The 50836-nt window shown below is 72.2% G+C and carries 47 protein-coding genes and 4 tRNA genes; 24 read left to right on the top strand and 27 right to left on the bottom strand.

Features of this window, described 5'->3' with window-relative positions; genetic code table 11:
• Positions 1–100: 100 nt before the first annotated feature.
• From rpsG to ACXJKA_RS16370, 7 genes are all read right to left on the bottom strand, one after another.
• Positions 101–571 (bottom strand): 30S ribosomal protein S7, encoded by a 471-nt coding sequence (gene rpsG, locus ACXJKA_RS16400; RefSeq protein WP_028045072.1) that lies wholly within the window; start codon positions 569–571, stop codon positions 101–103.
• Complete coding sequence (rpsL, locus tag ACXJKA_RS16395) at positions 571–942, bottom strand: 30S ribosomal protein S12 (protein ID WP_013770160.1); 372 nt, start codon at positions 940–942, stop codon at positions 571–573. Before rpsL ends, rpsG begins: the two co-directional genes overlap by 1 nt.
• Positions 943–1410: 468 nt before the next feature.
• Positions 1411–5280, bottom strand: a complete 3870-nt coding sequence (locus tag ACXJKA_RS16390; protein WP_456826279.1) for a DNA-directed RNA polymerase subunit beta' — start codon at positions 5278–5280, stop codon at positions 1411–1413.
• Positions 5281–5386: 106 nt separating this feature from the next.
• Entirely contained in the window at positions 5387–8893 is a 3507-nt protein-coding gene (rpoB, locus tag ACXJKA_RS16385) for a DNA-directed RNA polymerase subunit beta (protein ID WP_456826278.1), read from the bottom strand.
• Positions 8894–9375: 482 nt separating this feature from the next.
• Positions 9376–9765, bottom strand: a complete 390-nt coding sequence (gene rplL / locus ACXJKA_RS16380; RefSeq protein ID WP_456826277.1) for a 50S ribosomal protein L7/L12 — start codon at positions 9763–9765, stop codon at positions 9376–9378.
• A gap of 84 nt (positions 9766–9849) precedes the next feature.
• Positions 9850–10383 carry a 50S ribosomal protein L10 gene (gene rplJ, locus ACXJKA_RS16375; RefSeq protein ID WP_456826276.1) on the bottom strand — a complete coding sequence of 178 codons (534 nt, stop codon included), beginning with the start codon at positions 10381–10383 and terminating at the stop codon, positions 9850–9852.
• A 278-nt stretch (positions 10384–10661) separates the two neighbouring features.
• Positions 10662–13241: a CHAT domain-containing protein gene (locus tag ACXJKA_RS16370; protein ID WP_456826275.1), complete on the bottom strand. Its 2580-nt coding sequence runs from the start codon at positions 13239–13241 to the stop codon at positions 10662–10664.
• 134 nt (positions 13242–13375) lie between these two features.
• On the opposite strand from ACXJKA_RS16370, the gene ACXJKA_RS16365 reads away from it, so the two are divergent.
• The 3 genes from ACXJKA_RS16365 (at position 13376) to ACXJKA_RS16355 (ending at position 15987) form a co-directional block, all read left to right on the top strand.
• Positions 13376–14782 carry a S8 family peptidase gene (locus tag ACXJKA_RS16365; protein ID WP_456826274.1) on the top strand — a complete coding sequence of 469 codons (1407 nt, stop codon included), beginning with the start codon at positions 13376–13378 and terminating at the stop codon, positions 14780–14782.
• Between the two features lie 67 nt (positions 14783–14849).
• Complete coding sequence (locus tag ACXJKA_RS16360) at positions 14850–15479, top strand: RNA polymerase sigma factor (RefSeq protein ID WP_456826273.1); 630 nt, start codon at positions 14850–14852, stop codon at positions 15477–15479.
• Positions 15460–15987, top strand: coding sequence for a hypothetical protein (locus tag ACXJKA_RS16355; protein WP_456826272.1), 528 nt, complete (start codon positions 15460–15462; stop codon positions 15985–15987). Before ACXJKA_RS16360 ends, ACXJKA_RS16355 begins: the two co-directional genes overlap by 20 nt.
• Before the next feature lie 73 nt (positions 15988–16060).
• On the opposite strand, the gene rplA is transcribed toward ACXJKA_RS16355, so the two are convergent.
• The 5 genes from rplA to ACXJKA_RS16330 form a co-directional block, all read right to left on the bottom strand.
• The gene (gene rplA, locus ACXJKA_RS16350) at positions 16061–16780 is read right to left on the bottom strand and encodes a 50S ribosomal protein L1 (protein ID WP_456826271.1); all 720 of its coding nucleotides are present in this window, start codon (positions 16778–16780) and stop codon (positions 16061–16063) included.
• Between the two features lie 101 nt (positions 16781–16881).
• On the bottom strand, positions 16882–17313 hold the full coding sequence (gene rplK, locus ACXJKA_RS16345; RefSeq protein WP_056023364.1) for a 50S ribosomal protein L11: 432 nt from the start codon (positions 17311–17313) through the stop codon (positions 16882–16884).
• A gap of 82 nt (positions 17314–17395) precedes the next feature.
• The gene (nusG, locus tag ACXJKA_RS16340) at positions 17396–18214 is read right to left on the bottom strand and encodes a transcription termination/antitermination protein NusG (protein WP_456826270.1); all 819 of its coding nucleotides are present in this window, start codon (positions 18212–18214) and stop codon (positions 17396–17398) included.
• 107 nt (positions 18215–18321) lie between these two features.
• The gene (gene secE, locus ACXJKA_RS16335) at positions 18322–18612 is read right to left on the bottom strand and encodes a preprotein translocase subunit SecE (RefSeq protein WP_456826269.1); all 291 of its coding nucleotides are present in this window, start codon (positions 18610–18612) and stop codon (positions 18322–18324) included.
• Positions 18613–18762: 150 nt separating this feature from the next.
• Positions 18763–18835, bottom strand: a tRNA-Trp gene (locus ACXJKA_RS16330).
• Positions 18836–19060: 225 nt separating this feature from the next.
• On the opposite strand from ACXJKA_RS16330, the gene ACXJKA_RS16325 reads away from it, so the two are divergent.
• The 7 genes from ACXJKA_RS16325 to ACXJKA_RS16295 all read left to right on the top strand — a co-directional run bounded on the left by ACXJKA_RS16325 (position 19061) and on the right by ACXJKA_RS16295 (position 25826).
• Entirely contained in the window at positions 19061–20290 is a 1230-nt protein-coding gene (locus tag ACXJKA_RS16325; RefSeq protein WP_456826282.1) for a pyridoxal phosphate-dependent aminotransferase, read from the top strand.
• Positions 20291–20355: 65 nt separating this feature from the next.
• Positions 20356–21120 (top strand): MerR family transcriptional regulator, encoded by a 765-nt coding sequence (locus ACXJKA_RS16320; protein WP_456826268.1) that lies wholly within the window; start codon positions 20356–20358, stop codon positions 21118–21120.
• Positions 21121–21161: 41 nt separating this feature from the next.
• Positions 21162–22703, top strand: coding sequence for a sensor histidine kinase (locus tag ACXJKA_RS16315; RefSeq protein ID WP_456826267.1), 1542 nt, complete (start codon positions 21162–21164; stop codon positions 22701–22703).
• On the top strand, positions 22700–23383 hold the full coding sequence (locus tag ACXJKA_RS16310) for a response regulator transcription factor (protein ID WP_456826266.1): 684 nt from the start codon (positions 22700–22702) through the stop codon (positions 23381–23383). Before ACXJKA_RS16315 ends, ACXJKA_RS16310 begins: the two co-directional genes overlap by 4 nt.
• On the top strand, positions 23380–24402 hold the full coding sequence (locus ACXJKA_RS16305; RefSeq protein WP_456826265.1) for an adenosine deaminase: 1023 nt from the start codon (positions 23380–23382) through the stop codon (positions 24400–24402). Before ACXJKA_RS16310 ends, ACXJKA_RS16305 begins: the two co-directional genes overlap by 4 nt.
• A 57-nt stretch (positions 24403–24459) precedes the next feature.
• The gene (locus ACXJKA_RS16300; protein ID WP_456826264.1) at positions 24460–25389 is read left to right on the top strand and encodes a hypothetical protein; all 930 of its coding nucleotides are present in this window, start codon (positions 24460–24462) and stop codon (positions 25387–25389) included.
• Positions 25386–25826, top strand: coding sequence for a GntR family transcriptional regulator (locus tag ACXJKA_RS16295; RefSeq protein ID WP_456826263.1), 441 nt, complete (start codon positions 25386–25388; stop codon positions 25824–25826). The genes ACXJKA_RS16300 and ACXJKA_RS16295 overlap by 4 nt, the downstream gene beginning before the upstream one ends.
• Here the strand turns inward: ACXJKA_RS16295 and ACXJKA_RS16290 are convergent.
• The 3 genes from ACXJKA_RS16290 to ACXJKA_RS16280 are packed head-to-tail and all read right to left on the bottom strand — an operon-like array spanning position 25748 to position 29571.
• Positions 25748–26848 (bottom strand): UDP-N-acetylmuramate dehydrogenase, encoded by a 1101-nt coding sequence (locus tag ACXJKA_RS16290; RefSeq protein ID WP_456826281.1) that lies wholly within the window; start codon positions 26846–26848, stop codon positions 25748–25750. The genes ACXJKA_RS16295 and ACXJKA_RS16290 overlap by 79 nt on opposite strands.
• Before the next feature lie 58 nt (positions 26849–26906).
• A complete protein-coding gene (locus ACXJKA_RS16285) occupies positions 26907–28157 on the bottom strand; it encodes an MFS transporter (protein ID WP_456826262.1) in 1251 nt (416 codons plus the stop codon).
• A gap of 37 nt (positions 28158–28194) precedes the next feature.
• On the bottom strand, positions 28195–29571 hold the full coding sequence (locus ACXJKA_RS16280; protein WP_456826261.1) for an MFS transporter: 1377 nt from the start codon (positions 29569–29571) through the stop codon (positions 28195–28197).
• A gap of 181 nt (positions 29572–29752) precedes the next feature.
• Here ACXJKA_RS16280 and ACXJKA_RS16275 point away from each other — a divergent pair, with 181 nt between their 5' ends.
• A complete protein-coding gene (locus tag ACXJKA_RS16275) occupies positions 29753–30817 on the top strand; it encodes a LacI family DNA-binding transcriptional regulator (RefSeq protein WP_456826280.1) in 1065 nt (354 codons plus the stop codon).
• On the opposite strand, the gene ACXJKA_RS16270 is transcribed toward ACXJKA_RS16275, so the two are convergent.
• The 5 genes from ACXJKA_RS16270 to ACXJKA_RS16250 all read right to left on the bottom strand — a co-directional run bounded on the left by ACXJKA_RS16270 (position 30810) and on the right by ACXJKA_RS16250 (position 32143).
• The gene (locus ACXJKA_RS16270) at positions 30810–31223 is read right to left on the bottom strand and encodes a MaoC family dehydratase (protein ID WP_456826260.1); all 414 of its coding nucleotides are present in this window, start codon (positions 31221–31223) and stop codon (positions 30810–30812) included. The genes ACXJKA_RS16275 and ACXJKA_RS16270 overlap by 8 nt on opposite strands.
• Positions 31220–31669, bottom strand: a complete 450-nt coding sequence (locus ACXJKA_RS16265; RefSeq protein WP_456826259.1) for an FAS1-like dehydratase domain-containing protein — start codon at positions 31667–31669, stop codon at positions 31220–31222. Before ACXJKA_RS16265 ends, ACXJKA_RS16270 begins: the two co-directional genes overlap by 4 nt.
• A 10-nt stretch (positions 31670–31679) precedes the next feature.
• Entirely contained in the window at positions 31680–31850 is a 171-nt protein-coding gene (gene rpmG / locus ACXJKA_RS16260) for a 50S ribosomal protein L33 (RefSeq protein WP_029290226.1), read from the bottom strand.
• Positions 31851–31935: 85 nt separating this feature from the next.
• Positions 31936–32009: transfer RNA gene (locus tag ACXJKA_RS16255), tRNA-Met, on the bottom strand.
• A 61-nt stretch (positions 32010–32070) separates the two neighbouring features.
• Positions 32071–32143: transfer RNA gene (locus ACXJKA_RS16250), tRNA-Thr, on the bottom strand.
• 128 nt (positions 32144–32271) lie between these two features.
• On the opposite strand from ACXJKA_RS16250, the gene ACXJKA_RS16245 reads away from it, so the two are divergent.
• The 3 genes from ACXJKA_RS16245 (at position 32272) to ACXJKA_RS16235 (ending at position 35291) form a co-directional block, all read left to right on the top strand.
• Positions 32272–32739 (top strand): hypothetical protein, encoded by a 468-nt coding sequence (locus tag ACXJKA_RS16245; RefSeq protein ID WP_456826258.1) that lies wholly within the window; start codon positions 32272–32274, stop codon positions 32737–32739.
• Positions 32740–32823: 84 nt separating this feature from the next.
• Positions 32824–33207: a hypothetical protein gene (locus tag ACXJKA_RS16240; RefSeq protein ID WP_456826257.1), complete on the top strand. Its 384-nt coding sequence runs from the start codon at positions 32824–32826 to the stop codon at positions 33205–33207.
• The gene (locus ACXJKA_RS16235; RefSeq protein WP_456826256.1) at positions 33204–35291 is read left to right on the top strand and encodes a caspase family protein; all 2088 of its coding nucleotides are present in this window, start codon (positions 33204–33206) and stop codon (positions 35289–35291) included. Before ACXJKA_RS16240 ends, ACXJKA_RS16235 begins: the two co-directional genes overlap by 4 nt.
• A gap of 40 nt (positions 35292–35331) precedes the next feature.
• Here the strand turns inward: ACXJKA_RS16235 and ACXJKA_RS16230 are convergent.
• A tRNA-Tyr gene (locus ACXJKA_RS16230) sits at positions 35332–35413 on the bottom strand.
• Between the two features lie 168 nt (positions 35414–35581).
• Between ACXJKA_RS16230 and ACXJKA_RS16225 the strand changes: the two genes are divergently transcribed.
• Positions 35582–36088, top strand: a complete 507-nt coding sequence (locus ACXJKA_RS16225) for a YajQ family cyclic di-GMP-binding protein (protein ID WP_456826255.1) — start codon at positions 35582–35584, stop codon at positions 36086–36088.
• A 103-nt stretch (positions 36089–36191) separates the two neighbouring features.
• On the opposite strand, the gene htpX is transcribed toward ACXJKA_RS16225, so the two are convergent.
• Positions 36192–37076, bottom strand: coding sequence for a zinc metalloprotease HtpX (gene htpX, locus ACXJKA_RS16220; protein ID WP_456826254.1), 885 nt, complete (start codon positions 37074–37076; stop codon positions 36192–36194).
• 111 nt (positions 37077–37187) lie between these two features.
• Between htpX and ACXJKA_RS16215 the strand changes: the two genes are divergently transcribed.
• The 3 genes from ACXJKA_RS16215 to ACXJKA_RS16205 are packed head-to-tail and all read left to right on the top strand — an operon-like array spanning position 37188 to position 39704.
• Complete coding sequence (locus ACXJKA_RS16215) at positions 37188–38033, top strand: ABC transporter substrate-binding protein (protein WP_456826253.1); 846 nt, start codon at positions 37188–37190, stop codon at positions 38031–38033.
• Positions 38034–38040: 7 nt separating this feature from the next.
• Positions 38041–38919 carry an amino acid ABC transporter permease gene (locus tag ACXJKA_RS16210; protein ID WP_456826252.1) on the top strand — a complete coding sequence of 293 codons (879 nt, stop codon included), beginning with the start codon at positions 38041–38043 and terminating at the stop codon, positions 38917–38919.
• Positions 38920–38930: 11 nt separating this feature from the next.
• Positions 38931–39704 (top strand): amino acid ABC transporter ATP-binding protein, encoded by a 774-nt coding sequence (locus tag ACXJKA_RS16205; RefSeq protein ID WP_456826251.1) that lies wholly within the window; start codon positions 38931–38933, stop codon positions 39702–39704.
• Positions 39705–39758: 54 nt separating this feature from the next.
• Here the strand turns inward: ACXJKA_RS16205 and ACXJKA_RS16200 are convergent, their stop codons facing one another.
• A complete protein-coding gene (locus tag ACXJKA_RS16200) occupies positions 39759–41132 on the bottom strand; it encodes an FAD-dependent oxidoreductase (protein WP_456826250.1) in 1374 nt (457 codons plus the stop codon).
• 212 nt (positions 41133–41344) lie between these two features.
• Between ACXJKA_RS16200 and rarD the strand changes: the two genes are divergently transcribed.
• Positions 41345–42325, top strand: a complete 981-nt coding sequence (gene rarD / locus ACXJKA_RS16195) for an EamA family transporter RarD (protein ID WP_456826249.1) — start codon at positions 41345–41347, stop codon at positions 42323–42325.
• On the opposite strand, the gene ACXJKA_RS16190 is transcribed toward rarD, so the two are convergent.
• Genes ACXJKA_RS16190 through eccD form a run of 4 tightly spaced genes read right to left on the bottom strand, consistent with a single transcriptional unit; the run spans position 42312 to position 47011 of the window.
• Entirely contained in the window at positions 42312–43046 is a 735-nt protein-coding gene (locus ACXJKA_RS16190; RefSeq protein WP_456826248.1) for a PP2C family protein-serine/threonine phosphatase, read from the bottom strand. The genes rarD and ACXJKA_RS16190 overlap by 14 nt on opposite strands.
• On the bottom strand, positions 43043–44269 hold the full coding sequence (locus ACXJKA_RS16185; protein ID WP_456826247.1) for a S8 family serine peptidase: 1227 nt from the start codon (positions 44267–44269) through the stop codon (positions 43043–43045). The genes ACXJKA_RS16190 and ACXJKA_RS16185 overlap by 4 nt, the downstream gene beginning before the upstream one ends.
• Positions 44266–45654, bottom strand: coding sequence for a type VII secretion protein EccB (gene eccB / locus ACXJKA_RS16180; RefSeq protein WP_456826246.1), 1389 nt, complete (start codon positions 45652–45654; stop codon positions 44266–44268). Before eccB ends, ACXJKA_RS16185 begins: the two co-directional genes overlap by 4 nt.
• A gap of 7 nt (positions 45655–45661) precedes the next feature.
• The gene (eccD, locus tag ACXJKA_RS16175) at positions 45662–47011 is read right to left on the bottom strand and encodes a type VII secretion integral membrane protein EccD (RefSeq protein ID WP_456826245.1); all 1350 of its coding nucleotides are present in this window, start codon (positions 47009–47011) and stop codon (positions 45662–45664) included.
• A gap of 299 nt (positions 47012–47310) precedes the next feature.
• Here eccD and ACXJKA_RS16170 point away from each other — a divergent pair, with 299 nt between their 5' ends.
• The 5 genes from ACXJKA_RS16170 to ACXJKA_RS16150 all read left to right on the top strand — a co-directional run.
• Positions 47311–47622 carry a WXG100 family type VII secretion target gene (locus tag ACXJKA_RS16170; protein ID WP_456826244.1) on the top strand — a complete coding sequence of 104 codons (312 nt, stop codon included), beginning with the start codon at positions 47311–47313 and terminating at the stop codon, positions 47620–47622.
• 17 nt (positions 47623–47639) lie between these two features.
• Entirely contained in the window at positions 47640–47924 is a 285-nt protein-coding gene (locus ACXJKA_RS16165) for a WXG100 family type VII secretion target (RefSeq protein WP_456826243.1), read from the top strand.
• A 129-nt stretch (positions 47925–48053) separates the two neighbouring features.
• Positions 48054–48527 carry a hypothetical protein gene (locus ACXJKA_RS16160; RefSeq protein ID WP_456826242.1) on the top strand — a complete coding sequence of 158 codons (474 nt, stop codon included), beginning with the start codon at positions 48054–48056 and terminating at the stop codon, positions 48525–48527.
• Positions 48524–49795, top strand: coding sequence for a S8 family peptidase (locus ACXJKA_RS16155; protein WP_456826241.1), 1272 nt, complete (start codon positions 48524–48526; stop codon positions 49793–49795). Before ACXJKA_RS16160 ends, ACXJKA_RS16155 begins: the two co-directional genes overlap by 4 nt.
• Before the next feature lie 59 nt (positions 49796–49854).
• On the top strand, positions 49855–50836 hold a 982-nt coding region (locus tag ACXJKA_RS16150), incomplete at its 3' end, for a hypothetical protein (RefSeq protein ID WP_456826240.1).

Here is a 50836-nt window from a genome sequence, read left to right as displayed (position 1 = left end):
TCCAGTGCCACGTGAGTTGCCCCTTGTCGGTTGGCTTGGGTGGCGCCACCGGTCCGGCCCGAGGATCGGACCGGCGGCGCAGCGCCCGTGGGTGCCGGGATTACCAGCGGTAGTGCGCGAAGGCCTTGTTGGACTCGGCCATCTTGTGCATGTCCTCACGACGCTTCACCGCGGCACCGAGGCCGTTGGACGCGTCGAGGATCTCGTTCATGAGGCGCTCGGTCATCGTCTTCTCGCGACGAGCGCGCGAGTAGTCGGTGAGCCAGCGCAGCGCGAGGGTCGTCTGGCGGACGGGGCGCACCTCGACGGGGACCTGGTAGGTCGCACCACCGACGCGGCGCGAACGCACCTCGAGCGACGGGCGGACGTTGTCCAGCGCGCGCTTGAGCACGACGACCGGGTCGCCCTGCGTCTTCTCACGGACACCCTCGAGGGCGCCGTAGACGATGTGCTCCGCGACGGACTTCTTGCCGTCGAGCAGGACCTTGTTGATCAGCTGCGTGACGACCGGGGACCCGTAGACGGGGTCGATGACGAGCGGCCGCTTGGGGGCCGGACCCTTGCGAGGCATCAGCCCACCTTCTTCGCGCCGTAGCGGCTGCGCGCCTGCTTACGGTTCTTGACGCCCTGCGTGTCGAGCGCGCCACGGACGATCTTGTAACGGACACCCGGGAGGTCCTTCACGCGGCCACCGCGCACGAGCACGATGGAGTGCTCCTGCAGGTTGTGACCGACACCGGGGATGTACGCGGTGACCTCGACCTGGCTGGAGAGGCGGACGCGCGCGACCTTGCGGAGCGCCGAGTTCGGCTTCTTCGGGGTCGTGGTGTAGACGCGGGTGCACACACCGCGTCGCTGGGGGGAGCCCTTGAGGGCAGGCGTCTTCGACTTGTTCGTCTTCGCCTGCCGGCCCTTGCGGACCAGCTGCTGGATCGTAGGCACTACGTCTCCGTCTGTTGGATGAATCTCTGGTCGACCGGCACCCGTCACCCTGGACGGCCGGCATGGTCGGGGTTCGTCGCCCGTCGCGCGACTACCCCGCAGGTCGTACGTCCCGCACCGACCCCCGCACCCGGGCGTGTCGCCCCGGTCCTCCGCACCGCATCCCGCAAGGTTGCCTTGACGGAGAGACGGCGCGGTGGGGGAAACCACCCGATGCTCCCGGACCCGCCCTTCCTGTTGACAGGAGGCGTCCACCGAGTGCATGCGCGAGAGCCCGACGGCGCGGGCACGGTGTCCTACGTTACCTGGCGCCCGGTGGGGCGTCAAAGCGGCTGCGTACAGCCGCAGGTGACCTGGACGACTTCACAACAAGCGTGCGCCCTGGTCGATTCCCGAGCCAGGGACGAAAGGCCCGAGGGGGCCCACCGCGCGAACGGTGGACCCCCTCGGGGTGAGAGCAGGCCGACGTCAGCGGTAGTCGCCGAAGTCGATGTCCTCGAGCGGGATCGCCTCGCCGGAGCCGAGGCCCAGGGCGGGGAAGTCGATCTCGTCGTAGCCGAAGGTCGGGTACAGCTCGGCCTTCGCCTCCTCGGTGGGCTCGACCGCGATGTTGCCGTAGCGGGGCAGACCCGTTCCGGCCGGGATGAGCTTGCCGAGGATGACGTTCTCCTTGAGGCCGAGCAGCGGGTCGGACCGACCCGACATCGCGGCCTCGGTGAGCACCCGGGTGGTCTCCTGGAAGGAGGCCGCCGACAGCCACGAGTCCGTCGCGAGCGACGCCTTCGTGATGCCCATGAGCTCCGGACGACCCGAGGCCGGCTGGCCGCCCTCGGACACCGCAGCGCGGTTCGCGTCCTCGAAGCGCCCACGCTCGGCGAGCTCGCCGGGCAGCAGGTCGGTGGTGCCGGAGTCGAGGACCGTCACGCGACGCAGCATCTGCCGCACGATGACCTCGATGTGCTTGTCGTGGATGTCCACACCCTGCGAGGAGTAGACGACCTGCACCTCGTCGACCAGGTGCTTCTGCGTCGCACGCGGGCCGAGGATGCGCAGGACCTTCTTCGGGTCCACCGCACCGACGACCAGCTGGGTGCCGACGGAGACGTGGTCGCCGTCGGAGACCAGCAGGCGCGAGCGCTTGGTGATCGGGTAGGCGATCTCCTCCGAGCCGTCGTCCGGCGTGAGGACGAGGCGACGCGAACGGTCACCCTCCTCGACCGCGATGCGGCCCGAGAACTCCGCGATCGGCGCCTCACCCTTGGGGGTGCGGGCCTCGAAGAGCTCCTGGACGCGGGGCAGACCCTGCGTGATGTCGTCGGCCGACGCCACACCACCGGTGTGGAAGGTACGCATCGTCAGCTGCGTGCCGGGCTCACCGATCGACTGGGCCGCGATGATGCCGACGGCCTCGCCGATGTCGACGAGCTTGCCGGTGGCCAGCGAACGGCCGTAGCAGCGCGCGCAGGTGCCGACGCGGGACTCGCAGGTGAGCACGGAGCGGATCTTGAGCGTGTCGACGCCCGCCTCGAGGAGGCGGTCGAGCAGCACGTCGCCGACGTCGTCACCGGCGTGACCGATGACCTCGCCGTCCACCTCGATGTCGCTCGCCAGCGTGCGCGAGTAGACGCTCGTCTCGACCTTGTCGTGACGACGCAGGGCGCCGTCCGTACCAGGCACGCCGATCGGCATGGTCAGACCACGCTCGGTGCCGCAGTCGTCCTCACGGACGATGACGTCCTGCGAGACGTCCACCAGACGACGGGTCAGGTAGCCCGAGTCGGCGGTCCGCAGAGCGGTGTCCGCCAGACCCTTGCGGGCACCGTGCGTCGCGATGAAGTACTCGAGGACCGACAGCCCCTCGCGGTAGTTCGACTTGATCGGGCGAGGGATGATCTCGCCCTTCGGGTTGGCCACGAGGCCACGCATACCGGCGATCTGGCGGACCTGCATCCAGTTACCACGCGCACCCGAGCCGACCATCTTGTAGACGGTGTTCTGGCGCGGGAAGTTCTCCCGCATCGCGTCGGCGACCTTGTCGGTGGCCTGGGTCCAGATCTCGATGAGCTCCTGGCGACGCTCGTCGTCGGTGATGAGGCCCTTCTCGTACTGGCCCTGCACCTTCGCCGCGCGACCCTCGTGCGCCTCGAGGATCTCCGCCTTGGCCGCCGGGGTGGCGACGTCGGAGATGGAGATCGTGACGCCCGAGCGGGTGGCCCAGCGGAAGCCGGCCTCCTTCAGTGCGTCGAGCGAGGCCGCGACCTCGACCTTCGGGTAGCGCTCGGCCAGGTCGTTGACGATGACCGAGAGGCGCTTCTTGTCGACGACGCCGTTCTCGTACGGGTAGTCGACCGGCAGCAGCTCGTTGAACAGCGCGCGACCCAGGGTCGTCTCGAAGAGCAGTGCGTCGCCCTCGGTCCAGCCCTCGGGCGCGTCCTCCTCGGCCAGGACCAGGTCGTCGAAGCGGATCTTCACCACGGCGTTGAGGTCCAGGCTGCCCTGGTCGAACGCCATGATCGCCTCGGAGACCGTGCTGAACGCGCGGCCGGCGCCGAGCGCCTCGTCCTTGTCGTTGGTCAGGTGGTACAGGCCGATGATCATGTCCTGCGAGGGCATGGTCACCGGACGACCGTCCGACGGCTTGAGGATGTTGTTGCTCGAGAGCATGAGGATGCGGGCCTCGGCCTGCGCCTCGGCGCTCAAGGGCAGGTGGACGGCCATCTGGTCACCGTCGAAGTCCGCGTTGAACGCGGCGCAGACGAGCGGGTGCAGGTGGATCGCCTTGCCCTCGACCAGCTGGGGCTCGAACGCCTGGATGCCCAGACGGTGCAGCGTGGGTGCGCGGTTGAGCAGCACCGGGTGCTCCGTGATGACCTCCTCGAGCACGTCCCAGACGACGGGACGCGCGCGCTCGACCATGCGCTTGGCCGACTTGATGTTCTGCGCGTGGTTGAGGTCCACCAGGCGCTTCATCACGAACGGCTTGAACAGCTCGAGCGCCATCTGCTTGGGCAGGCCGCACTGGTGGAGCTTGAGCTGCGGGCCGACGACGATGACCGAACGGCCCGAGTAGTCGACGCGCTTGCCGAGCAGGTTCTGGCGGAACCGACCCTGCTTGCCCTTGAGCATGTCCGAGATGGACTTGAGCGGGCGGTTGCCCGGACCCGTCACCGGACGGCCGCGGCGGCCGTTGTCGAACAGCGAGTCGACGGCCTCCTGGAGCATCCGCTTCTCGTTGTTGACGATGATCTCGGGCGCGCCGAGGTCGAGCAGCCGCTTGAGGCGGTTGTTCCGGTTGATCACGCGGCGGTACAGGTCGTTCAGGTCCGAGGTGGCGAAGCGGCCACCGTCGAGCTGGACCATCGGACGCAGGTCCGGCGGGATGACCGGGACGGCGTCGAGCACCATGCCGGTGGGCGAGTTGGTCGTCGTGAGGAACGCGTTGACGACCTTCAGGCGCTTGAGGGCACGCGTCTTGCGCTGGCCCTTGCCGGTCTTGATGATCTCGCGCAGCGAGTCGGACTCGGCCTCGAGGTCGAACGCCTCGAGACGCTTCTGGATCGCCGCGGCGCCCATCGAGCCCTCGAAGTAGTTGCCGTACCGGTCCTGGAGCTGGCGGTACAGCATCTCGTCGCCCTCGAGGTCCGCGACCTTGAGGTTCTTGAAGCGGTCCCAGACCTGGTCCAGGCGGTCGAGCTCGAGGTCGGCACGCTTCCGCAGCTGAGCCATCTCGCGCTCGGCCGAGTCGCGCACCTTGCGGCGGGCGTCGGCCTTGGCGCCCTCGGCCTCGAGCTCGGCCAGGTCGGCCTCGAGCTTGGTGGCGCGGGTGTTGATGTCGTTGTCGCGGCGGTCCGAGATCTCCTTCTTCTCCAGGTCGATCCCGTTTTGGAGGTTGGGGAGGTCCTCGTGCCGGCCGTCGACGTCGACCCAGGTGATCATGTAGGCCGCGAAGTAGATGACCTTCTCGAGGTCCTTCGGGGCGAGGTCGAGCAGGTAGCCGAGTCGCGACGGCACACCCTTGAAGAACCAGATGTGCGTGACGGGCGCGGCGAGCTCGATGTGGCCCATGCGCTCACGACGGACCTTCGAGCGGGTCACCTCGACGCCGCAGCGCTCGCAGATGATGCCCTTGAAGCGCACGCGCTTGTACTTGCCGCAGTAGCACTCCCAGTCCCGGGTGGGACCGAAGATCTTCTCGCAGAACAGGCCATCCTTCTCCGGCTTCAGGGTCCGGTAGTTGATGGTCTCGGGCTTCTTCACCTCACCGTGCGACCAGGCACGGATGTCGTCGGCCGAGGCAAGGCCGATACGCAGCTCGTCGAAGACGTTGACGTCGAGCAAGGGGGGTCCTACTTCCTTCGCTTGCCGGTGTGCACCAGCTGAACGGAAATGTTGCTAAGGGTGCGGGCCCGCCGCCCATCCTCACGGAAGGGCGGCAGGCTCGACGTCAGATCTCTTCGACGCTGCTGGCGTTCGGGCGCCGGGACAGGTCGATGCCGAGCTCCTCCGCTGCGCGGTAGACCTCGTCGTCGTTCTCCTTCATGTCGATGGAGACGCCGTCCGAGGAGAGCACCTCCACGTTCAGGCAGAGCGACTGCATCTCCTTGAGGAGCACCTTGAAGGACTCCGGGATGCCCGAGTCGGGGATGTTCTCCCCCTTGACGATCGCCTCGTACACCTTGACGCGGCCGGGGACGTCGTCCGACTTGATGGTGAGGAGCTCCTGCAGCGTGTAGGCAGCGCCGTACGCCTCCAGGGCCCACACCTCCATCTCGCCGAACCGCTGGCCACCGAACTGCGCCTTACCACCCAGCGGCTGCTGCGTGATCATCGAGTACGGACCCGTGGAACGTGCGTGGATCTTGTCGTCGACGAGGTGGTGCAGCTTGAGGATGTACATGTAGCCGACCGCGACCGGCTCCGGGAACGGCTCGCCGGAGCGCCCGTCGAACAGGCGCGCCTTGCCGTCRCCGCCCACGGTGCGCTCGCCGTCACGGTTCGGCAGCGTGGCCGAGAGCAGACCCGTGAGGGTCGTCTCCGGGACACCGTCGAACACGGGCGTCGCGACCGGGTTGCCGGCCGGCGACGACGCGGCGATGGCCGGGACGTCGTCCCGCCACGAGACGTCACCCTCGGCGAGCTGGATGTCCCAGCCCTGCTTGGCCACCCAGCCGAGGTGCGTCTCGAGGACCTGGCCGACGTTCATGCGGCCGGGGACACCGAGCGGGTTGAGGACGACGTCGACCGCGGTCCCGTCGGCGAGGAACGGCATGTCCTCGACCGGCAGGATCTTGGAGATGACGCCCTTGTTGCCGTGACGGCCGGCGAGCTTGTCGCCGTCCGTGATCTTACGGCGCTGCGCGATGTACACGCGGACCAGCTCGTTCACGCCGGCGGGCAGCTCGTCGCCGTCCTCACGGCTGAACGTGCGGACCTCGATGACCGTGCCGGACTCGCCGTGCGGGACCTTGAGCGACGTGTCGCGGACCTCGCGCGCCTTCTCACCGAAGATCGCACGGAGCAGGCGCTCCTCCGGGGTCAGCTCGGTCTCGCCCTTGGGCGTGACCTTGCCGACGAGGATGTCGCCGGCCRCGACCTCGGCACCGATGCGGATGATGCCGCGCTCGTCCAGGTCCGCGAGGACCTCCTCGGAGACGTTCGGGATGTCCCGAGTGATCTCCTCCGGGCCGAGCTTGGTGTCGCGCGCGTCGACCTCGTGCTCCTCGATGTGGATCGAGGACAGCACGTCGTCCTGTACGAGGCGCTGCGACAGGATGATCGCGTCCTCGTAGTTGTGGCCCTCCCACGACATGAACGCGACCAGGAGGTTGCGGCCGAGCGCGAGCTCGCCCTCGTCCGTGGCCGGGCCGTCGGCGAGCACCGAGTTGACCTCGACGCGGGCGCCGGTGTCGACCAGCACGCGCTGGTTGTAGGAGGTGCCCTGGTTCGAGCGGCGGAACTTGGCGACGCGGTAGGTCGACGTGGTGGCGTCGTCGTTGGCGACGACGATCAGGTCGGCCGACACCTCGGTGACGACACCCGGCTTCGTCGCGACGATGACGTCGCCCGCGTCGATGGCCGCACGACGCTCCATGCCGGTGCCCACGAGCGGGGCCTCGGAACGGACCAGCGGGACGGCCTGGCGCTGCATGTTGGCACCCATGAGGGCACGGTTGGCGTCGTCGTGCTCGAGGAACGGGATCAGGGCCGTGGCCACCGACACCATCTGGCGCGGGGAGACGTCCATGTAGTCGACGGCCTCGCCGGCGACGTACTCGATCTCGCCGCCCTTGACGCGGACCAGGACGCGGTCCTCCTCGAAGGCACCGTTCGCCTTGAGCGGGGCGTTCGCCTGCGCGATGACGTGGCGGTCCTCGTCGTCGGCCGTCAGGTAGTGGACCTCGTCCGAGACCTTGCCCTTGATGACCTTGCGGTACGGCGTCTCGACGAAGCCGAACGGGTTGATCCGCCCGTACGTGGCGAGCGAGCCGATCAGGCCGATGTTCGGGCCCTCAGGGGTCTCGATCGGGCACATGCGGCCGTAGTGCGACGGGTGGACGTCACGGACCTCCATGCCGGCGCGGTCGCGGGACAGACCACCCGGGCCGAGCGCGGACAGGCGACGCTTGTGCGTCAGGCCCGCGAGCGGGTTGTTCTGGTCCATGAACTGCGACAGCTGCGACGTGCCGAAGAACTCCTTGATCGACGCCACCACGGGGCGGATGTTGATCAGGGTCTGCGGCGTGATCGCCTCGACGTCCTGCGTCGTCATGCGCTCGCGCACGACGCGCTCCATCCGCGACAGGCCCGTGCGGACCTGGTTCTGGATGAGCTCGCCGACCGCGCGGATGCGACGGTTGCCGAAGTGGTCGATGTCGTCGGGCTCGACGCGGATGTCGACCGACTCGCCGGCCCGCGTGCCGGGCAGCGAGGGCAGGTCGATGTGCAGCGACGCGAGGTACTTGATGGTCGCGACGACGTCGTCCTTCGACAGGACGGAGTCGGCGAGCGGCACGTCCAGGCCGAGCTTCTTGTTCAGCTTGTAGCGGCCGACCTTCGCGAGGTCGTAGCGCTTCGGGTTGAAGTAGAAGTTCTCGATGAGCGCGCGACCGGCCTCGACCGTGGGCGGCTCGCCCGGGCGGATCTTGCGGTAGAGGTCGAGCAGCGCCTCGTCCTGCGTCTGGACGTGGTCCTTGTCCAGCGTGTCGATGACGGCCGGGTACGCCGCGAACTCCTCGCGGATCTCCGCGTCCGTCATGCCGAGCGCCTTGAGGAGCACCGTGGCGTTCTGCTTGCGCTTGCGGTCGACGCGCACGCCGACGTTGTCGCGCTTGTCGATCTCGAACTCGAGCCAGGCACCGCGGCTCGGGATGACCTTGGCCGTGAGGACGTCCTTGTCGGACGTCTTGTCGGCCGTGCGCTCGAAGTACACGCCGGGCGAACGGACGAGCTGCGAGACGACCACGCGCTCGGTGCCGTTGATGATGAAGGTGCCGCGCTCGGTCATGAGCGGGAAGTCGCCCATGAAGACCGTCTGGCTCTTGATCTCGCCGGTGGTGTAGTTGACGAACTCCGCGGTGACGAACAGCGGGGCGGCGAAGGTGAAGTCCTTCTCCTTGCACTCCTCGGCCGTGTACTTCGGCGGCTCGAAGCGGTGCTCACGGAACGACAGCGACATGGATCCGCCGAAGTCCTCGATAGGCGAGATCTCCTCGAAGATCTCCTCGAGACCAGCGGTCTCGGGAACGTCCTGACGGCCGGCCTCGAGGGCCTTGGCCACACGGCCCTGCCACTTCTCGTTGCCGAGCAGCCAGTCGAAGCTCTCCGTCTGCAGACCGAGCAGGTCCGGGACCTCGAGGGGCTCGTGGATCTTGGCGAAAGAGATACGGCGGGATGCGGTGCGGTTCGCGATGGCGTCGGCGGTCGGAGCAGAAGGGGTGCGCGAGGCAGCCAAAAGAGGGGTCCTTCCCAGCGGATCGAGTGCACGCTGCGCTGGTCCTGGCTAGGCGCGATCCCCCGGCCGGCGAGCCTCCGGACGTCGTGTACGAACGACGAGGGTGGGCTCGGGTTATACGGGATCGCGGGCACAGGCCAGCGCAAAGCGCTAGCATACTCGGCCGCTGTGGCAAAGTCCACCCGGCATCGACACCTCGGGCGAGCTCCCCGTCATCATCGACGTGGACCCTGAGGCGTCCGGTAGAACAGGCGGCTCCGCCCGTCCGGCGACGACGTTGTCGCCGCGCACATGGTGGCACAACCCGCGGGCCGACGAAAGCCTGGCACCCGTCCGGCTGTGGACGGAGGAGGTCGCCGCGACACCCGCGGTGCGACGAAGCCCGCACCCCGGGTGGGGGCACGGGCTTCGTCGGACGTCCTGCGGGAGCGTCGCTCCCTACCTCCGACCGGTCGGCGTACCGACGTGGGCGGAGGTGGTGATCACTTGAGGGTGACCGTGGCGCCAGCGGCCTCGAGGGTCGCCTTGGCCTTCTCGGCAGCGTCCTTGGCGACGCCCTCGAGGACGGCCTTGGGGGCGGCGTCAACGAGGTCCTTGGCCTCCTTCAGGCCGAGGGACGTCAGGACGCGCACCTCCTTGATGACCTGGATCTTCTTGTCACCGGCGGCCTCGAGGACGACGTCGAACGAGTCCTTCTCCTCCTCGGCCTCGACCTCGGCAGCGCCACCGGCGCCGGCGGGGGCCGCAACGGCGACGGGAGCAGCAGCGGTGACCTCGAAGGTCTCCTCGAACGCCTTCACGAACTCGGAGAGCTCGATGAGGGAGAGCTCCTTGAACGCGTCGATGAGCTCGGTGGTGGTGAGCTTCGCCATGATGGCGGTTCCTTCCGTTCGGTGCCCGGCGGCCGGTGCGGCCGACGCGAGCGGGGGTTCAGATGAGTGCCTGGAGCCGGTGGCTCAGGCAGCGACCTCGGTCGACTCCTCCAGCTTGAGCCGGAGAGCGTCGACGGTGCGTGCAGCCTGAGCGGCGGGCGCGGTGAACAGGTAAGCCGCCTGGAAGAGCGACGCCTTGAACACGTTGGCCGCCTTGGCCAGCAGAACCTCACGGGACTCGAGGTCCGCGAGCTTGGTGACGTCCGCAGCGGTCAGGGCGCGTCCGTCGAGGACACCGCCCTTGATGACCAGTGCGGGGTTCGCCTTGGCGAAGTCACGCAGTCCCTTGGCCGCCTCGACCGGGTCACCGGAGACGAAGGCGATCGCCGACGGGCCGGCAAGCGCGTCGTCGAGGCCCTCGAGGCCGGCATCCTTGGCCGCGATCGCGGTCAGCGTGTTCTTCACCACGGAGTACGTTGCGTTGCCGCTGAGCGCCTTGCGCAGCTTCTTGAGCTGAGCAACGGTGAGCCCGCGGTACTCGGTCAGCACGGCCGCGTTCGACTCGCGGAACAGGTCCGTGAGCTCTGCGACAGCGGCTGCCTTGTCCGGCCTCGCCATGGCAATCCTTCCGATGGTGGTGCCACCGGTCGTCACGCCCCACAAACGAAAGAGCCCCGCGCAGGCGCGGGGCTCGTCAGGCAGCTCGGCGCAAACCGAACCTTCCGGGAACTCTCACCTGCGCTGGCCTCCGCTGCTGCGGGACTTCGGGCGGGCCGCGATGCACACTGGCGTGAGCACGACGGACCGACGACCGGCGGTCTTTGGATGTCCCTAAGGTACGGCACGCCCGGACGACGACCAAATCCGCTCCCCGCCGGACAGCACCGGCAAGCACGTCAGGCGGCGCCGTGCGCGCTGAACGTGCACCAGTTGACGAAGCCCTCCGGCGACGACCTGTCCACGCCGGCGCGTGCCGCGTGCAGCGCTCGCGCGAGCGTCAGGCCCTGCCGCAGACCACGGTGCAGGCCGAGCATGAGGTCGACCGCGGCGACGTCCGGCACCGCGGCGATGCTGGCCACCACGCCGGCCGTGCCTTGCGCCAGCATCGCGCTGACGAAGCCGAGGATCTCGTCGCCCGCGTACGCGACGTCCGCACCCGAGTGGCACGACGCGAGGACCAGCCGGTGGGGCGCCACGCCCGCGCCGTGCAGCTCCTGGACGGTCACCGGGCCGTCCGCGAGCAGCAGCGAGGAGAACATCGGGTTGTCGGCCCGCTGCGAGCCGTGGCATGCGAGGTGCGCGAGGTCGGCGTCGGCCAGCGCGGCGACGACCTGCTCGGCCCGGGCGTGCTCCGGGGTGAGCACCAGGGCGCCGGGGTGGACCTCGCGGAGCGCGTCGACCTCTTCGCCGGCACCCACGAGATCCGGGCCCGCGACGAGCACGGTGCCGCCCGCCCCGCGCCGGGCCTGCGCGGCGYGGCGCGTCCGGACCCAGAAGCTCKCCGACGGCGCCTGGGCGAGCGGACCGCCGTGCAGGCAGGACCACGGCACGCCGTGCAGCATGCCGACCGGGACCACGACCAGCTCGTCCTCGGCCCGCACGCCCAGCGGCGCGATGAGCAGGGCGCGCAGCCGCGCGATGCGCAGGTCGGCGCTCGCCCGGGCGGCGTCCGCGGCGGCACCCCCGCGGGGGTTGGCCAGCCGTCGCAGGGCGAACAGCAGCGGCCGGAGCTCGGCGGCCACGTCCTGCTGGTCGGCGAGCTCCACCAGTCGGGCGCCCCGCGGTGCGACGACGACGGCGACGAGTCGGCCCTGGAACTTCCCGAACTCGACCAGGGTCCGCCCGTCGAGCGCCTCGCGGACCGCGGCGAGACCGGGCGCGCGGGGGCGGGCAGGCACGGGCGCGGGCGACTCGTACCCCGTGGACCAGTCGAGCACGGGCACCCGCGCGTCCCGTGACTCGTTCAGGCCACGCACGCCCACGGCCGGGGTCGGTCCCCACGACTCACGCGTCCCGACCGGACGGGCCTCCGACGGCTGCAGCCGGGCGCTCAGCGCCGCGGCGCGGGTCCGTTCCATCCACGCGAGCGTCTGCGCCGGCGACGCACCGGCCAGCACGACCCCGAGCCCGATCTCGCCGAGCTCCGCCCCGTGCCCCGACGCGAGCGCGCGCAGCTCGATGGTGGGCAGGCTCGAGCGGTGCGTGGCGAGGTCCCGCAGGCCCGCCCTGCACTCCGTCAGCACGCCGGCCGGGTGTCCCGACGCCCGCTCGGCGAGCGCACCCGCGAGCCGGCCGCGCAGCCGGACGAGCACCTGGCCACGCCCGGCGAGCGCACGGGCCCGGGACAGCGCAGGCCCCGCAGCACCCGGACGGTCCTGGTCGAGAGCCACCCGACCCGCGACGAGGTACGCCTCGACGGCACCGTGCAGATCCCCGGACCGTTCGAGCCGCCCCGCGGCGCGGCGCGCCACCCCGAGCTCGCCGAGCCCCGCGGTGCCCGCCCGGAGCCGCGCCTCCACGCCGATGAGCTGCGCGCGGGCGGCCCACGTCGCGCGACGCTGGCGCCGGGCGGCCTGAGCAGCGACATCCGCCAGTGCGCCGGCTTCCTCGGGCCGACCAGTGAGGAGGTAGATCCGCGCGAGCCGCATCTGCGCCTCGGTCAACGCAAGCTGGAGCCCCGCCGCGTCGAGCTCCTCGACCGCGCGAGCCGCGGCGGCTGCCGCCTCGGGGAGCAGCCGGAGGTCGGTCATGGCGTCGGCGTACTCCGTGTAGTACTCCCCCAGCGGGATGCCCGCGTCGACGTAGGCCTGGGCCGACCGGTCGAAGTCCCGCATGCCCTCCTGGAGGCGGCCGGCTCGGACCGCGATCCAGGCGCGGCTCTGCACCAGGGGCCCCTCGATGCTCGGCACCTTCGAGATGGCGAGCGCCACGGCTCGGTCGGCGGTGCGGATCGCCTCGTCGTACTCGCCGCGTTCGGCCAGGACGAGCGCCAGGTTGTTCGTCGCGATCGCCTCGGAGCGCGGCTCCAGGCCGCCGGCCGCGAGCAGCGACCGGTAGCGCTGCTCGGACTCGGCCAGCCGCCCAGCGTGCTGCTCGACGATCGCGAGCGAGAGCCCGACCCGACCGAGGAAGCGCGCACGCTCGGCCGGCTCGATGTCCGTCGCGCGGCTCATCGCCGCGATCGCGGCGTCGAGGTCCCGGGCTGCTGCGCCGGCGTCGCCGAGATCGTGCAGGACGGACGCCCGGCTGGCCAGCACCGTCGCCGCGACGTGCCAGACGCCGTGCCGCCGCGTGACGCGCAGGGCCTCGTCGAGCAGCGGGCGCGCGGACGAATCGTCCCATCGTGCCCTAAATGTCCCGGCCAGCAGCCGTAGGCTCAACCCCAGCAGCTCGGGGTCCTTGCGCGTGCGCGCCACCTGCACGACGGCCTGCGCCTGAGGCTCCACCGACCGCGGATCGATGTCGACCGCGTCCATCAACGAGCTGAGATGTATCAGGAGGTCGGCTCGGGCCTCTGGTAGGGCATGAGGATCGTCGTTCGGTGGAGGTGGCTCGACCCCGAGACCGGACGGGCACATCTTTCGGAGTCTAGGCGGAGCAAGGAGTACATGTGAGCACGTCAGCGGACGAACCCCGTACCCCGGGAAGGCCCTTCGGTCGCGACTACCGGACCGGTCCGGCCGTCGAGCCTGTCCCCCCACGGGTACGACAGCGTGTCCAGCGGCAGGTCGACGAGCTGGCGCAGCGGCGCACCGACGCCGGGCTGCGACGAAGGCTGAACACCGCGGTCCAGGAGCGGTGGAACCTGCGGCACGACACCCGGCTCGACGTGGTGGTCAAGGACAACGGGCTCGAGACGATGGTGGTGACCGGGGAGATCCTGGTGACCGAGTCGTCCTGGCAGGACCGAGGCGTCCGGACGTACGTGCAGCGCCGGGGGCTGGCCGAGGCGCCGCTCGGGTGCACCGACCTCGAGAGCCGCCTGGTCAGGCTGGTCAGCACCGAGCCGACCACGACCCAGCACCTGGAGGACACGGTCAGCGAGCTGCGCGCCCGCGGCTTCGCCGCGTCGCTGACCCACATCGCGCCCCTCGGCCCGATCGTCAAGCCCTTCAGCGGGGTCGCGGTGCCGACGATCGGCACCTTCGACTCGTACGACACCTTCGCCACGGGCGACGGTGCCGGTGCGCGCGTCGCCGTCGTCGACACCGGCATCGACGGCGCCCTGCGGGGCGACGGCTGGCTGACCGGCATCCCGCGGATCACCCAGGACGACCCGGCCACCCACGCCGTCGACATCAACGTCGACCCGCTCGACGCCGACCCCCTCGACGGTTTCCTCGACTTCTCCGCGGGGCACGGGACGTTCGTCAGCGGGATCATCGCCCAGGTCGCACCCACCGCCGACATCACGATGTACCGGGCGCTCGGCACCGGCGGCACCGGCAGCGAGATCGACGTGGCCTGCGCGATCGTCCGCGCCGTGCGGGACGGCGCGCAGGTGGTCAACCTGTCGCTCGGCACCCAGACCCAGTTCGACCAGCCGTCGCTCGCGATGGCCGCGGCACTCGAGGTGGTGCGGGAGATCGAGATCGAGCGCGGGGAGGACACGCTGATCGTCGCCGCCGCCGGCAACTTCGGCGACACGACGCCGACCTGGCCCGCGGCGTTCCGCCGCGTGGTGTCGGTCGGTGCCCTGACGGCAGACCTGCGCCCCAGCGCGTTCTCGAGCCACGGCTGGTGGGTGGACTGCTCCGCCGTCGGCGAGGGCGTGCTGTCGACGTACGTGCAGGGCGAGCAGTCCCCCGACTTCACGGAGGACCCCGAGACGTTCCCCGCCGACTCGTTCTCGCGCTGGAGCGGGACGTCGTTCGCCGCGCCGCAGGTGGCGGGCGCGGTCGCGCGTCTCATGCAGGAGCGTGGGCTCTCCGCCCGCCAGGCCTACGTCCAGCTGCTGGCCGACGGCCGGCCCATGCCGGACTTCGGCCAGACGTTCGACATCCTGCCGGGGGTCTGAAGTGCTGGGCACCGTTCCCACCGCGCGCCATGATGGCTCCCGAGTCCTCGGACGAAGGGATACAGACATGGACGACGAGGATCCGTACCGCCGGTGGGACGCCCCCGCGCTGGTGGCGGGCGCCCTGGGTGGGGACTCGCGTGCCTGGGGCGAGATCGTGCGGCGGCACACCCCGGCCGTCGTGGCGCGGGTGCGCCAGTTCCGGCTCACCCCGCACCAGGCCGAGGACGTCGCGCAGACCGTGTGGCTCAACCTGCTCGAGAACCTCGAGAAGCTCCGGGACCCGCACGCGCTGCCCGGCTGGATCGCCACCACGGCGCGGCACGAATGCATCCGCGTCACCAACGTGAACCGGCGCACCGTCCCCGTCGACCCGCAGGGTGGCCGGCTCGACGGCGTGTCCGACTCCGACATGGACGAGCGGATGCTGCACGTCGAGCGGGAGCGCGCGCTGCGCGAAGGCCTGGCAGAGCTGCCGGTCCACCAGCGCGAGATCCTGCTCATGCTCGCCGTCGACCCCCCGCTCAGCTACGCGGAGATCGCGGAGAAGCTCGGGGTACCCGTCGGATCGATCGGCCCCACCCGGGGCCGTGGCCTCGCCCGCCTGCGTCAGACGGCGGCGATCAAGAACTACGTGAAGGCCTGGACGGCCTCCACGGCTGAAGAAGGAGGACGCGATGTCCTGGCACTCGGATGACCGCGCCCACACCACCGGAGCGCGCGGCGACTCGCCGTGGCCCGACGACGAGGCCCTCGCGGCGGACCTGAACCTGGCGCTCGCGGAGGCGGACACCTACGACCGCGTCGTGGCCAGCGCCGACCTGGCGTTCCGCGCGCACCGCGGCATGGTCGACGCCCGCGCCGGCCTCGAGATGGACCTGCTGCTGCTCGAGCTGGTCTACGACTCGACCGCGCTGGACGCGCCCGTCGGCGTCCGCGACCGGTCCGGCGGGGCATCCCGCACCCTCGTCTTCGAGGGGCACGGCCTCGGTGTCGAGGTGGAGGTCGAGACGTCCTCGATCGAGGGCCAGCTGCTCCCCGCGACGCCGGGGCGCGTCACGCTGCGCACGCCCGAGGGCGACGTCGCGACGATCGAGACCGACGACGTCGGGTACTTCCGCTTCGACGTCCGCCCCGGCGGACCGCTGAGGCTGGAGTGCTCGAGCGACGGCGGCACCTGCATCACGCAGTGGCTGCCGTACTGACAGCCCGTCTCGCAGGACGACGAAGGCCCGGTCCGCAGGGGGAACCGGGCCTTCGTCGTGCGTGCTGCCAGCGTCAGGCGGCGTCGTCCTCGGAGGTGAGGTTCCGCGTCTTGTTCTGGTCGACCAGGATGCCGGGGCCGTTCGTGGTCGAGAACGTCGCCTTGGCGATGTAGCGACCCTTCGAGGCGGACGGCTTCAGACGCAGGATCTCGTCGAGCGCAGCGGCGTAGTTCTCCACGAGGGAGACGTCGCTGAACGAGGTCTTGCCGATGATGAAGTGCAGGTTCGCGTGACGGTCCACGCGGAACTCGATCTTGCCGCCCTTGATGTCGGACACGGCCTTGGCCACGTCCATCGTCACGGTGCCGGTCTTCGGGTTCGGCATGAGGCCGCGCGGGCCGAGGACCTTACCGAGGCGACCGACCTTGCCCATGAGGTCGGGCGTGGCGACGGCGGAGTCGAAGTCCGTGTAACCGGCCGCGACCTTGTCGATGAGCTCGTCGCCGCCGACCTCGTCGGCACCCGCGGCGCGGGCCTGCTCGGCGCGCTCGCCCGTCGCGAAGACGATGACGCGGGCGGTCTTGCCGGTGCCGTGGGGCAGGTTGACCGTGCCGCGAACCATCTGGTCCGCCTTGCGGGGGTCGACACCGAGGCGGAACGCGACCTCGACGGTCGAGTCGTACTTGGTGGTGGACGTCGCCTGCGCGAGTCGGACGGCCTCGAGGGGGCTGTAGAGGTGGCCCTCCTCGATCTTCTCGACCGCGGAGCGGTACGCCTTGCTGTGCTTCGCCATGCTGTTCTCCTGTCGTGGTCAGTCGGGCCGTTCAGGCCCTTCCACATTTCTCAGCGGACCGGAATCGGCCCGCTGTTCCTGCTTCTCGGTCTGAGCTGCGCTCAGCCCTCGACCTTGATGCCCATCGAGCGGGCGGTGCCCGCGATGATCTTCTCGGCCGCGGCCAGGTCGTTCGCGTTGAGGTCCTCGAGCTTGGTGCTCGCGATCTCGCTGACCTGCGCCTTGGTGAGGGTGGCGACCTTGACGGTGTGCGGGGTCGGGGAACCCTTGGCCACACCGGCGGCCTTCTTGATCAGCTCGGCGGCCGGCGGCGTCTTCGTGATGAAGGTGAACGAGCGGTCCTCGTACACCGTGATCTCCACGGGGATGACGTTGCCGCGCTGCGCCTCGGTGGCAGCGTTGTACGCCTTGCAGAACTCCATGATGTTGACACCGTGCTGACCGAGCGCCGGACCGATCGGCGGCGCAGGGGTGGCCGCGCCGGCCTTGATCTGGAGCTTGATGAGGCCGGTGACCTTCTTCTTCGGGGGCATAGCTGCTTCCGTTCGTGTCGTGGGCCGACGCCGTGGGCGATGACCCGGTTGCAGTGCTGAGCCGCAGGGCGGCACAGCTCAGTCAGATCTTGGCGACCTGGCTGAAGGACAGCTCGACCGGGGTCTCCCGGCCGAAGATGGAGACGAGAACCTTGAGCTTCTGGTTCTCGGCGTTGATCTCGGAGATCGTGGCCGGGAGCGTGTCGAACGGGCCGTCCGTGACGGTGACCGACTCGCCGACCGTGAAGTCGACCTTGATCTGCGAGGCGGCCTTGGCGGCGCCGGCGGCCGTGGTCGGCTGCTTGGGCTCCAGCGACGGCGCGAGCATCGAGAAGACCTCGTCCAGCGTGAGCGGGACGGGCTGGTGCGTGTGGCCGACGAAGCCGGTGACGCCCGGCGTGTGCCGGACGGCGCCCCACGACTCGTCGGTCAGGTCCATGCGGACGAGGACGTAGCCGGGGATCCGGACGCGCTTGACGACCTTGCGCTGCGCGTTCTTGATCTCCACGACCTCCTCCATGGGGACCTCCACCTGGTAGATGAAGTCCTCCATGTTGAGGCTCTGGCGACGGTTCTCGAGGTTCGCCTTCACGCGGTTCTCGTAGCCGGCGTAGGAATGGATGACGTACCAGTCGCCCAGCTGGGTGCGCAGCTGCGACTTGAACGCCGCGACCGGGTCCTCCTCGACGTCGGGCTCGTCGTCGGCCTCGGCCTCGTCGGACTCGTCGTCGTCGGACTCGTCATCGGACTCAGCAACCTCGTCGCTCTCGGTGGCCTCGTCGACGGCAGCGTCGTCGACGACGCTGTCCTGCGCCGACGCCTCGACGGCCTCGACCGACGCGATGGCGTCCTCGAGCTCCGCCTCGGCGCCCGTGGTGGGCTCCTGCGACTCCTGCGACACGTGCGAACCTGCTTTCTCCAGCGTGTGCGCCCGGCGAACTGGCGCGGTGGTTGCTCGACCCTGGTGGGGCGACTGCCTAGCTGTCGGGGCGGGGCCCCGAGCGGCCGTCAGCCTCCGAAGACCCAGAACGTGAGCTTGCCGATGCCCAGGTCGATCACGGTGACGAAGGCCATGATCACGGCGACGAACACGAGCACGACGCTCGTGTAGGTGATCAGCTCCGACCGCGTGGGCCGGACGACCTTCTTCAGCTCCGCGACGACCTGGCGGACGAAGAGCGCGATGCGGGCGAACAGGCCGCGACGAGCATCCGACGAACCCTTGCGGGCCTTGGGTGCGGACGGGCGCGCCGCCGAACCCTCGGCGTCGGACGCCGCAGCCGGTGCTGTTTCGCTCACGTCTGGCCCCTACGTCTCGTGGTGGTTCGTCAAGCCGGGCCCCGTGCGGATACCCAGCAGACGGACGGCCGACGCGTCGCGCCGGACCGACCGGCGGTCCTGCTCGCCATCTCGTACGTCCCGACACACCTGAACGTAGAAACGCGTGCGCAGGGCAGACAGGACTCGAACCTGCAACCTGCGGTTTTGGAGACCGCTGCGCTACCAATTGCGCCACTGCCCTACGACGGCCTGGGCCTCCACGACTCCCCGTGCGCACGCACCGACGGACACCACCCGCAGGGGGTCCGAGCGGCCACCCGGAGGCCTCCGGGGCACGGCTCATCATGGCGGACGTCAACCGCCGGGGGTTCACTGTACGCGACGAGCGCCCGTGGGTCGAACCGCGCGGAAGGCACGAGCCCACGCTCCGACATGACGGGCACGACCCGACGTGACCTCTGCCACTATGGGGGCCGTGAGCGAGCAGACCCCTCCCCGTGCCCGTGTGTCCGCCCGACTGGCCGCGATCGCCGAGTCCGCGACGCTGGCGGTCGACGCCAAGGCCAAGGCGCTCAAGGCGGCCGGTCGCCCGGTCATCGGCTTCGGCGCCGGGGAGCCCGACTTCCCCACCCCCGCGTACATCGTCGACGCGGCCGTCGCTGCCGCCAAGGACCCGGCGAACCACCGCTACACGCCGGCGGCGGGCCTGCCCGCCCTGCGCGAGGCCATCGCGACGAAGACGCTGCGGGACTCGGGCTATGAGGTCAAGCCGTCAAGCGTCCTGGTGACCAACGGCGGCAAGCAGGCCGTCTACCAGTCGTTCGCGGCGATCGTGGACCCGGGTGACGAGGTGCTGCTGCCGGCGCCGTACTGGACCACGTACCCCGAGGCGATCAGGCTGGCGGGCGGCGTCCCGGTCGAGGTGTTCGCCGGCGTGGACCAGGGCTACCTGGTCACCGTCGAGCAGCTCGAGTCGGCCCGCACCCCGCGGACCAAGGTGCTGCTCTTCTGCTCCCCGTCGAACCCGACCGGCGCGGTGTACTCCCCCGAGCAGACGGCCGCGATCGGGCGCTGGGCGCTCGAGCACGGCATCTGGGTCATCACCGACGAGATCTACGAGCACCTCACGTACGACCACGCGGTGTTCACGCCGATCCTGCGTGTGGTGCCCGAGCTGACGGACACGACGATCGTGCTCAACGGCGTCGCCAAGACGTACGCCATGACCGGCTGGCGCGTGGGCTGGATGATCGGCCCCGCCGACGTCATCACCGCGGCGACCAACCTGCAGTCACACCTGACGTCCAACGTGGCGAACGTGTCGCAGCGGGCGGCGATCGCCGCGCTCAGCGGCGACCTCGCGGCCGTGGAGGAGATGCGGACCGCGTTCGACCGGCGGCGCCGGACCATCGTCGAGATGCTCGGGCAGATCGACGGCGTGCGGATCCCCACCCCCGAGGGGGCGTTCTACGTGTACCCGTCGGTCGAGGGCGTCCTCGGCCGGACCATCCGCGGCGTGACCCCGACGACGTCGGCCGAGCTGGCGACGCTCATCCTCGAGGAGGCCGAGGTGGCCGTCGTGCCCGGTGAGGCGTTCGGGCCGAGCGGGTACCTGCGCCTGTCCTACGCGCTCGGCGACGACGACCTCGTCGAGGGGATCGGCCGGATCCAGTCGCTGCTCGCCGAGGCCGAGTAGGCGGTCGTCGACGGCGCCGCGGCGCCCTTGCCCCTCACGCGGCGTGAGGTCCTAGCGTCGACGTCATGGGCACTGGACACCGAGTGGGTGAGCTGGCACAGGCGAGCGGGCTGACGGTTCGCACCCTGCACTACTACGAGCAGATCGGGCTGCTGACCCCGTCGGGCCGCAGCGCCGCGGGCCACCGGCTCTACGACGTCGCGGACTCTGAACGCCTCTACCGGATCTGCCTGCTCCGACGGCTCGGCATGGGTCTGGCACAGGTGCAGCGGGCGCTGGACGACCCGTCCTGGGACCTTGCCTCGGCGATGCGGCAGCACCTGACCACCCTCGACGAGCAGCTCGACGCCACCGCGCGGCTGCGCTCTCGGGTGGCCGGGATGCTGGCCACGGACGGCACCGATCTGCTCGAGGTGGTCGAGGCGATGACGACGCTCGAGGCACCGGCGCAGCAGCGGATCATGCTGCTGGTGTACGCGGACATCGCCGCGGCGCACGCGTGGCTCGTCGAGCGCTTCGGGCTGGTGCCGGGCGACCTGGTGCGTGACGGCGCCGGCCGCGCGGTGCACGGCGAGCTCCACGCGGGCGACGGCGTCATCTGGCTGCACCCGGAGCAGGTGTCGTTCCGCCTGGCGTCGCCCCGCTCGCTCGGCGCGGGCACCGCCTCCGTCGCGGTGCTCGTCGACGACGTCGACGCCCACCACCGGCGCTCCGTCGCGGCGGGTGTCGACGTGCGGCAGGAGCCCGTCGACCAGGACTACGGCTACCGCGTCTACAGCGCGTGCGACCTCGAGGGGCACCTCTGGTCGTTCATGAAGGCCCTGGACTGAGACGCCTGCGCACCGCCTGACCCGCCGGACATACTGGGTCCATGCATCGAAGCGCCCGGGTCGGCGGCCGCGCGGACGTCTCCGGCGCGACGACCGCCGCCGTCCCCGCGCACCGGCGCACGCTCGCGCACCTCACGGTCCGGGCGCGCCTGCTCACCGCCGTCGTCCTGCTCGCGGCCCTGACGGTGACGATCGCCGGCGGGACCGCCTTCGCGCTGCAGGCCGCCGAGACCGACGCCCGGATCGACAACTCGTTGTCGCGCGCCGTCGCCGCGCTGCGTCAGGTGCAGGCCGGCAAGGACCCCACGACGAACCTTCCGTTCGACAGCGTGAGCGCGGTCCTGAAGGAGGGGGTGCGCAACCGCGTGCCCGGCAAGAACGAGGGCGTCATCACGCTGATCGACGGGGAGCCGAAGTGGCTGCCCGCCGCCGAGACCCGGTCGGTCCGGCTCGAACGGGATCCCGAGCTCGTCGAGGTCCTGGCGACGCTGCCGGCCGACACGGCGGCGCTGGCCCGCACGGTCAGCACCGACACCACGCGGTACCGCCTCATCGCGGTACCGGTCCTCCTGTCGGGAGACCCGGGCACCGGCATGTTCGTCGTCGCCTTCGACCGCTCCGCCGAGATGTCGAGCCTGCGCAGCACGTTCCTCACCTACTCCGCCGTCGGGCTCGCGGCCCTCGCCGTCATCGCGGTCGTCGCCTGGTTCGTCGTCGGGCGCCTGCTGCGGCCCATCCGGCTGCTGCGGGACACCACCCGTCGGATCACCGAGTCGGACCTGTCCGAGCGCATCGCCGTGACCGGCAAGGACGACCTCTCGAACATGGCGCGGACCGTCAACGCCATGCTCGACCGGCTCCAGCGGGCCTTCGGGTCGCAGCGCGAGCTCCTCGACGACGTCGGGCACGAGCTGCGCACGCCGCTGACGATCGTGCGTGGCCACCTGGAGCTGCTCGACCCGGACGACCCCGACGACGTCCGCGCCACGCAGGCGCTCGCCCTCGACGAGCTGGACCGGATGCAGCGCCTGGTCGACGACCTCATGACGCTCGCCACGACGGACCGCCCCGACTTCGTCCAGCCCGCGCCGACGGACGTCGGGCGGCTCACCGACGACGTGTACGACAAGGCCCGAGCGCTGGGAGACCGGCGCTGGGTGGTGGCCGCCCGGGCGGACGTGACGGTGCAGCTCGACGCGCAGCGCGTGACGCAGGCCTGGTTGCAGCTGCTCGCGAACGCGTGCCGCTACTCCGCACCGGGCTCCACCGTGCGCCTCGGCAGCGAGGTGGCGGGCGACCGGCTGCTGCTGTGGGTGCGCGACGAGGGTCCCGGGGTGCCGGCGGGCGAGGAGAGCCGGATCTTCGAGCGGTTCCACCGCGGGCAGGCCGACCGCATCTCCCACGGTGCCGGGCTGGGCCTGCCGATCGTCGCCGCGATCGCCCACGCCCACCACGGAGAGGTGTTCGTGGAGCATCCACCGGCTAACGTCGGGCCCGGCGTGGTCTTCGTGCTGGACCTGCCGGCCGTCGATCTGGTGGACGGCGAGACCCGAACCGTCGCCCAGCTGGTGGAGAACCGATGACGCACATCCTCATCGCGGAGGACGAGGAGCGCATCGCCGCGTTCGTGGCCAAGGGCCTGCGCGCGTCCGGGTTCGAGACGAGCGCCGTGACGTCCGGCGAGGACGCGATCGCCCGGGTCCAGGCGGGCGGCATCGACCTGCTCGTGCTCGACCTCGGCCTGGTGGACATCGACGGCTTCGAGGTGCTGCGGCGCCTGCGGGCCGCCGGTGAGACCGTGCCCGTCATCGTGCTCACCGCGCGCTCGTCGGTCACCGACACCGTCACGGGGCTCGAGTCCGGGGCCGACGACTACATGGCCAAGCCGTTCCGGTTCGAGGAGCTGCTGGCCCGCGTCCGGCTGCGGCTCCGCGCCCAGCCGGCGGCGCCGGGCGACGCCTCCGTGCTCAAGCACGGTGCGCTCCAGCTGGACCTGCGGACCCGACGGATGAAGGTCGGCACCCAGGAGGTGGACCTCTCCGCGCGGGAGTTCGCGCTGGCCGAGACGTTCCTGCGCCATCCCGGGGACGTGCTCACCCGCGAGCGCCTGCTCTCCGAGGTGTGGGGCTTCGACTTCGACCCCGGGTCCAACGTGGTCGACGTGTACGTGCGGTACCTGCGGCGCAAGGTCGGCGCGGAGCACTTCGACACGGTCCGGGGCGTGGGGTACCGGTTGATCGACGCGACCACGGCTGGCGTGTGACGGCCCGGGATCTGGCCCTCCTGCCGAAGGCCCACCTGCACCTCCACTTCACGGGTTCCATGCGGGTCTCGACGCTGGCCGAGCTGGCGGCGGCGCACGGGATCCGCCTGCCGTCCGCCCTGCTCGACGACGACGCCCTGCACGTGCCCGCCGACGAGCGCGGCTGGTTCCGGTTCCAGCGGCTCTACGACGCCGCGCGCGCGTGCGTCCGCGGCGAGGCGGACATGCGCCGGGTGGTCACCGAGGCCGTCGAGGACGACGCGCTGGAGGGGTCGGGCCGGCTGGAGATCCAGGTGGACCCGACGTCGTACGCGCCGTTCGTCGGGGGCCTGACGCCCGCGCTGGAGATCGTGCTCGACGCGGTGCGGTCCGCGTCGGCGAGCACCGGTGTCGACGTCGGCGTCATCGTCGCCGCCTCCCGCATGCGGCACCCGCTCGAGGCGCGCACGCTGGCCCGGCTGGCGGCCCACCATGCCGGCGACGGGCCCGGCCAGGTGGTCGGCTTCGGGTTGTCCAACGACGAGCGCCGCGGTGAGACGTCCGAGTTCGCGCACGCGTTCGCGATCGCCCGTGACGCCGGGCTGGCCTCGGTCCCCCACGGCGGGGAGCTCCTGGGGCCCGCGCACGTCGAGGAGGTCGTCCAGCACCTGCACCCCGACCGGCTCGGCCACGGCGTGCGGTCGGCGGAGGACCCGCGGGTGCTGGAGCGGGTGGTCGACGAGGGTGTGGCGCTCGAGGTGTGCCCGGCGTCGAACGTGTCGCTCGGCGTGTACGACCGCGCGTCGGACGTCCCGCTGCGCGCGCTGGTCGACGCCGGCGCGACCGTGGCGCTCGGCGCCGACGACCCCTTGCTGTTCCGGTCACGGCTGCTCGACCAGTACGTGCTGGCGCGCGAGGTGCACGAGTTCACCGACGACGAGCTCGCGGAGCTGGCGCGGTCGTCGATCCGGGCGAGCCGCGCGAGCGACGGCGTGCAGGCGCGGCTGCTTGCCGGGGTGGACGACTGGCTGGCGCCTTGACACGTGGCCCCCGAGACGATTGTATCAATGCATTAGTCCATTGATACAGGGGTTGCCATGACCGGCTGGGTGTGGCTGCTGCTCGTGCTGCTCCTCGGCATCGGCGTGGCATGGGCGCTGCGTCCGGTCCGTACCGAGGGCCCGGCGTCGCCGTCGGAGGCGTGGGTCGCCGCGGAGCGCCACGCGCGACGCGTGACCGCGGCCGCGTGGGTCGTCCTCGTGCCGCTCCCCGTCCTGCTCGCCATGAGCGCGGCCGGCTACCTGCACGGGCCCGCGCGCGGGGCGTTCGTGGCCGCGCTTCCCGGCATCGCCGGGATCGCCTTCCTCGTGGTGCACGCCGGCGGCGAGCTGACGTGGCCCAGGCCGCAGGGCACCGTCCGGCGCGCGCCGCTGGTCCCGCGGCGCGTCCGGGATATCGCCCCGCGAGCGCTGTCGTGGCTCGCCGTTGCGTGGTTCCTGCTGCTCGCGGTCCTGCTGACGGCCTGCGGCCTGGCCGCCGGCACCGGCGGGCGGAGCCTGTCGTACGCGCACGCCGACGGCGTGACCTCCACGTCGAGCCCGTTCCCCGGCCTCTACTACGGGCGCACGATCGCCCCGACGATGGTCGTGCTCGCTCTCGCCTGCCTTGGGGTCCTGGCTCAGGTCGCGCGCCGCGCGGCGGTCGCCGACACCGCTCCCGCCGACGACACGGGCCTGCGACGGACGTCCGCGCGACGAGTCCTGGCCGGCGTGCAGCTGGTCGTGGCCTGGACGCTGGCCGGGTGCCTCTTCTTCGCCGCGAACTGCGTGGCGAGCGTGCAGCCGCGGTGGGCGGACGCCTTCGGACCGGGCAGCGCGGAGGCCGTCGGGACGGTCGGCCGGTTCGTCTCGCTGGCCGTCCTGATCGTCAGCACGGTGGCTCCCGTCCGGGGCTCCCGGGCCGAGCATCGCGCGCCTGCGCCGCAGCGTGCCGAGCCCTACGTGCAGCAGCCGCAGGTCACCGCATGACCGCACAGCTCGAGGTCGACCTGACCTCCGGGGTCCCCGCGTTCGAGCAGATCCGCGCGCAGGTGGTCGCGCACGTCGCGGCCGGGCGGCTCGTGGCCGGCGACCGGCTGCCCACCATCCGCGCGCTGGCCACCGACCTCGGTCTGGCCGCCGGGACGGTCGCGCGGGCGTTCCGCGAGCTGGAGGCCGAGGGCGTCGTCGAGACCCGTCGCCGGGCCGGGACGGTCATCGCGGAGGGCGCCTCCGTGCCGACCGACATCGCGCGCCGGGCCGCCGAGACGTACGTCGCCGCCGTCCGCGCGGCCGGCCTGACCGACGACGAGGCGCTCGTGCTGGTGCACGGCGCGCTGCTCGGGCGTCAGAGCGTGACGCCCACCAGCACCGGTTCCGGCTCGAGCTCGACCCCGAAGGACGACCGGACGCCGTCGCGCACCTGACGGGCGAGCGCGAGCAGGTCCTCGGCCTTCGCTCCCCCGCGGTTGGTCAGCGCGAGCGCGTGCTTGGTCGAGAGCGTCGCCGGACCGGGGGCGCCGAAGCCCCGCGAGAACCCGGACCGCTCGATGAGCCAGGCCGCGCTCGACTTCACGCGGCCGTCGTCCGTCGGGAAGCGGGGGGCGTCCTCCGGCAGCGCGGCGGCGGCGTCGGCGGACAGGAACGGGTTGGTGAAGAACGAGCCCGCGCTCCACGTGTCGTGGTCGGCGGGGTCGAGCACCATGCCCTTGCGGGCACGCAGGGCGAGCACGGTGTCCCGGACCTGGGCGAGGGGCGCGCGCTGGCCCACCTCCACGCCCAGCGTGCGGGCAAGCTCGGCGTAGACGATCGGGCGGGACAGGTCACCCGGGCGCAGCTGGAAGGTCACGTCGAGCACCACGTAGCGGGGCGTCGGCGACCACGGCGCACGCGGATCATCGGCGTCAGCTGAGCGCATCGACCGCTTGAGCAGCGACGTGCGGTAGCCGAACGCGAGCGTGACCAGCGGCAGCGTGCGGACCCTGCCGCGGCTGCGGTCCCAGACCCGGACGGTCGCGATGCTCTGCGACACCTCCTGGCCGTACGCGCCGACGTTCTGGACCGGCGTCGCGCCGGTCGATCCTGGGATGCCCGAGAGGGTCTCGATGCCCGTGAGCTCCTGCTCGACCGCGTACCGCACGACGTCGTCCCACGGTGTCCCGGCCGGCACCGTCAGCGTCACGCCGGCGCACGCGGAGGCGTCGGGCACGTCGATCCCGCTACGGACGTCCCGCACGACGACCCCGTCGAACCCCGCGTCCGACACCAGGAGGTTGGAACCTCCGCCGACGACGAGGACGGGCTCCCCCGCCTCGTCGGCCGCGCGCACGGTCTCGATCAGCTCGGCCTCGGTCGTCGTCTCCACGTACCGGCTCGGCGCACCGCCGACCCGCAGGGTGGTGAGGTCGGCGAGGGTGGAGGACAGCGCGGTCGTGGCGGGCCAGTGGATCGTCGGAGGGACGCTCGCGGGCGAGCAGTCGTCCGTGCTCAGCTCGGTCTGCACGCGATCAGGCTAGCCCTCGCTGCTTGAGCGGGGCGGCAGCGTTCACCACCAGCAGACCCAGGACCACGGGCACGACGATGACCAGCAGCGCGTGCCGGTACCCGACGTGCTGGGCGAGCAGGCCGATCAGCGGCGGCCCGGCGAGGAACGCGCTGTACCCGATGGTCGAGACCACGCTGACCCGCGCGGCGGCGCGGATCGGGTCGTCGGCGGCCGCGCTCATGCCGACGGGGAAGCCCAGCGCGGCGCCCGCACCCCAGGCCACGATGCCGACGACCGCGAGCCAGAGGTGGCCGGCGAGCGCGAAGGTGACGAGGCCGACGATGGAGAGCGCGGCGCACAGGCGCAGGATCGCCACGCGGCCGTACCGGTCCAGCAGGGTGGTGCCGAACCAGCGCATGCCCGTCATCGCCGTGACGAAGATGGCGAACGTGAGCGCGCCCAGGGCGTGCGGGACGTCGAAGCCGTCGACGACCGCGAGGCTGACCCAGTCGTTCGCGGAGCCCTCGGTGAGGGCCGCGGCCAGCACGACGAGTCCGATGAGCAGCGTGCGCGGCTCGAGCCAGGCGGCCAGCGCCCCGCGGGCGCCCTTGTCCGGGCGGTCCGCCGAGTGCCGCACCTCCGGCTCGTCGGCGGCGGGCAGGAAGGCCCGCACCGCGAACGCGACGCCGACCACCGACAGGACCACCGCGATCGGGATGTGCACGACGACCGGGACGTGCAGCCACGCCGCGACCGCGGCGATACCGGCTGCGGCCACGGTGCCGAACGAGAAGCCCGCGTGGTAGCGCGGCATGATCGTGCGACCGAGGTGCTGCTCGACGACCGCACCCTCGACGTTCATCGACGCGTCCCAGACCCCGGTGCCGACGCCGAACAGCACGAGACCCAGGGCGACGACGGCGACCTCACCGAGCGCCACGCCGATCGAGGCCACGACCAGCCCGCTCCCGTTKAGGATCGCGAACGCGAGCACCGTGCGGCGCGCACCGAGCCGCTCGATCACCATGCCGGACAGCGGCAGGGCGACCAGCGACCCGACCGCGCCGACGAGGAGCAGCAGGCCCATCTGCGCCGGGTCGAACCCCAGCCCGTCGCGGATGGCGGGCAGGCGCGCGGCCCAGCTGGCGAAGTTGAAGCCGTTGAGGAAGAAGACGACGAAGACGGCGATCGAGGCCTTCTCGACCACGCGCGCGACGTTCGTGGGTGCACTCGTCCCGAGCAGCTCGTCGTCCTGTCCCGCTGGCGTCGTCATCGGCCCTCCGGTGTTCATGATGTCGTCCGTTCGATGGTCACGGCACGCGCACGAGGCGACGGCGGCGGGTTCGACGGCGGTCGGCCGTCACGTGGTCGGCGTGCCGAGCGGCGATCGCGCCGTACGGGTCCGGGTCGGCGTCGGCGAGATGGACGATCGGATCGTCGTCACCAGGACGCGCGGGCGCGTCCGCGATCGACACATGCTCGGGGGCGACGCGCCCGGCGAGCAGCACGCTCGCCACCATCGCGACCGCGATGACGACGAGGGCGTGCCGGGCGCCGGTCGACGCGGCCGCGATCCCGAGCAGCGGCGGGGCCGCGATCGAGGCCACCGAGGCGAACGAGGACACCACGGCGACGCGACCGGCGGAACGCATCGGGTCGTCGGACGCCGCGGCGATGCCCACCGGCACGGCGAGCGCGGCGCCGAAGCCCCAGAGCACGACGCCGACGCCGGCGAGGGTCAACGACGGCGCGAAGCCGAAGAGCAGCAGGCCGACGATCGACACGACCCCCGAGACCCGCAGGACCGGGACCCGGCCGAACCGGTCGATGAGGCGGGTGCCGAGCAGGCGGACCAGGGTCATCGCGCCGACGAAGACGCCGAGCATCGCCCCGCCCACGGCCTCGGTCTGGTCGAACCCGTCGACCACGGCGAGCGACAGCCAGTCGTTGGCCGACCCCTCCGAGAGGGCCGCGGCCATGATGACGACGCCGATGAGCAGCGTGCGTGGCTCGCGCCACGAGTCCAGCGAGCTGGCGATCCGGCGGCGGCGACCCATCGTCGCAGCCCCGGCGGGCGTGACCGCGTGCGTGCGGGGCCGGTCGCCGTGGGCGTCGGCGAGCACGACACCGCGCAGCGAGGCCAGCCGCCAGACCACGGCCAGGACCGCGACCGCGACGAACTGCGCGGTGACCGAGACGCCGAGGTGCGACGCCGTCGCCCCGAGTGCGGACCCGGTCACGGCGCCGATCGAGAAGGCGGCGTGGAACTGCGGGATGACCGTGCGGCCCATGGCGCGCTCGATGCGGGCGGACTCGACGTTGAGGGGCACGTTGCCCAGCGCGACCGCCACGCCGTTGAGGAAGATGCCGACGCCGAGCATGGTCAGCGAGCCGATGGAGGGGCCGACACCCATGAGGACGAGGGCGACCGCGAGCACGGCCGTCGACGCGATGATCCCGACGCGGCTGCCGAACCGCTGCACGACCATGCCCGAGACCGTGACGGTGAGGAGGGCGCCCACCGAGCCGATGAGCAGCATGACGCCGAGCTCGGACGTGGACAGGTCGAGCAGGTCGCGGACGGTGGGGATGCGGGCGAGCCAGCTGGAGAACRTGATGCCCGCGAGGGCGAAGAGACCCATGAGGAGCCAGCGGGCTCGACTCACGGCGCGGGTGGGGTGGCGCACGGCTTGCTCCATCGTTCTGACGAGCGTATCGAATCGATTCGACCAGGCGCCGTCGGGATCGGTCGAATCGATTTGAGGGACGGCGTCATTCTGCGGGTACGCTGGCCGCTGCGTCAAACGCTCTACCCGCCCGCGCGTCGCGTCCCTCCAGGTCCGCGCCGCCGACCCGGAGGTCCGAGACCTGTCTCCGCAACGTCCCACCCTGGCCGACGTCGCCGCCGCGGCGCACGTGTCCGTGTCGACGGCGTCGCTCGCCTTCTCGGGCGCCGGTCCGATCGCCGCGGCCACCCGCCAGCGGGTGCTCGACGCGGCCGCCGCGCTGGACTACTCGGGGCCCAACCCGCTCGGCCGCCAGCTGCGCCGCGGGCGGTCGGGGATCGTCGGCGTGATCGTGGGTGACTCGCTGCGCCGTTCGTTCCGCGACCCCGTGTCGATCCAGGTGCTCGACGGCCTGGTCAGCACGCTCGGCCCGCTCGACCTCGGGGTGCTGCTCATCCCCGGCTCGAGCGACCCGAGCGGACCGGCGGTCGACCCCCTGATCGAGTCCGCGGCGATGGACGTCGCCGTCATCATGTGGGGCGGCACGACGGACGACCCGATGCTCGGCGCCCTGCGGCGCCGCGGCATCCCGACGGTCCTCCTGGAGGGCCAGCACCAGAGCGACGTCAGCTCTGTCGGGATCGACGACCGCGGCGGGATGCGCCAGGCAACCGAGCACCTGCTCGCGCTCGGCCACACCCGGATCGCCACCGTCACGCTGCCGTTCGACCGCTCGCGCGGCGAGGGGCTCGTGGCCACCGACCAGATGGGCCACCTCAACTGGGAGATCACCCGGCGGAGGATGGCCGGCGTCACCGACGCTGGCGTCACGCCCGTCGCGATCTGGGAGACGCCGGCGTCGCTGGTCGAGCACGGCCGCACCGCCGGCACCGCGCTGCTCTCCACGCCCGACCGGCCGACGGCCATCGCCTGCCAGTCCGACCTTTTGGCGTCCGGCGTCGTGCTCGCCGCCCGGGAGCTCGGGCTCCGCGTGCCCGAGGACGTGTCCGTGAGCGGGTTCGACGGGCTCGACCTGCCGTGGCTCCAGCCGGACGTGCTCACCACGGTCGTGCAGCCGCTGGAGGAGAAGGGCGCCGCGGTCGGTCACGCGGTCGAGGACTTCCTGGCCGGCGAGGCTCCGACGACGCGCGAGCTGCCCGTGGAGCTGCGGGTCGGGACCACGACAGGCCCCGCGCCCGTCAGCTGAGGCGGACGACCGCCTGCGCCTTGCCGAGCACGCGGACACCGGCGACGGCGACCGTGAGGTCGATCCGCGCGGTCCCGGCCTCGGGGTCGAGGGCGCCGACGACGGCGACGACCTCGATGGTCGCGGCACCGGGATCGGGCACCGGGACGGGACGCGTGAAGCGGACCTGGTAGTCGAGGACCGCGCCGGGGTCCCCCGCCCAGTCGGCGACGACGCTCGAGGCCGCGCCCATGGTCCACATGCCGTGCGCGATGACGCCCGGCAGGCCGACCGAGGTGGCGATGCGGTCGTTCCAGTGGATCGGGTTGAAGTCGCCGCTGGCTCCGGCGTAGCGGACCAGCCGGGCGCGGTCGACGGTGATCTCGCGGCGCGCGACCTCGTCGCCGACGGACAGCTCGCTCGTCATGACTCCTCCGGGCGCACGGCCAGCGTGGACACGACGGTCGCGACGGGCTCGCCGTCCTCCGCCGAGATCTCGGCGCGCGTCGTGATCATGGCCAGCCCGGCGCGCACCGTGATCGAGTCGACGTGCAGGACCGTGACCAGACGGTCGCCCGCGTGGATGGGCCGGTGGTGCGTGAACCGCTCGTCGGCGTGCACGACGCGGCTGAAGTCGATCCCGGCGGCGGGGTCCTCGAACAGCTGGGCCTCGGCGCGCTGGGCCACGACAACGGCAAACGTCGGCGGCGCGATGACGTCGGGATACCCGAGCGTGCGCGCCACCGACGGATCCGTGTGGGCTGCGTGGGAGGCGCCGACCGCGTCGGCGAACTCCCGGAGCTTCTCTGCGCCTACCTCGTAGGCCTCGGTCGGCGGGTACTGACGTCCCGCGTACCCGACATCGACCGGCATGGACGCGAGGTCAGCGGGTCTCGCGGTGCAGGGTGTGACGGTTGTCGCGCGGGCAGAACTTCTTCATCTCGAGACGGTCGGGGTCGTTCCGACGGTTCTTCTTCGTGATGTAGTTCCGCTCCTTGCACTCCGTGCACGCGAGCGTGATCTTCGGACGGACGTCCGAGCTCTTGCTGGCCATGGTCTTGCCACCTCTCGCACCCGGTACGGGATGCATGCGATCTCGTCATTGCGCGCCGGCCGACGCGCTGTTGTGTCACTGGCGGTAGCGGGAGCGGGACTCGAACCCGCGACACCACGATTATGAGCCGTGTGCTCTAACCACCTGAGCTACCCCGCCATGTCGATGTGCCCACCGTCGGTGCCGCGCAATCACGGCACTTCCTTCGAACGCACCACAGAGCCCCGAAAGGGAATCGAACCCTTGACCTTCTCCTTACCATGGAGACGCTCTGCCGACTGAGCTATCGGGGCAGCGCGAGCAAGGTTACACGGGCCCTGGGGTGGTCGCGAAATCGGCCGCCGTGCCGTGCGTCACCGCCCCATCCCTAAACGATTCACCGCATGGTCGGTGCCGATCGCTGCGTGCCACGATCCGGCCCATGCGCCAGCCTCGACGCAGCACCGCTGCTGCCCTCACGCTCACCGCCGCCCTCCTGCTCACCACCACCGCGTGCACCGGTGGCGACGACGACGCCGCCACCTCAGGTGCCGGCACGGCGGGCACGCAGGCCGCCACGACCTGGCCCACCGCGATCGACCCCACCGCCGCCGCCGACCAGTTCTGGGTGGTGTGGACCGACGTCACCGAGACCGGCGACGGGGACACGACCACGCTGCAGCCCTCGATCGACTCCCTGTCCGCCCTGGGCTACCAGTCCCTGCCGTGGGATCCCGCCTGCCAGAGCGGCGCCGAGGAGCAGCTGGCCGGTCTGACCGGGTTCGCCGACCCGCTGGGCGTGGGCGTCGCGTTCGGGTCCGCGCAGGACGCCGGGACGTTCGACACGCTCTACGAGGGCGCGACGGTGTCGCTGACCGAGGGGACGTACACCTGCAGCGCCTCGTCCTGAGCTGCGAGGACACCTGAATCCGTTGCCTCGGCTCTTCGCGCGGGTGCAGGGTGATCCTGTCGACGCGCGCGAGGGAGGCACACGGTGACGGGAGTGACGGTCCGGCTCGTCGCACCGGGGGCTGACGACGAGCTCGAGCGGGGCGCGTCACGGCTGCGGGACGAGCTGCTCGGACTGTCCGTCGACGACGTGCGACCCGTGGCCGGCGGTGACGCCCCGGAGGGCACCCGCGGACCGTCCGTGGCGGAGCTCGGGGCGCTGCTGGTTTCGCTCGGGCCGTCGCTGCAGCTGCTGCGGTCCGTCGTGCAGGGCATCACGTCGTGGTTGCAGCGCAACCAGGCGGTCGCGGCTGTCACGGTCTCCATCGGAGGCGACACGATCGAGCTCTCCGCGGCGACGAGCGAGCAGCAGGAGCGGCTGGTCGACGCCTGGCTCGCACGCCACGGGGACGGCGAGGACAGCCTGTGACCACCGGCCGGCGCGCCCTGATCGTCGCGGTCGACGAGTACGACGACGCCGGCCTCCGACGACTCGCTGCCCCCGCGCAGGACGCCGCGGCGCTGGCCGAGGCTCTGGGAGCGCCCAGCATCGGCGACTTTGAGGTCACCGTCCTGCACAACGGCACATCCCACGCGGTCCGGGTGGCGGTCGAGGACTTCTTCGCCGACACCCTCCCCGACGACGTCCTGGTCCTGCACTTCTCCTGTCACGGCCTCAAGAGCGCGGCGGGCGAGCTCTTCCTGGCGGCCGCGGACTCACGGCCCGACCGGCTCGCCTCGACCGCCGTCTCCGCGGACTTCGTCAACCGGCAGATGGCCGAGAGCCGGGCGCAGCGCATCGCCCTGTTCCTCGACTGTTGCTACGGCGGCGCGTTCCCGCGCGGCATGACGGTCCGAGGCTCACAGAACGTCCAGGTGCGCGAAGCGTTCGCCGAGGCGCAGCAGGCCGCGGCCGGCGGCCGCGGCCGCATCGTCGTCACGGCGTCGAGCGCCGTCGAGTACGCGTTCGACGGTCCGGAGCTCACGCCCGGCCAGCTGCCGGCGCCATCCGTGTTCACCGGTGCCCTCGTCCGCGGCCTGACCACCGGCGAGGCCGACCGAGACGGCGACGGCTGGGTCGGGCTGCACGAGCTGTTCGCGTACGTCACGGAGCAGGTGCGCGGCTCGACGTCCCACCAGACGCCGCACCTGTGGGCGTTCGGCGCGGACGGCGAGCTGCTCATCGCCCACAGTGGCCGTCGGCGGATCGTGGCCGCGGCCCCGGCGCGCGAGCTGGTCGACGCCAGCACCAGCCCGCTGCCCGCCACCCGGCTGGGTGTCGCGCTCGAGCTCGGCGAGATGCTGCAACGCCCGGACCTGCCCCAGGCCCTCGGCGCGTGGGAGCAGCTGGACCGCATGCGCGACGACGACAGCCAACGGGTCCGCGACGCCGTCGCGACGGCGATCTCGGCAGCCGCCCTCACGGTCGAGCCCGCGCAGCTCGACCTCGAGCGCGTCGCCGACGTCGCCGCGCACGGCATCCTCCGGCTCACCGGTCCTCCGCTCGCCCGCGAGCTGGCCGTGACCAGCGACGTCCCCTGGCTGCAGGCCGAGGTCGAGGGCGACACGATCCAGGTGAGCGCGACGCCGGATCCTGGCGACGAGGCTGCCGGCACGATCATCGTGAAGACGCCGACCGGGGCCACGGACATCGGCGTCACGGTCCGCACCGTGCAGCCCGAGCGTCGTCGTCGCGCCACCCTGCCGGCGCCTGCGCCGGCAGAGCCCGCTCCCGCTGCCGCCCCGCCACCCGCCGCCGCCGTCCCGGCGAGGGTGCCCCCCTGGGTCGTGGCGGGCCTCGTTCTGGTCTCCGCCGCGCAATTCGTCGCCTGCTTCAGGTTCTTGGACTGGAGCGGCGACCTCGAGCAGTACGCGGGCGCGAGCGCCGTTGCGTCGTGCGCCATCGCGGTGGGCGTCGCGGCCGCCGCGGTGCTCTGCCTAGTCCGGCCCAGCGTTGTGCCGCACGCGCTGGGGGTGGCCGCGGGGTGCCTGCTCGCCTACCTGACGTCCGCCGCCTTCACGCTCGCGTCGGTCGTCGTCTTCGACGACGACCGGCCGTCCTGGCTGGTGATCGGGGGCGCCTCGGTCGTCGGTCTTGGACTCGTGGCCGTCGGGCTCGCGCGGGCGGGCGTCCGCGCAGTCAAGCCAGGGTGGGGGCGGCCGGGAGCGATGCCGGTCGTCCTGCTCGTGCTCGGCGCAGTCGGGGTGACCGGTCCCGCGTTCTGGGTGCCGTCGGGAGGAACCTCGTTGATCCAGCTGACGGCGTGGGGGATCCTCGTCCCCGCCGCGACGGTCGTCGTCGCCACGGTCGCGGTCCTGCTGCGGACCGGGCCGGACCTCGACCGGTTCGTCGCGGCGACCGCGTACGGGTTCCTCGCCGCCAGCACCTACGCCACGATCGTCTGGCTTCTGAGGAATGGCGCCTGGTCCCAGGTGCTGGTCGTCGTCTGTGTCGGGGCGGCCCTCCTGTGCGCTGCCGTCGCGCTCTCCCGCACGACGCGGGCCCGGACATGACGAACGGCCGCTCTCGCGAGGAGAACGGCCGTCCGGTCCGTGGCGGGTGAGGGATTCGAACCCCCGTAGGCGTTGCCAGCTGATTTACAGTCAGCCCCCTTTGGCCACTCGGGTAACCCGCCAAGGGTGTGCCCACCGACCGAGAGGACGCCCCAGGGGCGAACGCGCGTGCAGCGTGCGGGTGGAAGGATAGCAACTCCCGGGCAGTGCTCGCGAAACGCAGGCGAGCACCACGAGCACCGACGCCCACGAGACCAGTCCGCGCGACCGCGGGCAGCAGGAGGAGAGCCATGGCGAGCGAAGCCTCGTTCGACGTCGTCAGCAAGGTCGACCGCCAGGAGGTCGACAACGCCCTCAACCAGGCCTCGAAGGAGATCGCCCAGCGGTACGACTTCAAGGGCGTGGGCGCGTCGATCGCGTGGAGCGGCGAGAAGATCCTCATGATCGCCAACTCGTCCGAGCGGGTGCTCGCCGTCCTCGACGTGTTCCAGACCAAGCTGATCCGGCGGGGAATCTCGCTGAAGTCCCTGGACACGGGTGGCGACGACGGCCCCGAGCCGAAGCCGTCCGGCAAGGAGTACCGGCTCGAGGCGCTCATCAAGGAGGGGCTCAGCAGCGAGACCGCCAAGAAGGTCGCCAAGATCATCCGCGACGAGGGCCCCAAGGGCATCAAGACGCAGATCCAGGGCGACGAGCTGCGCGTCACGGGCAAGAGCCGCGACGACCTGCAGACCGTGATCGCGCTGCTCAAGGGCGCCGACGTGGACGCCGACCTGCAGTTCACGAACTACCGCTGACCCTCGCCGCTGCCGTCGGGTGCCGCGGGCAGCGGCCGCCGACGGCGCGGCTGGTCGCACCGAGCGTGCCCGCGCGTCGTGGTGACGCCTGACGCCTCGCGAGTCAGTAGCGCTCGATGCCGCCCTGCTGGCCCGCCTGCGCCTCCAGGCGCGCGATGCGGTCGGCCATCGGCGGGTGCGTCGAGAAGAGCCGGCCGATGCCCGCGCCGCGGAACGGGTTGGCGATCATGAGGTGCGAGACGTCGACGAGCTGGCGGTCCTGCGGGAGCGGGCGCGCCTTGGTGCCCTGCTCGAGCTTGCGCAGCGCCGAGGCGAGCGCCAACGGGTCGTTGGTGAGGCGGGCGCCGTCCTCGTCGGCGTCGAACTCGCGGGTGCGGCCGATGGCGAGCTGGATCATCGTGGCGGCGATGGGTGCGAGGAACGCGAGGAGCAGACCGGCGATCGGGTTGCCGCCGCGGTCGCGGTCGCTGCCCCCGCCGAAGAACAGGGCGAACTGCGCGAGCGACGTGATGACGCCCGCGACGGCCGCGGCGACCGACGACGTGAGGATGTCGCGGTTGTAGACGTGCATGAGCTCGTGCCCGAGGACACCGCGCAGCTCGCGCTCGTCGAGCAGCTGGAGGATGCCCTCGGTGCAGCACACGGCGGCGTTCTGCGGGTTGCGACCGGTGGCGAAGGCGTTGGGGGCGGCCGTCGGCGAGATGTACAGGCGAGGCATGGGCTGTCGCGCGGCGGTCGAGAGCTCGCGCACGATGCGGTACATGCCCGGCTGCTCGATCTCGCTGACCGGCCGCGCGCGCATGGCACGGATCGCGATCTTGTCGGAGTTCCAGTAGCTGTACGCCGTCATCACGAGGCCGAGGCCGGTGAACAGGAGCAGGTACTTCGGGGTGCCGCCGCCGAGCAGCCAGCCGATGCCGAGCAGGACGGCCCACATCGCTCCGAAGAGCGCGGCCGTCTTCAGTCCGTTGTTGTGCTGGTGGCCCATCGTCCTTCTCTCTCGTCGTGCTCGTGCACCCCGTGGAACGCGTGCCGCCGCGTGCGGGTTCCCTCGTATCCTGTCCCACGTCCCGACGACGATCTTCCCAGAGAGAAAGCCGTGAACGCCGTGCGCACAGCCCGCTGGACCGCCCTCGCTGCCCTGGCCGCCCTGGCGCTCGCCGCGTGCGCGCCGACCGACGACGACACGGGGGCCGCGCCGAGTGACGGCAGCCTTGCCACCGTGACCGACGGGGTGCTCACGATCGCTACCTCCGACCCCGCCTACGAGCCCTGGGTCGTGGACAACGACCCGACCAGCGGCAAGGGCTTCGAGTCCGCCGTGGCCTACGCCGTCGCGGACCAGCTGGGCTTCGACAAGGACCACGTGACGTGGGCGGTCGCCAGCTTCGACCAGATCATCGCGCCGGGCGCCAAGAAGTTCGACTTCGCGATCAACCAGGTGTCCATCAGTGACGAGCGCAAGGCCAACCTGGACTTCTCGTCCCCCTACTACACGACCTCGCAGGCCGTCGTGACGCTCGAGGGCTCGCCCGGCGCGGGCGCGAAGACCCTGGCGGACCTCAAGGCCCTGAAGATCGGCGCCATGGTGGGCACGACGAGCCTCACGGCCGCCCAGGAGGCCATCGACCCGACCACGCCGGTGTCGCCGTTCAACGACAACGACCAGGTCAAGCAGGCCCTGACGTCGGGCCTCGTGGACGCGATCGTCGTCGACCTGCCGACCGCGCTCTACATCACCGCGGCCGAGCTGGACGGCGGCATCATCGTCGGCACGCTCCCGGACAGCGCGGGCGGCGACCAGTTCGGCCTGGTGCTCGACAAGGGCAGCGCGCTCACCAAGCCGGTCACGGAGGCCGTCGACGCCCTGGACGCCGACGGCACGCTCGGCGACCTCGAGGCGCAGTGGCTCACCGACGCCGCGGGTGCTCCGGTCCTCAAGTGATCCGCCCGTGAGCTCGTCGGTGGGCTTCGTGCCCTCGGAGCGCCAGCAGGAACGCGACGCCTACCGCCGGGCCCGCACGCGCCGGTCCACGGCGGTGGCCGTCGTCTCGACGGTCGCGCTCGTCGCGGTCGCGGTCCTCGCGCTCATGTCGTCGCCGGGCTGGCCGCGGGTCAAGGCGTCGTTCTTCGACTGGGACGTCGCGACCGCGTCCTTCCCGGCGATCCTGCGGGGCCTGTGGCTGAACATCCGCGTCATGGCGGTGAGCGCGGTCTTCATCGTGATCTTCGCGATGGTCCTCGCGCTCGCGCGCACCCTGCGCGGCCCGGTGTTCTACCCGATCCGCGCGCTGGCCACCGGCTACGTCGACGTGTTCCGGGGCCTCCCGCTGATCCTCGTGCTGCTGCTCGTCGGCTTCGGCCTGCCCGGCCTCCGCCTGCAGGGGATCCCCACCTCGGCGGTCGTGCTCGGCGGGCTCGCCCTGGTGCTCACGTACTCGGCCTACGTCGCCGAGGTGTTCCGCGCCGGCATCGAGTCGATCCACCCGTCCCAGGTGGCTGCCGCGCGTTCCCTCGGGCTCACGCACGCGCAGTCGATGCGGCACGTGGTGCTCCCCCAGGCCGTGCGCCGCGTGATCCCGCCGCTGCTCAACGACCTCGTCGCGCTGTCCAAGGACTCGGGCCTCATCTCGATCCTCGGCGCCATCGACGCCGTGCGCGCCGCGCAGATCGAGACGGCGCGCTACGCCAACTTCACGCCGTACGTCGTCGCCGGGGTGCTGTTCGTCGCCCTGACCATCCCGCTCACCCGGTTCACCGACGCGTTCGCGAAGCGCTCCGGCTGGGTGGGGTCGCAGGGCACGCTGGCCGGCGGCGGGGCGATGCGGTGACGCCCGGGCGGATGCGGGACCCGATGCCGGGCAAGCCGCTGCACGTCGGGGCGCCGCTGCTGTCGGTGCACGGCGTCCGCAAGGCGTTCGGCGACCACGTGGTCCTCGACGACCTCTCCCTCGACGTGCAGGCGCACAAGGTCGTCGTGCTCATCGGCGCGTCGGGGTCCGGCAAGTCCACGCTCCTGCGGTGCATCGACCTGCTCGAGGAGATCGACGACGGCGTCATCGAGCTCGAGGGGCAGGACATCACCGACCCGCGCCTCGACGCGAACGTGGTGCGCGCCCGCATCGGCATGGTGTTCCAGGCGTACAACCTGTTCCCGCACCTGCGCGTCATCGACAACGTCACGCTCGCGCCGCGGCTGGTGCACAAGACGTCGCGCGAGCAGGCGGAGGCCGAGGCCCTCGCCGTCCTCGAGCGGGTCGGCCTGGCGAGCAAGGCCCAGGCGTTCCCCGACGAGCTCTCCGGTGGTCAGCAGCAGCGCGTCGCGATCGCGCGCGCCCTCGTCGGCAAGCCCGCCGTGATGCTCCTCGACGAGGTGACCAGCGCGCTCGACCCGGAGCTCGTCGGCGAGGTCCTGTCCCTGCTCGCCGAGCTCAAGCAGACCGGCCTGACCATGGTCGTCGCGACGCACGAGATGGCCTTCGCGCGCGAGGTGGCCGACGAGGTCTGCTTCCTGCACGAGGGGCGCGTGCACGAGCGCGGCACGCCCGAGCAGGTGCTCGGCGACCCGCAGCAGGAGCGCACGCGCGAGTTCCTGCGCCGCATCACCGGCCCCTGACCGACGACGTCCGAGCAGATGCGTGCATCTGCCCGGACGTCGCGGGTGGTTCGCTCAGGCGCGACCGAGCGAGACCGACACCATCTCGTCGCGCGGGACCAGCTTCACGCGCTCGCGGCCGTGCGGCTCGCCCAGCGAGCGCTCGTAGGCGTCGAGGAGCTCCCAGCCCTGCCACGTGATGACGTCGACGCCGCGGCCGTGCAGGAACTCGGTGACGGCCTCGGGCGCGCGGTCGGTGGCCGTGTAGAAGCCTTCGCCGCCCTCGGCCACGTCCTCGCCGAGGTGCCGGATGGTCTCCGACGCGTCCGACTTGGTGTGCCCGATGAGGCCGACCGGACCGCGCTTGATCCAGCCCGTCGCGTAGACGCCCGGCAGGTGCTCGCCGTCGACGTCGACCACGCGGCCCTCGCGGTTGGGGATCACGCCGGCGACGTCGTCGAACGGGATGTCGACCAGCGGCGAGCCGAAGTAGCCGACCGCGCGGTAGACGGCCTCGACCGGCCAGTCGTGCGTCTGGCCCGTGCCGGTGACGTTGCCGTCCCCGTTGAGCGCGGTGCGCTCGGTGCGGAGGCCGACGACGTGCCCGTCCTCGCCGAGGATCTCGACCGGCTTGTGCAGGAAGTGCAGGTGGATGCGCCGGCTCGCGGTGTTCTCCTCCGGCTCCTTCAGCGTCCAGTCGGTGAGGGTCTTGACGACCTGCTTGGTCTGGTTCGAGGAGTGGATGGCGGCCATCGAGCCGTCGTCGAAGTCGAAGTCCTCGGGGTAGACGATGACGTCGACGTCGGGCACGTGCCCGAGCTCGCGCAGCTCCAGCGGCGAGAACTTCACCTGGGCCGGGCCGCGGCGGGCGAACACGTGGACGTCCGTGACCGGCGAGGCCTTGAGGATGTCGTAGACGTTGCCCGGCAGCTCGGTGGGCAGCAGGTCGTCGGCGTGCTTGGCCAGGATGCGGGCCACGTCGAGGGCCACGTTGCCGGCGCCGAGGACGGCCACGTGCTGGGCCTCGAGCGGCCACGTGCGCGGGACGTCGGGGTGGCCGTCGTACCAGGACACGAAGTCCGCAGCACCGTAGGAGCCCTCGAGGTCGATGCCCGGGACCGGCAGCGACGCGTCGCGGATGGAGCCGGTGGAGAAGATGACCGCGTCGTAGAACTGGCGCAGGTCGTCGAGCTTGAGGTCGGTGCCGTAGTCGACGTTGGCCAGCAGGCGGATGTCCCCGCGCTCCAGCACCTTGTGCAGGGCGACGATGATCTGCTTGATGCGCGGGTGGTCCGGCGCGACGCCGTAGCGCACGAGGCCGAACGGCGCGGGCAGGCGCTCGAAGAGGTCGATGCTGACGTCGAGGTCGGTCTTCGACAGGATGTCGGCGGCGTAGATGCCGGCCGGTCCTGCGCCGACGACGGCCACTCGCAGAGTCGGGGTGCTCACGGGACGCGGGTGCCTTCCGATCAGGGGAGCCCTGCGGGCTGGTGCGTCCTGCGGGGTACCGGCCAGAGCCAGGCACGACGGACGGCACCGTGCAGGACTGTGCTCGCGACCAGTGTAGGACCGGCGGTGAGGCGACCCTTCGTCGAACGCCAGCATCTGGACAGACGTGAGACGGACGAAGGGGCGCCAGCACCGGGACCTAGGCTCGCCACGTGCCCGACTCCCCCACCGCCGCGCGCCCGTCTGCCGCCCTGCGCAGCACCTCCCCCGAGGCACCCCTCGACCGCCTCGGGCTCGCCGCCGGCATCGGCGCCTACGTGCTCTGGGGCGTGCTGCCCCTCTACTTTCCGCTGCTGCAGCCGGCGGGCGCCGTCGAGATCATCGCGAACCGGGTCGTCTGGTCGCTGCTGTTCTGCGTCCTCCTGCTGGGCGTCACCCGGACGTGGGGCGCGTTCGTCGCGGCGCTGCGGCACCGGCGCACGCTCGGGCTGCTCTCGATCGCGGCCGTCCTGCTCGCCGTGAACTGGCTCGTGTTCGTGTTCGGCATCCTCACCGACCGGGTGGTCGACGCCGCGCTCGGGTACTACATCAACCCGCTGGTCACCGTGACCCTCGCCGTCGTCGTGCTGCGCGAGCGGCTGCGCCTGGCGCAGTGGGTGGCGCTCGGGTGCGGCGCCGCGGCCGTCGTCGTCATCACCGCCGGCTACGGGCAGCTGCCGTGGATCGCCCTGGCGCTCGCGCTGAGCTTCGGGTTCTACGGCCTCATCAAGAACCGGGTGGGCCGCAGCGTCGGCGCCGTGCCGGGCCTCGCCGTGGAGACGCTCGTGCTCGCCCCGCTCGCGCTCGGCTACCTCATCTGGATCAACGCGACAGGGACCGGGACGTTCGCCACCGACGGCGTCGGCCACGCCCTGATCCTCGTGTCGTCGGGCGTCGTCACCGCCATCCCCCTGCTGTTCTTCAACTCCGCCGCCCGACGGCTGCCGCTGTCGATGCTCGGGCTGCTGCAGTACATCGCGCCCACCCTGCAGCTGATCATCGGCGTCGTCGTGCTGGGCGAGCAGATGCCCGCGGCGCGGTGGTGGGGGTTCGGGCTCGTCTGGGTGGCGCTCGCGATCCTCACCGTCGACGGCATCCGGAACGGGCGCGCGCAGCGCCTGGGCCGCCGCGCGGCCGAGGTCAGCGCCGGCTGAGCGTCGCGTCGACGACGACCGCCGTGACGTTGTCCCGCCCACCGGCCGCCAGAGCCGCGCCGACCAACCGGTCCGCCGCAGCCTGCGCGGCGTCCTCGGCGCGCAGCTCCGCCTGGATGCGCGCGTCCGACAGCTCGTCCGTGAGCCCGTCCGAGCACACCAGCATCCGGTCCCCGGGGCTCACCGGCAGCAACCACACGTCGGGCTCGACCCGCGAGGCGCCGCCGCCGAGCACCCGCGTGACCACGTTGCGCCGCGGGTACCGGCTCGCCTCGTCCGCGGTCAGCAGACCCTGCGCGACGAGCTCCGCTACCTCCGAGTGGTCGGTGGTGACCTGCTCGAGGACGCCGCCGGCCATCCGGTACGTCCGCGAGTCGCCGATGTTGAGCACCAGCCAGCACGGGGTGTCGCCGTGCACCGTGAGCACGACGCCGGTCACCGTGGTGCCCGGGCGGCGACCGGTCGAGGACGGCAGCGCCCGCACGGCAGCGTGCGCGGCAACCACGGCGCGCCGGACGTCGTCGGTGGTCCGCGCCTCGCCGACGAGCTCCCTGAGCACGCGGATCGCCGTCGCGCTGGCCAACCCGCCCGCGTCGTGCCCGCCCATGCCGTCGGCCACCAGGTAGACACCGTCGGCGGCCCAGACGCTGTCCTCGTTCTGCATGCGGCGCGCCTGCGCGGTGGCGACGCCGACGTCGAGCGTGACGCGGTCGTCGATCATCGGGCGACCGGGCGGCGACGACGGTCCCCCACCATGCGCGCCCCGAGCGCCGTCAGGGCCACCGCCGTGAGTCCGCCGAGCACCCACCACGCGGCGTCGCGCCGCGGGCCGGCGAGCGGCGACACCTCGACCGACGTGTCGATCACCTGGGCCGGCGGCGCCTGGGCGGCTGGACGCGCGTTCACCGGGCTGTCGGGCCCGCGAGCGGAGCCGTCGTCGACGAAGTTGAGCGCCGACGCCGGTCGCACGAGCCCCCAGCCGACGAGGTCGTCCCGCTCGGCCGGGCGCTCCCGCGCCGCCGTGACCTCGAGCCGGTACGCCCACTGCGCCGGCGACTCGTCGGGGTGCTGCTCCACGAGCAGCGCGGCCGCGGCACTCACGTACGCCGTCGCATAGCTGCTCGACGCCTCGACCCCGAGCATGCAGTCCCCACCGCCGGGCAGGGTGGTCAGCACGTTGGTCCCGGGCGCCGCGACGTCGACGTGCGGCCCGTGGATCGAGTCCTCGGTGGCGTTGCCGTCCACGTCCACGGCCGTCACGGCCAGCGCGTCCGGGTACGCCGCCGGGTAGTGCGCGACGTCGGCCTTGTCGTCGGCCGTGGCGCGGTTGCCCGCGCTCGCGACCACCAGCGAGCCGGCCGCGGTCGCCTGCTCGACTGCCGAGCGCAGGGCAGGGTCGTCGACGGTCGTGCTCATGGAGACGTTGATGACCCGGGCGCCCCTCGCGGAGGCCGCGAGGATGCCGGAGGCCATCCGGCCGGCGTCGGGCGCGACGCCGTCCCGGCTCGCCTGCTCGTCGTCGGCGTAGTAGACGCGGACGGGCAGGATCGTCGCGTCCGGCGCGAGGCCGACGACCCCGGAGCCCTCGATCGCGCGCGCGGCGATCTCGCCGGCGACCGCGGTGCCGTGCCCGAAGACGTCCGTGCGGCCGGTCGTCTCCGTCGCCACGCCGACGACGTCGACGCCCGGCACCACGGCCGTGCTCAGGTGCGGGTTGCTCGAGTCGACGCCGGAGTCGACCACCGCCACCATCACGCCGGCCCCCGTGGCAGCGGTCCAGGCGAGGTCCGCGGAGAGCCGGTCGAGGGCGGGCGGGCGCTGGTCGATCAGCACGGGGTGGTCGAGCTCGCACGCGGTGTCCGCGGCCACTGCGGGGGAGCCCAGCGCGACGAGGCCGGCGGCGACCAGCACCGCCGCCACGCCTCCCGCCAGCCCGGTGATCATGCGCCGGCCGGGCTCACCTGCGTCGCGGCCGCGTCCTCGGTGAGCGCAGGCCCGGCCGGCAGGAGCGCGGTCCACGCCGGGGGCACCCGCGTGACGTGCGCGGGCGTGTAGCCCAGGCGGGCCAGCACCTCGTCGCTCGCGTCCGGCACCGGGAACGCGGAGCCGCTCTCGTCGACCAGCAGCACGCCGCCCGCGCCCGCGTCGGTCGTGGCCGCACGGACCAGGGCACCGCCGCCGGGGGCGACGAGGACGCCGGCGGCGGCGTCGGGGTCGGCCGCCGTGGTGACGAGATCCACGTGCGTCTCGGCGCCGGTGGTCAGGCGCGCGCACGCCGACCGGTCGGCGGGCACGGGCACCGGGGCGACCTGGGGCCAGTCCGCGGGCGCGACGGACTCGGTCGCGGTGCGGACGTCCGCCATGTCGGCGGCGCTCGCCCGCACGACCGCGGCGTCCTGCCCGGAGCCCAGCTCGTACAGCGGGAGGGCCAGGTCGCCCAGCGGCGCGAGGTCCCCGTTCTCGTCCACGACGTACCGCTTCGTGTCGGCGCCGACGCCCGAGACCTCGACGACCGTGCCGATCACGGTGTCGAGCGGCAGGCCGGACGTCGACGGCACCTGCTTGCCGGCGTCGGGCACGGTCACCGGCTCGAGGTCGGTGCCCGCGGGGAAGAGGTTGAGCCAGCCGGCCGGAGCCGGGACCGGGGTCGCGGTGTCGAGGCCGAGGGCGCGGAGCACCGCCGACCGGACCTCCAGCGGGATGAGGTACCGCAGGCCGCCGGCGACGACGTAGACGTCGTCGTCGACCGAGACCAGCACACCCGGGGCCGCACCCGACGCCACGGGCGGGGCGGTCGGGGCGTCGTCGGCCCCGTCCCCGTCGACGTCGACCGGCAGGTCCACGCCGAGGGTGGTGCGCGCGCCGTCGGGCACCAGGCACGAGAGCCAGCCCGTGGCGACCAGCCGGTCCTCGGCGGGCGGGGCGTCGGGCGCGCCCGCGATGCCGATGGCGGCGCCGCGCGGGGTGTCGGCGATGTCGTCCTCGGACACCTGCACCACGTGGAAGCTCGACGACGGGACGACCAGGCGGGCGCTCGTCGTGTTGAGCACCGGGTAGAGCGTGCCCTTCACCGCGACGTACCGCGTGCCGACGTTCTTGACGACCACGAGCGAGCTGTCGTCCCAGCCGTCCGGCAGCGTCGGCTTGAGCAGGCCGTACGCGAGGCTGCCGAGCACCAGGATCACCGTGAGCAGGATGCCCGCGACGACGCCGCGCATGGGCTTGGTGGGCTCGAGCTCCTGCCCGGCCGGCGCACCGCTGACGAACGCGGTGAGGAGTCGACGGCGGCTATAGGTCTGCGCCTCGACGAGGTCACGCTTGGACGCCATCGGCCGCTCAGACCAACCCTGCAGCGGCGACGCCGAGCGGCAGCAGGACCGCGAGGCAGGTCACCTCGAGGACGTCGCCCACCCGTGCGAGGCCGACCCGCTGGCGCGGGGCCACCAGGCCGATCCCCACGACCACGGCCGCGCCCGCGCCCGCGAGCGCGACCAGCGCGCCCCTCCAGGACGGGTGCAGCACGGCGGCCTCGAACACGGTCGCCGCCATCCCGACGATCCCCGCGGAGACCACCAGCAGGACGTCGAGCCTCGAGTACGACTGCCGGCTCGACAGCAGCACACCGGCGAAACCGACGAGCAGCAGGACCGTGCCGACGACGCCCAGCGCGACGACCGCGGGGGTGGCCGCGAGCGCGAACAGGCCCACGGCGACCCGCAACGAGACCTGCAGGCGGTGCCCGCTCTCGAGCTGCCGGCGCACGCGCTCGGGGTCGACGGGGGGCGGGTCGAGCAGGATCTCCGCCTCGGTGCGCGCGCTGACCACGCGCAGCGGAGTGCTGGACAGCGCGAGCCACGGAACGCCGATGCTGGCGGTGACGACGATCGCGACGACGACCGCGAGCACCTCTCCCGCGGCGGCGTCGGTGAGCGCGACGGTCGCCCCGCTGACCGCCAGCGCGAGGCCGAGCACCACGGGACCGGCCGCGAGCTCGCGACGGTCGACCAGCGCGGGCATCCCGACGAGGCCGGCGCCCACCAGCCCGACGCCCGCCCACACGGCCGGCCAGCCCCAGCCCGGCGCGGACGAGCCCACGGTCAGACCGGCGACCCCGCCCAGGACGGCGGCGGCCAGCACGAGGATGCGCCCGGTCGCCGGTTCCCGGCCGACGCGCCCGACGACCGCCCCGCAGGCGAGCGCCAGCACCGCTCCGGCCGCCGCGACGACCGGCGGCATGGCCGCGGCCGGGTCCGCGCCGACGAGCAGGGCGGCCGCGACGAGTACGAGCGCCACGGCGCCCCACGCCGCGCCCAGCGCGCTGTCGCGGGACGTCCAGGGCTGGTACTGCGACTCGACGGCGTCGGCCACGGCCTCGACGACGTCGTCGTACACGCGCACCTCGGGCCTGCGGGCGCCCGACTCGAGCGTGAGCACCGCGCCGTCCTCGACGCCCGCGGCGAGCAGGCTGCGGGCCGAGTCGACGGGCTCGCCGTCGGCGCGGACCAGGCGGTAGCCCCCGTAGACCGACGCAGCGTCGAGCACGCCCAGCGTGCGCGCCAGGCCGGGGACGATCTCGGCGGCCGCGACGTTGCCCGGGACACCGAGGTCGACCCGGCGGTCCCCGGCGGTCACGGAGACCCGCAGGAGGGTGCCGACGGGCGTCGGGGACGGGCTCGGATCGGTCATCGGCGTCCTTCGTGTGCGTCGGCGGGCGCCGATCCGCGAGAGGTCGTCGGTCAGCATAACCAGTGGCGTCCGGCCCGGCCGTCGCTCGCCACAGGCCCGCCCGAACTAGCCTCCTCGCCCTCCTCCGGCCGGGTGAACGCTGTCCACAGTCCGTCGCCCGAGGCGACGAGCACTGTCCGTTTCGGCTAAGGTCCAGTCGGTTCCGTGGGAATTTTCCCCGGCTCCGGCACCGCCCGAACCGGGGGTGTCCCAAGGTTCGGCCTCGCGTCGTTTTCGGGGCCGCGTGCAGGGGAGGTGTCATGGCAGCAGAAGTCTCCGCAGCTGATGGTGCGCTCAAGCAGGGCGCGGACGTCGTCGCCCGTTCTCGTGGGGAGCTGCAGCGCGAGCTGAGCTCGCTGGAGGGCAAGCTGGCCGGCATCGGGTCGCACTGGCAGGGCCAGGGCGCCGTCGCGTTCAACCAGCTGATGACCCGCTGGCGCGAGGACGCCACGAAGATCGTCTCGGCGCTCAACGAGTTCGAGTCGAACCTCGTCTCCTCCCAGTCCACCTACACCGCGTCCGACGACGCCCAGCAGTCGGTGTTCTCCCGGCTGTCGGGTCGCCTCGGCTGATCGACGAGGAGCTGACGATGAGCGACCTGAAGGTCAACTTCGGTGGCCTGGCCACCGCCGCCGCCGACATCCAGACCGGCGCCCGCCAGATCGAGGCCCGCCTGGCCGACCTGGACTCCTCGCTGCAGCCGCTGCGCGCGAACTGGTCCGGCGAGGCGTCCGCGTCCTACGAGGCCGCACGCGCCAAGTGGACCGCCGCGATCGAGGACATGAAGGCGCTGCTCGCCGACGTCGGGCGTGCCGTGGCGACCTCCGGAGAGGACTACCAGTCCACCGAGAAGTCGAACGCCTCGCGCTGGTGAACCGCCCRCCGGCCCGCTGACGGGCCGGCGACCGCACGACCCGTGGCGGTCGCGCACCCCTGAGGGCGGTGCGCGGCCGTCACGCTCACGGTGTTCACGAAGACCGCAGGCCGGTTCAGGGGGATACGCATGGGCACCGACCCAGGCACGCAGACGAAGGGTTCCACGGTGGCCGCAGGGGACATCCAGCTCGAACGTGAGGTCGTCAAGGCGCGCCTCGAGACACTCGTGCACCTGCAGGAGTACGTCACGATGCTGCGCAACTCCTTGCACGACCTGCGCTCCCGCCAGACCACTGGCACGTGGTCGACGGCCGGCCAGACGCAGCAGTTCGTCAACGCCTACCGCGGTCAGCTCACGTCCCTCGACACCGAGCTGCGGCTGATCCACCAGCAGATGGCCGAGTACCACGCGACGCTGCAGTCGAACATGTCCAGCCTGGTCAGCACCGACGAGGACGTCCAGGCCCGCCTCATGCAGGTCGCCCAGCGCCTCAACGCGTCCCCGAACGGCGCCACGGCCCCTCCTGGCACGCCCGGCGCCCCCGGGTCGCCGGTGCCCGCGCCGACGAGTGCGGCACCCCGCGAGCACGGCGTCGGATGAGGCTGCCCGCACGGGCCGCCGCCGCCACCGCACTCCTGCTCGGCCTCCTGTCCGCCACGGCGTCCGGTGCGCTCGCCGCGGACGACCCGATCCGTGAGCAGGGCCTCTGGTACTACAACCAGACCGGCATGGCCGACATCCACCAGCGCACCACCGGCACGGGCGTGACGGTCGCCGTCATCGACGGCCCGATCAACCCGCAGTCCGCCGACCTGGCGGGTACCGACGTGACCACGCACGAGCCTGCGTACTGCGCCGAGGCCGAGGGCGGTCCGCCCATCGCCACGGTCACCACGTCGGCGGCGGCGGAGCACGCCACGGCGATGTCGACGATCCTGCTCGGCACGGGCGCGGGAGTCGGTGGGCAGCCGGGCACGCTCGGCATCGCGCCGGGCGCCCGCGTGCTGCACTACGTGGCGACCACGGGCGTGCAGGTCGCGGACGACGGCTCCACGGCACCCTGCCTCGCCCCGGCGGGCGTGGAGGGCAGCGCCCTGCGGCAGGCCGTCGACGACGGCGCGAAGATCATCAGCATGTCCATCACGGACGACAACCTGGACTGGGCCGACGTCGCCTACGCCCAGCAGCACGGCGCCATCATCGTGGCCGCCGCCCCGCACGACGGAGCGACCGGCCTGCTGCCGCCCGCGTCGGGCAACGGTGTCGTCGCCGTGGAGTCGATCGGCCCGGACGGGCAGCTCGCGCCCGAGAACAACTCCGACCCCCGCCTCACGGTCGCGGCACCGGGCGAGTACTACGCCATGCTCGTCGCGGAGGAGGACTGGACCGTCTACCGGTACACCACCGGGTCCTCGAACGCGACGGCGTTCACGTCCGGCGCGCTCGCCCTCGTCTGGTCCGCGTACCCGACGGCGACCGCGAACCAGATGATCCAGACCCTGATCCGCAACACCGACACGACCGACCACGAGCTGGGGCGCGACGACGCGTGGGGCTACGGCGCGGTGAACGTCCGCCACATGCTCGAGCACGACCCGACCACGTACCCCGACGAGAACCCCCTGCTCACCGACGACCCCAGCGTCCAGCCGAGCACCGCCGAGATCCTGGGTGCCACCACGGCGGCTCCCACGGCCGACCCGGCTCCGACGACCACCTCCCCCGCCGACCCCGCCGCTGACCCGGACGGCGGCACCTCGACGCTGCTGGTGGTCGGCGGCATCCTGGTCCTGCTCGTCGTCGCCGGGATCGTCGTCGGGGTGGTCATCGCCCGGAGACGCACGGGATCCGCACCGCCGCCCGCCTGAGCCTCGCCGGCCCGGGCCGGCACCGCTGACACCGCAATGCACTGCAGAAGGGAACCGAGATGGGACAGCACGCCGACGACCTGAGCGCGTCACTGGACGCCGAGGTCGGTTCGCTGCACGACGACACCGACCAGCTCGGCCTGATCAGCAACGCGGTGAGCACCTACGCCCAGTCGCTGCGGTCGATGGCGACCGACCTCGGCATCGGCGGCGACACGGCCGACGTGGCCGGCGAGTCCTTCGCGGCCCTGGCCACCGCGATCGTCAAGACCGCCGACCGATTCGACGGCGTCGCGTCGTCCGCGGCCACGGCCCGGTCGGCGATCCTCCAGGCGCGCGAGGACTACCGTGCCCTTCCGGACGGCGAGCTCAGCGCCGCCGAGCAGGCCGCGCTGACGGTCGGCGGCACCATCGCGCTGCCCGGGATCGGCACGGTGGCCGCGAGCATCGCGGGCAGCATCTGGTCGAACCAGCGTGAGGAGGAGCGGGAGAAGGCGGCCCAGAAGGCGATCGCCACGCTCAACGCGTCCCTGCAGGCGGCCAGCAGCAGCTTCCCGCCGGCCACGCACCTGCCCGACGGGCCGACCGACGGCGGTCAGAGTCAGGAGGACGGCAAGGGCGACCGAGTGGGTGGCACCCCGGTCCAGAGCGCGCCCTCGCTGGGCGGCCACGCCCCGTCCGCACCCGGCGGCTCCGGCAGCACGCCGACGCTGGGGACGACGACGGGCGTCATCGTGCCGCCGACGATCGGCCGACCTCCGGTCACCGTGATCCTTCCCCCGACCGGCACCACGCCGACGGACCCGAGGCCGCCCGTCGTCGACCCCAAGCCGCCGGTGACACCCCCCGGCCCGAGGACCGACACGACGCCCGACGGAGACCTCGACGGCACCGTGCCCGGCACCGATCCTGGCAACCAGTGGCACGGCACCGGGCCGCACGGTGGCGGCGTCGGCGTGGGGGGCAGCGCGGTCGGTGGCGGCGCGCTCGCCGGTGGCCTCGCCGTCGGCGGCACGGCGCTCGGCGCGGCCGGCCTGAACC

This window comes from Cellulomonas sp. P5_E12, assembly GCF_054049315.1.
Note: the sequence above shows the minus strand (reverse complement) of the source record. Positions and strands in the feature narration are given on the sequence as shown.

Coding starts and splice junctions, on each gene's coding strand:
- eccB (WP_456826246.1), bottom strand. CDS start 45,654: ATGGCGTCCAAGCGTGACCTCGTCGAGGCGCAGACCTATAGCCGCCGT.
- ACXJKA_RS16185 (WP_456826247.1), bottom strand. CDS start 44,269: ATGATCACCGGGCTGGCGGGAGGCGTGGCGGCGGTGCTGGTCGCCGCC.
- ACXJKA_RS16265 (WP_456826259.1), bottom strand. CDS start 31,669: ATGCCGGTCGATGTCGGGTACGCGGGACGTCAGTACCCGCCGACCGAG.
- ACXJKA_RS16165 (WP_456826243.1), top strand. CDS start 47,640: ATGAGCGACCTGAAGGTCAACTTCGGTGGCCTGGCCACCGCCGCCGCC.
- ACXJKA_RS16295 (WP_456826263.1), top strand. CDS start 25,386: ATGACCGCACAGCTCGAGGTCGACCTGACCTCCGGGGTCCCCGCGTTC.
- rplJ (WP_456826276.1), bottom strand. CDS start 10,383: ATGGCGAGGCCGGACAAGGCAGCCGCTGTCGCAGAGCTCACGGACCTG.
- htpX (WP_456826254.1), bottom strand. CDS start 37,076: ATGGGCCACCAGCACAACAACGGACTGAAGACGGCCGCGCTCTTCGGA.
- ACXJKA_RS16170 (WP_456826244.1), top strand. CDS start 47,311: ATGGCAGCAGAAGTCTCCGCAGCTGATGGTGCGCTCAAGCAGGGCGCG.
- ACXJKA_RS16205 (WP_456826251.1), top strand. CDS start 38,931: ATGCGGGACCCGATGCCGGGCAAGCCGCTGCACGTCGGGGCGCCGCTG.
- ACXJKA_RS16245 (WP_456826258.1), top strand. CDS start 32,272: ATGCGCCAGCCTCGACGCAGCACCGCTGCTGCCCTCACGCTCACCGCC.
- rpsG (WP_028045072.1), bottom strand. CDS start 571: ATGCCTCGCAAGGGTCCGGCCCCCAAGCGGCCGCTCGTCATCGACCCC.
- rplK (WP_056023364.1), bottom strand. CDS start 17,313: ATGCCCCCGAAGAAGAAGGTCACCGGCCTCATCAAGCTCCAGATCAAG.
- ACXJKA_RS16360 (WP_456826273.1), top strand. CDS start 14,850: ATGGACGACGAGGATCCGTACCGCCGGTGGGACGCCCCCGCGCTGGTG.
- eccD (WP_456826245.1), bottom strand. CDS start 47,011: ATGACCGATCCGAGCCCGTCCCCGACGCCCGTCGGCACCCTCCTGCGG.
- ACXJKA_RS16190 (WP_456826248.1), bottom strand. CDS start 43,046: ATGATCGACGACCGCGTCACGCTCGACGTCGGCGTCGCCACCGCGCAG.
- ACXJKA_RS16320 (WP_456826268.1), top strand. CDS start 20,356: ATGGGCACTGGACACCGAGTGGGTGAGCTGGCACAGGCGAGCGGGCTG.
- ACXJKA_RS16300 (WP_456826264.1), top strand. CDS start 24,460: ATGACCGGCTGGGTGTGGCTGCTGCTCGTGCTGCTCCTCGGCATCGGC.
- rpmG (WP_029290226.1), bottom strand. CDS start 31,850: ATGGCCAGCAAGAGCTCGGACGTCCGTCCGAAGATCACGCTCGCGTGC.
- ACXJKA_RS16315 (WP_456826267.1), top strand. CDS start 21,162: ATGCATCGAAGCGCCCGGGTCGGCGGCCGCGCGGACGTCTCCGGCGCG.
- ACXJKA_RS16355 (WP_456826272.1), top strand. CDS start 15,460: ATGTCCTGGCACTCGGATGACCGCGCCCACACCACCGGAGCGCGCGGC.
- ACXJKA_RS16270 (WP_456826260.1), bottom strand. CDS start 31,223: ATGACGAGCGAGCTGTCCGTCGGCGACGAGGTCGCGCGCCGCGAGATC.
- ACXJKA_RS16310 (WP_456826266.1), top strand. CDS start 22,700: ATGACGCACATCCTCATCGCGGAGGACGAGGAGCGCATCGCCGCGTTC.
- ACXJKA_RS16155 (WP_456826241.1), top strand. CDS start 48,524: ATGAGGCTGCCCGCACGGGCCGCCGCCGCCACCGCACTCCTGCTCGGC.
- ACXJKA_RS16160 (WP_456826242.1), top strand. CDS start 48,054: ATGGGCACCGACCCAGGCACGCAGACGAAGGGTTCCACGGTGGCCGCA.
- rplA (WP_456826271.1), bottom strand. CDS start 16,780: ATGGCGAAGCACAGCAAGGCGTACCGCTCCGCGGTCGAGAAGATCGAG.
- ACXJKA_RS16225 (WP_456826255.1), top strand. CDS start 35,582: ATGGCGAGCGAAGCCTCGTTCGACGTCGTCAGCAAGGTCGACCGCCAG.
- rplL (WP_456826277.1), bottom strand. CDS start 9,765: ATGGCGAAGCTCACCACCACCGAGCTCATCGACGCGTTCAAGGAGCTC.
- ACXJKA_RS16325 (WP_456826282.1), top strand. CDS start 19,061: ATGGGGGCCGTGAGCGAGCAGACCCCTCCCCGTGCCCGTGTGTCCGCC.